At 61.3% G+C, this 57,671-nt stretch carries 44 protein-coding genes (1 of these 44 running past the window's edge); 24 read left to right on the forward strand and 20 right to left on the reverse strand.

Annotated elements, in window-relative coordinates; genetic code table 11:
- Window positions 1-355: 355 nt before the first annotated feature.
- The 9 genes from HBO41_RS28630 to HBO41_RS28670 form a co-directional block, all read right to left on the reverse strand.
- Window positions 356-2,866: a fimbria/pilus outer membrane usher protein gene (locus HBO41_RS28630; RefSeq protein WP_169988662.1), complete on the reverse strand. Its 2,511-nt coding sequence runs from the start codon at window positions 2,864-2,866 to the stop codon at window positions 356-358.
- Between the two features lie 85 nt (window positions 2,867-2,951).
- The gene (locus HBO41_RS28635) at window positions 2,952-3,692 is read right to left on the reverse strand and encodes a molecular chaperone (protein ID WP_017139591.1); all 741 of its coding nucleotides are present in this window, start codon (window positions 3,690-3,692) and stop codon (window positions 2,952-2,954) included.
- A gap of 75 nt (window positions 3,693-3,767) precedes the next feature.
- On the reverse strand, window positions 3,768-4,370 hold the full coding sequence (locus tag HBO41_RS28640; RefSeq protein WP_017139590.1) for a fimbrial protein: 603 nt from the start codon (window positions 4,368-4,370) through the stop codon (window positions 3,768-3,770).
- A gap of 194 nt (window positions 4,371-4,564) precedes the next feature.
- Window positions 4,565-5,212 (reverse strand): response regulator, encoded by a 648-nt coding sequence (locus HBO41_RS28645; protein WP_099549954.1) that lies wholly within the window; start codon window positions 5,210-5,212, stop codon window positions 4,565-4,567.
- A gap of 23 nt (window positions 5,213-5,235) precedes the next feature.
- Window positions 5,236-8,409, reverse strand: coding sequence for a hybrid sensor histidine kinase/response regulator (locus tag HBO41_RS28650; RefSeq protein ID WP_017139587.1), 3,174 nt, complete (start codon window positions 8,407-8,409; stop codon window positions 5,236-5,238).
- An 82-nt stretch (window positions 8,410-8,491) separates the two neighbouring features.
- Window positions 8,492-9,685: an EAL domain-containing protein gene (locus HBO41_RS28655; protein WP_017139586.1), complete on the reverse strand. Its 1,194-nt coding sequence runs from the start codon at window positions 9,683-9,685 to the stop codon at window positions 8,492-8,494.
- On the reverse strand, window positions 9,672-12,470 hold the full coding sequence (locus HBO41_RS28660; protein ID WP_169988705.1) for an ATP-binding protein: 2,799 nt from the start codon (window positions 12,468-12,470) through the stop codon (window positions 9,672-9,674). The genes HBO41_RS28655 and HBO41_RS28660 overlap by 14 nt, the downstream gene beginning before the upstream one ends.
- A 59-nt stretch (window positions 12,471-12,529) precedes the next feature.
- Complete coding sequence (locus HBO41_RS28665; protein WP_026013883.1) at window positions 12,530-13,513, reverse strand: fimbrial protein; 984 nt, start codon at window positions 13,511-13,513, stop codon at window positions 12,530-12,532.
- Between the two features lie 23 nt (window positions 13,514-13,536).
- Window positions 13,537-14,220, reverse strand: a complete 684-nt coding sequence (locus HBO41_RS28670) for a molecular chaperone (protein ID WP_178111066.1) — start codon at window positions 14,218-14,220, stop codon at window positions 13,537-13,539.
- Between the two features lie 194 nt (window positions 14,221-14,414).
- Here HBO41_RS28670 and HBO41_RS28675 point away from each other — a divergent pair, with 194 nt between their 5' ends.
- Window positions 14,415-14,936 (forward strand): chemotaxis protein CheY, encoded by a 522-nt coding sequence (locus HBO41_RS28675; protein WP_099549957.1) that lies wholly within the window; start codon window positions 14,415-14,417, stop codon window positions 14,934-14,936.
- Window positions 14,937-14,943: 7 nt separating this feature from the next.
- On the opposite strand, the gene HBO41_RS28680 is transcribed toward HBO41_RS28675, so the two are convergent.
- The gene (locus HBO41_RS28680) at window positions 14,944-16,149 is read right to left on the reverse strand and encodes a DUF1835 domain-containing protein (protein ID WP_169988664.1); all 1,206 of its coding nucleotides are present in this window, start codon (window positions 16,147-16,149) and stop codon (window positions 14,944-14,946) included.
- A gap of 173 nt (window positions 16,150-16,322) precedes the next feature.
- Between HBO41_RS28680 and HBO41_RS28685 the strand changes: the two genes are divergently transcribed.
- Together HBO41_RS28685 and HBO41_RS28690 are read left to right on the forward strand one after the other, a co-directional pair.
- On the forward strand, window positions 16,323-17,006 hold the full coding sequence (locus tag HBO41_RS28685; protein ID WP_169988666.1) for an ATP-binding cassette domain-containing protein: 684 nt from the start codon (window positions 16,323-16,325) through the stop codon (window positions 17,004-17,006).
- Window positions 17,003-17,797, forward strand: coding sequence for an ABC transporter permease (locus HBO41_RS28690; RefSeq protein WP_017139579.1), 795 nt, complete (start codon window positions 17,003-17,005; stop codon window positions 17,795-17,797). The genes HBO41_RS28685 and HBO41_RS28690 overlap by 4 nt, the downstream gene beginning before the upstream one ends.
- A 203-nt stretch (window positions 17,798-18,000) precedes the next feature.
- Here the strand turns inward: HBO41_RS28690 and HBO41_RS28695 are convergent, their stop codons facing one another.
- Together HBO41_RS28695 and HBO41_RS28700 are read right to left on the reverse strand one after the other, a co-directional pair.
- Window positions 18,001-19,047: an L-idonate 5-dehydrogenase gene (locus tag HBO41_RS28695; RefSeq protein WP_169988668.1), complete on the reverse strand. Its 1,047-nt coding sequence runs from the start codon at window positions 19,045-19,047 to the stop codon at window positions 18,001-18,003.
- 13 nt (window positions 19,048-19,060) lie between these two features.
- Window positions 19,061-19,834 carry a glucose 1-dehydrogenase gene (locus tag HBO41_RS28700; RefSeq protein WP_099549962.1) on the reverse strand — a complete coding sequence of 258 codons (774 nt, stop codon included), beginning with the start codon at window positions 19,832-19,834 and terminating at the stop codon, window positions 19,061-19,063.
- A 293-nt stretch (window positions 19,835-20,127) separates the two neighbouring features.
- Here HBO41_RS28700 and HBO41_RS28705 point away from each other — a divergent pair, with 293 nt between their 5' ends.
- The 5 genes from HBO41_RS28705 to HBO41_RS28725 all read left to right on the forward strand — a co-directional run bounded on the left by HBO41_RS28705 (window position 20,128) and on the right by HBO41_RS28725 (window position 24,694).
- Window positions 20,128-21,000 (forward strand): LysR family transcriptional regulator, encoded by an 873-nt coding sequence (locus tag HBO41_RS28705; protein WP_169988670.1) that lies wholly within the window; start codon window positions 20,128-20,130, stop codon window positions 20,998-21,000.
- A 105-nt stretch (window positions 21,001-21,105) separates the two neighbouring features.
- A complete protein-coding gene (locus HBO41_RS28710; RefSeq protein WP_017139576.1) occupies window positions 21,106-21,738 on the forward strand; it encodes a glutathione S-transferase family protein in 633 nt (210 codons plus the stop codon).
- Window positions 21,739-21,916: 178 nt separating this feature from the next.
- Complete coding sequence (locus HBO41_RS28715) at window positions 21,917-22,837, forward strand: LysR family transcriptional regulator (RefSeq protein WP_017139575.1); 921 nt, start codon at window positions 21,917-21,919, stop codon at window positions 22,835-22,837.
- Window positions 22,837-23,724, forward strand: coding sequence for a LysR family transcriptional regulator (locus HBO41_RS28720; RefSeq protein ID WP_017139574.1), 888 nt, complete (start codon window positions 22,837-22,839; stop codon window positions 23,722-23,724). Before HBO41_RS28715 ends, HBO41_RS28720 begins: the two co-directional genes overlap by 1 nt.
- A 76-nt stretch (window positions 23,725-23,800) precedes the next feature.
- Window positions 23,801-24,694, forward strand: a complete 894-nt coding sequence (locus HBO41_RS28725; protein WP_169988672.1) for a pyridoxamine 5'-phosphate oxidase family protein — start codon at window positions 23,801-23,803, stop codon at window positions 24,692-24,694.
- A 53-nt stretch (window positions 24,695-24,747) separates the two neighbouring features.
- On the opposite strand, the gene adeC is transcribed toward HBO41_RS28725, so the two are convergent.
- Together adeC and HBO41_RS28735 are read right to left on the reverse strand one after the other, a co-directional pair.
- Window positions 24,748-26,244 (reverse strand): AdeC/AdeK/OprM family multidrug efflux complex outer membrane factor, encoded by a 1,497-nt coding sequence (gene adeC / locus HBO41_RS28730; protein WP_169988674.1) that lies wholly within the window; start codon window positions 26,242-26,244, stop codon window positions 24,748-24,750.
- A complete protein-coding gene (locus HBO41_RS28735) occupies window positions 26,244-27,038 on the reverse strand; it encodes a helix-turn-helix transcriptional regulator (RefSeq protein WP_026013880.1) in 795 nt (264 codons plus the stop codon). Before HBO41_RS28735 ends, adeC begins: the two co-directional genes overlap by 1 nt.
- A gap of 504 nt (window positions 27,039-27,542) precedes the next feature.
- On the opposite strand from HBO41_RS28735, the gene HBO41_RS28740 reads away from it, so the two are divergent.
- On the forward strand, window positions 27,543-33,800 hold the full coding sequence (locus HBO41_RS28740; RefSeq protein WP_169988676.1) for a non-ribosomal peptide synthetase: 6,258 nt from the start codon (window positions 27,543-27,545) through the stop codon (window positions 33,798-33,800).
- Window positions 33,801-34,144: 344 nt separating this feature from the next.
- On the opposite strand, the gene HBO41_RS28745 is transcribed toward HBO41_RS28740, so the two are convergent.
- Entirely contained in the window at window positions 34,145-34,447 is a 303-nt protein-coding gene (locus tag HBO41_RS28745; RefSeq protein WP_138454081.1) for a DUF6124 family protein, read from the reverse strand.
- 631 nt (window positions 34,448-35,078) lie between these two features.
- Between HBO41_RS28745 and HBO41_RS28750 the strand changes: the two genes are divergently transcribed.
- The 4 genes from HBO41_RS28750 (at window position 35,079) to HBO41_RS28765 (ending at window position 38,005) form a co-directional block, all read left to right on the forward strand.
- Window positions 35,079-35,921: a hypothetical protein gene (locus HBO41_RS28750; protein WP_169988678.1), complete on the forward strand. Its 843-nt coding sequence runs from the start codon at window positions 35,079-35,081 to the stop codon at window positions 35,919-35,921.
- 486 nt (window positions 35,922-36,407) lie between these two features.
- On the forward strand, window positions 36,408-36,545 hold the full coding sequence (locus tag HBO41_RS28755; protein WP_169988680.1) for a hypothetical protein: 138 nt from the start codon (window positions 36,408-36,410) through the stop codon (window positions 36,543-36,545).
- A 3-nt stretch (window positions 36,546-36,548) separates the two neighbouring features.
- Window positions 36,549-37,292 (forward strand): ABC transporter permease, encoded by a 744-nt coding sequence (locus HBO41_RS28760; protein ID WP_169988682.1) that lies wholly within the window; start codon window positions 36,549-36,551, stop codon window positions 37,290-37,292.
- Complete coding sequence (locus HBO41_RS28765; protein ID WP_169988684.1) at window positions 37,292-38,005, forward strand: AAA family ATPase; 714 nt, start codon at window positions 37,292-37,294, stop codon at window positions 38,003-38,005. Before HBO41_RS28760 ends, HBO41_RS28765 begins: the two co-directional genes overlap by 1 nt.
- A gap of 21 nt (window positions 38,006-38,026) precedes the next feature.
- On the opposite strand, the gene HBO41_RS28770 is transcribed toward HBO41_RS28765, so the two are convergent.
- The 3 genes from HBO41_RS28770 to HBO41_RS28780 all read right to left on the reverse strand — a co-directional run bounded on the left by HBO41_RS28770 (window position 38,027) and on the right by HBO41_RS28780 (window position 42,091).
- Window positions 38,027-39,544, reverse strand: a complete 1,518-nt coding sequence (locus HBO41_RS28770; RefSeq protein ID WP_169988687.1) for a glycosyltransferase family 39 protein — start codon at window positions 39,542-39,544, stop codon at window positions 38,027-38,029.
- Between the two features lie 26 nt (window positions 39,545-39,570).
- Window positions 39,571-41,229 (reverse strand): lipid IV(A) 4-amino-4-deoxy-L-arabinosyltransferase, encoded by a 1,659-nt coding sequence (gene arnT, locus HBO41_RS28775; RefSeq protein WP_017139564.1) that lies wholly within the window; start codon window positions 41,227-41,229, stop codon window positions 39,571-39,573.
- A 187-nt stretch (window positions 41,230-41,416) separates the two neighbouring features.
- Window positions 41,417-42,091 (reverse strand): histidine phosphatase family protein, encoded by a 675-nt coding sequence (locus HBO41_RS28780; protein ID WP_026013879.1) that lies wholly within the window; start codon window positions 42,089-42,091, stop codon window positions 41,417-41,419.
- A gap of 275 nt (window positions 42,092-42,366) precedes the next feature.
- Between HBO41_RS28780 and HBO41_RS28785 the strand changes: the two genes are divergently transcribed.
- The 6 genes from HBO41_RS28785 to HBO41_RS28810 all read left to right on the forward strand — a co-directional run bounded on the left by HBO41_RS28785 (window position 42,367) and on the right by HBO41_RS28810 (window position 49,616).
- Window positions 42,367-43,023: an ABC transporter ATP-binding protein gene (locus HBO41_RS28785; RefSeq protein ID WP_017139562.1), complete on the forward strand. Its 657-nt coding sequence runs from the start codon at window positions 42,367-42,369 to the stop codon at window positions 43,021-43,023.
- A gap of 1 nt (window position 43,024) precedes the next feature.
- Complete coding sequence (locus HBO41_RS28790) at window positions 43,025-45,487, forward strand: FtsX-like permease family protein (RefSeq protein WP_169988689.1); 2,463 nt, start codon at window positions 43,025-43,027, stop codon at window positions 45,485-45,487.
- Entirely contained in the window at window positions 45,477-46,541 is a 1,065-nt protein-coding gene (locus HBO41_RS28795; RefSeq protein WP_169988691.1) for a lipocalin-like domain-containing protein, read from the forward strand. Before HBO41_RS28790 ends, HBO41_RS28795 begins: the two co-directional genes overlap by 11 nt.
- Window positions 46,542-46,680: 139 nt before the next feature.
- The gene (locus HBO41_RS28800; protein ID WP_169988693.1) at window positions 46,681-47,670 is read left to right on the forward strand and encodes a hypothetical protein; all 990 of its coding nucleotides are present in this window, start codon (window positions 46,681-46,683) and stop codon (window positions 47,668-47,670) included.
- A 2-nt stretch (window positions 47,671-47,672) separates the two neighbouring features.
- A complete protein-coding gene (locus tag HBO41_RS28805) occupies window positions 47,673-48,050 on the forward strand; it encodes a hypothetical protein (protein WP_017139558.1) in 378 nt (125 codons plus the stop codon).
- A gap of 123 nt (window positions 48,051-48,173) precedes the next feature.
- Window positions 48,174-49,616, forward strand: coding sequence for a hypothetical protein (locus HBO41_RS28810; RefSeq protein WP_169988695.1), 1,443 nt, complete (start codon window positions 48,174-48,176; stop codon window positions 49,614-49,616).
- 50 nt (window positions 49,617-49,666) lie between these two features.
- Here HBO41_RS28810 and HBO41_RS28815 read toward each other — a convergent pair whose 3' ends face one another.
- Together HBO41_RS28815 and HBO41_RS28820 are read right to left on the reverse strand one after the other, a co-directional pair.
- The gene (locus HBO41_RS28815; RefSeq protein ID WP_169988698.1) at window positions 49,667-50,767 is read right to left on the reverse strand and encodes an SMP-30/gluconolactonase/LRE family protein; all 1,101 of its coding nucleotides are present in this window, start codon (window positions 50,765-50,767) and stop codon (window positions 49,667-49,669) included.
- A gap of 2 nt (window positions 50,768-50,769) precedes the next feature.
- The gene (locus HBO41_RS28820) at window positions 50,770-51,441 is read right to left on the reverse strand and encodes a sterol desaturase family protein (protein ID WP_138450715.1); all 672 of its coding nucleotides are present in this window, start codon (window positions 51,439-51,441) and stop codon (window positions 50,770-50,772) included.
- 322 nt (window positions 51,442-51,763) lie between these two features.
- Between HBO41_RS28820 and HBO41_RS28825 the strand changes: the two genes are divergently transcribed.
- From HBO41_RS28825 to HBO41_RS28845, 5 genes are all read left to right on the forward strand, one after another.
- A complete protein-coding gene (locus HBO41_RS28825) occupies window positions 51,764-52,687 on the forward strand; it encodes a substrate-binding domain-containing protein (protein ID WP_099549975.1) in 924 nt (307 codons plus the stop codon).
- Between the two features lie 63 nt (window positions 52,688-52,750).
- Window positions 52,751-54,250: a sugar ABC transporter ATP-binding protein gene (locus HBO41_RS28830; RefSeq protein ID WP_169988699.1), complete on the forward strand. Its 1,500-nt coding sequence runs from the start codon at window positions 52,751-52,753 to the stop codon at window positions 54,248-54,250.
- Window positions 54,225-55,217: an ABC transporter permease gene (locus tag HBO41_RS28835; RefSeq protein ID WP_017139553.1), complete on the forward strand. Its 993-nt coding sequence runs from the start codon at window positions 54,225-54,227 to the stop codon at window positions 55,215-55,217. Before HBO41_RS28830 ends, HBO41_RS28835 begins: the two co-directional genes overlap by 26 nt.
- A 26-nt stretch (window positions 55,218-55,243) precedes the next feature.
- Window positions 55,244-56,323, forward strand: coding sequence for an alcohol dehydrogenase catalytic domain-containing protein (locus HBO41_RS28840; protein WP_169988701.1), 1,080 nt, complete (start codon window positions 55,244-55,246; stop codon window positions 56,321-56,323).
- A 3-nt stretch (window positions 56,324-56,326) separates the two neighbouring features.
- A protein-coding gene (locus HBO41_RS28845) for an FGGY-family carbohydrate kinase (RefSeq protein ID WP_169988703.1) crosses the window boundary here: on the forward strand, window positions 56,327-57,671 show its 5' portion. The gene runs 188 nt beyond the window's last position; the window shows 1,345 of its 1,533 coding nt (coding positions 1-1,345); the start codon lies at window positions 56,327-56,329; its stop codon lies beyond the right edge, outside the window.

Raw genomic sequence — 57,671 nt, forward strand, 5'->3', positions numbered from 1 at the left:
GCCCGGAATCCGCCGGTGATTTGGGGGGCCGCCGCGATGGGCCATCCTTGGCCCAGCGCGGCTAAACCGGCGTCCCTGCCGGTTTACCCCCCAAATCACTGTCAGATTCGGGCCATCGTGTTTGACGGGGCGATTTCAGATCAAGATCAAAAGCGCAGATCAAAAGACCGCTGACTTCGTCATCGAAAAGGATGTAAGGGCCGGAGCAACAGCAACAGCAACAACAGAGCCATACTCGGTCAAAGGTGGGAGCTGGCTTGCCTGCGATGGCATCAACTCGGTGTACCTGACACACCGAGGTGTCTGCATCGCAGGCAAGCCAGCTCCCACAGAAAAGCAGACGAGCCACCACCCCTCAAGGCCCACACACCAACGCCTGCCGCTCATAGTTCAGCGCCTTGTTTTGCGGCGGTAGCGCATAGCTTGCACTGCAGCGCTGCTCGCCCCACTTGATGACCAGCGTTCCCTGGTCCTGCTCCACCAACGCCAGTGCATTCCCATTCGGGTCCGCAATCGCCAGTTGCTTACCCGCCGAGTCCTCCAGCGAAGCCCCGAACGACAACGGCTTGTGCTGCGCATCAAACAACTCGAACAACACCCGTCGCCCGGTGGTGCCGCTGTAACGCGCCACCACGATAGCGCCACGGCGCGGCACCAGTTGCTGGGTGGCGTTGGTGATCTCCACATCGCCGCCCAGGTCGCGGGTGTCCAGGCTGATCCAGTTCACCCGGTAAGGTTGCGCCGTGGGGATCACCGCATAGCCGTTGTAGCCGGTCTCGACGCCGCTGTAGCTGCCGATTTTAGCCCCCGAGATACCCGGCACTTCAGCCAGGGCGAAGGTTTCGCTGACGGTCTGCCCCAGGTTGATGCCGCCTGCGTGGGCAACCACGGAGCCAGCGAGGTTGAGGTTCTGCGAGTTATAGCCCTGGCCCTGGCTGTAACCCAGGCTCACATCCGCCATAGAGGTGCGGCTGTTGATATTCACCGAGCCGGAGTCGCCGCTGGTATCGCTATGGCCCGCCTGCACCGAATAGAAGGTGTCACTGGTATCGGCGACGTAACCGTTGATACCCGCTTGCGTGGTGGTGTCGCCGCGCTGATGGCTGGTAGTGACAAAGGCTCGCGGCGCACGGGCCTGGCTGCCCAGTGGGAATGAGACGGACAGGTTCACTTGGGTGTCGCTGCTGGGCTCACCATAGGTGACGATCTGCTGGGTGCGCGTCACGCCAAGGTTGTAGCTCAGGTCGCCCCAATTGCCGGTGTAGCCGGCGGACAAACTGCGCGAACCGCCACGGTTCCAGTAGCGCTGGTCACTGGCATTGACGTACAGGCTGCCGAACTGGCTGTTACGCCCCAGGCTCTGGTTGATGGTCAGGTCGGTACGGGTTTTCGAGTGGCCGGTGCGCACGCGCACGTCTTCACTGTTGTCTTCCACGTGGTCGGTGAGGGTGCGGTAGCCCTCGGTGGAGTAACGGTAGGCGGCCAGGGTGAAGTTGGTGTCGGTGCCGGCAAAGGTCTTCGCGTACAACGCCCGCACGCTGCTGCCCTGATGGGTTTGCCCGCGCGCTTTGCTGGACGAGTGCGTGGTATCCAGGGAGAAGGCGCCGAACGCAGTGTTCCTGCCAGCGCCGATCGACAGCGCGCTGTAGTCCTCGCTGGCTTGCAGGCCGACGATGCCGCTGAGGTTACTGGTCAAGCCATACGCCAGCGTGCCGCTCAGAAAACGCGGGCTGCCCAGTCCGTCGGCATTGCTTTTGAACGTGCCCGCCGAGAGGCTGTACTTGACCTGGCCTTCACGCACCATGATCGGCAAACTGGAAAATGCCTGCATCGTCACCCGCCGGCTGCCGTCGGCTTCGATCACGGTGATTTGCAAGTCGCCGTTGGAGCCGCTGGGGTAGATGTCGTTGATCTCGAACGGGCCGGGCGCAACGTTGGCGGTGTAGAGGATGTAGTCGTTCTGGCGGATCTCTACGGTCGCGTTGGTCTGCGCCACGCCACGGATCACCGGCGCATAGCCGCGTTCGCTGTCGGCACGCATGCCGTCATCGGAGGCCAGTTTGAGGCCGCGATAGCGCACACTGTCGAACAGGTCGGTGTCGGAGAAAATCTCGCCGGCGCTGAACTGGCCCTTGATCGCGGTCACGTCGTGCTGCACGTAGGTGCGGTTGCTGGTGAAGGTGTTCGAGCGGTCGGTGCCGCTGCTCATGTTCGATTCGTTGCGCAGGCGCCAGGCGCCCAGGTTGATGCCGTTGCGCAGCCCGAGGTTATTGGCGATGCGGGTTTTATAGTCGCCGGCGGTGCGGCTGCTGTTGAGCTGGTAGTTGATGAACGCGGCCGGCACGCCGTCGTCCCACAACTCTGGGTCGACATACCCGCGCAAGCCGCGCTGCATGGCCACTTGCGGAATACTTGCCAACAGGCGCAGGCGGCTGCTGTCGTAACGCACGCTGGCGTCTTCGATCATGTCCGCGAGGGCATAACACTCTTGCGGTTGTTGCGGGTCGAGTTTGCCTTCGGCCTGCAATCGGCCCATGTCGACGCCCAATTGCTTGAGCAGGTCGAGGGTCAGGCAGGCTTCGACCCGGCCGTTTTTCGGGTTGCGCTTGAAGTCGATATCACGCCGGCCCACCAGCACTTCGTTGCTGTACAGGTCGACCCGGTAATTGCCCGGCAGCACGCTGTTGGCTGAGAGTAGTTGCTGCAAATCGACAGGCGACTGCGAGCCCTGCAGGAACGTAGTATTGAAGCTTTGCGCTGCGTCATCGGCCACCGCCCAGGTCGGCAGGCTGGCAGCCATCGCGAGCGACAGCGTCTTCAACTTCAGTACGCCACGTGCGGGCCTGTTGCTGGAAAGAAAAGACATGCGAAGACCTATGACATCCCTGATTGACGGACAGCCGGGCACGCAAACACGCACGCGAAGTGAGCCTGTGGGTTAGAGAAGCTACTTAGGGTTTGAGGCGCGATTCAGTCGCGTGTGCAGGTAGCGCAGCGCCGCTCGACAGGGGCGCGCTGTAGTGGTTTTGCGCGCCATAGTCATTGATGCTGGAAAACGACAGCTGCACCGGGCCGTTGGCGATGGCTGCTGCGATCGGGAACTGTTTTTGCTCGCCAGGCGCAATCATGGTGGAGTCGCTGGCCAGCACCGACTGTACTTTGATGTCGGCCATGGACACGTGATACAGCGTCGGGTTTTTCACCTGCAGCAGGGTCTGGCCGCCGTGTTTGGCCAGTGTCCATTCAAGTTGCGCAGGCGCTTGCAGCGCGCTGCCGGTAAGGCCGGCAGGGCGGTAAAAAATCTTGATGCGCTGGCGGATGGCCAACTGCAAGGTGTTCTCGGCGGCGCTGGCCTTGGGGATTTCCTGCACGTTGAGCCACACCACCGACTCGCGGTCCGTGGGCATGCCTTTGCCTTCGTACAGAATGCGCAGCAATTGTTGTTCCTTGGCGAATACCCGCGCCAATGGCGGGGTGACGGCAAACGGTGCGCGACTGGCGCTGGCATCGTTCATGTCGACCCAGGATTGAATCAACACATCCTGGTTGCCGTTGCGCACGGTGATATTGGCTTCCTTGTGGTCGCCATCAAACACGATGCGGGTGGCATTCAATGAAATGCTGGCGGCGGCCTGGGCAGCCATAAGCAAGCCCAGTAGCCCCAAGCATGCGGCGATAGAACGAGGCGGCATGAGGGTTATCCGGTGTAATCAAAAGACAATGGCGAGGCCGCAGGGCCTCGCGCGTTCGGTGCCTGGGGCGCCGAGTTATTCGTATTGCAGGATGAACGGCAGGGTGGCATCACCGCGACCGGCGGTGGACGAACCGGCGGCTGCGGTGGTGACGTAGGCGGCCGCGAAGCTCAGGGTGGCGTCGCCGCCAGTAGTGCCGGCGCCGTGCATGGTGCTTTCGATGCGCGCGGTGCTGGAAGAGCTGAGGTCGATCAGGCTGCCTTTGCTGTCGAGCAGGGCGATACCGACGTTTTGTGCAGTGGCCGAACCCGGGTTCAGGGCCAGGACTTTTTTGCCGGTGACCAGGCCCGAACCGCCGTTGTTGGCGTCAAAGATCATTGCGACTTTGGTGCCCTGGTTGCAATTGACGTTCAGGTTGAAGTCTTTGGCGGTGACACGGCCTGCGGTTGGGTTTTCGGCGGTGCCCATGTCCTTGATCGACACGTTGCCCATGTCCACCGAAATGGTGCGGTCGGAGTTGGCGCCGTCGACCGAGCAGGCATCGTTGTTGATCACGCCGGTGAAGGTGATTTTACCGCTGCCGCCCAGGGTCGGCGTCGGTGCCGGGTCGACGGCAAATGCACTGCCGGAAGCGGCGATAATGGCCGAGGCGATAACAGCCAGGGAAAACTTCTTCATGATGATGTCCGTTAGTGTTAGTTGGAAAATGCTGTTGTTGAACTGCGAGAGGAGAATAAGCGGCGAGGGCAAGCGAGCGAATAAGACGATTCTTATAAGTCAGGAAACGGACGGTTTAGAGCGGTGCAAGGGCGTGTGAATACTCAGCAAATAAAGGGCGAAGCCATTGTTTTAAATGGCTTGCTAGTTGTGGGTTAGTTGAAAATGTTACGTGCCAGGCAATAAGCGAGCAGGTCCTGGTCACTGCTCACTTCAAGTTTGCGCATGGCCGAGATCTTTTGCGCGCTGATGGTCTTTGAACTGCGGTTCTGGCTGCGCGCAATATCACTGACGCTCATGCCGGAAATAAATAAGCGCAGGATCTCGAACTCTTTGGGCGACAAACTGGTAAAGCGCTCGTCAATAGCCGTAAGGGTCTCGATCACCGAGGTTTTTGGCGGTTCCAGGCTGCGATAGGCGCTCTGCTGGGCGATCGCCTTGAGCGCCAATTGAATCTCGGTGTGCAACTGGCTTTTCTGGATGATGCCGACCACACCCAGCTCTTGCAGGCGGGTGAGGATCAGGTGGTTGGAAATCATCGTCAGGATCAAGATCTGCACCTGCGGAAAATGCCGCTTGAGGTACTCCACCAATTTGAGGCCGTCGCCGTAGGGCGAGTCGCCCGGCATGTTGTAGTCGGTGATCACAATGTCGGCGCCCTGGTGCTGCAACAGCGCGATCAGGCCGGCCGAGCACACGGCCTCGCCGACCACCTGGAAGCGTGTGTCGCGCTCTACCAACTCGCGAACACCCAGCAATACGATCGGGTGATCGTCCGCGATTACCACGTTGAATTTTTTCATAAAGGGCCGTCCGTAGTGCCAGTTCAAGTGAGTGAAGAGTGCCCGGGCTGGAGAGTTTCCAGAACGGCCGACAGACGCTGCATCACCGCCTTCACCTTGAGTTCAAGTGCCGTGTCGAGGCTGCCGCGGTTAAGTGCGCTTTCCAGTTCGATGCACGCTTGGGCCAGGTTCAGCGCCTGGACTGCGCCCAGGGCGCCGGCGACCGAATGCAGCAATTGGCCCAGGCCGTGGGCATCACGTTGCGTCAGGGCGGTATCGATACGCTGCAAGTCCTGCTGCACGCTGCTGATGAACAACGGGCGCATCTTGTCCGACAGCTGCACGCTGTCGTCGCAGGACGCAGTGGCAGGCTCCGGCGCCGGCTTGACCTTGCACAGCTTGATCAACTGCCCGCGCAGGGTTTGCAGGCTTAACGGCTTGACGATCCAGGCGTTCATGCCCACCGCCAGGCAGCGCACGCCTTCCTCGCGCATGGCGTTGGCGGTCACGCCGATAATCGGCAGGTGCGGGTCATGCTCACGCAAGGTCCTGGCCAGTTCATAGCCATTCATCAACGGCATATTCACGTCGGTCAGCACCAGGTCAAACGCCTGGGGTTGCCACTGTTGCAGCGCCTGCTCGCCGTTGGCGGCCAGGCTCACCGAACAGCCGAGCGCTTCGAGCTGTTCCTTGATGATCGCCTGGTTGACCGGGTTGTCCTCGGCCACCAGGATGCGCAACCCCAACTGCCCGATGCTTTGTGGCCGGGCCGCTGCGGGTTGCTCATGCTTGCCGTGCTGCGCCAGGGACACGGTGCTGGCGATGCTGCGCACATCGTGCAGGTCGACCACCCAACCTTGCGCCGTGTGCAGCGGCGGGCTGTGTGCGCCCGGCAGGCACAGCACGCGTTGGCCGCCCCATGGCTTGGCGGGCTCGCTGGGCAGCAGGTCCACCAGCACCGCGTGGCGGCTGTCTTTTTCCTGGGTGGTCGCCGCCAAGGCCGCTGCGATGCCTAGCCGATTGAGCCAGTCACTCATCGACTGCGCCAGTTCGCGCACCGGCGCCTGCACGTACACCGGCGTCGGGCTGGGTTCGATCAGCGGCAGGTTGGTCAGCGTGCCGCAGCACAGCGGCAGGCGCATTTTCAGGGTAAAGCTGCTGCCCAGCCCCGGCTCGCTGACCACCCGGATCTCACCGTCCATCATCTGCGCCAGCCAGCGGCAAATGGGCAGTCCCAGCCCGGCGCCGCCTTCGCTGGCGGTGTCCGGCGCCTGGTAAAACAGGTCGAACAGCTTGGCCTGCTGCGCTTCGGGAATGCCGACGCCGGAGTCGGTGACTTGCCATTCCAGGTCGACATGCTCGGCGTCCAGCGCCATCACCCGGGCACGAATCACCACGCGCCCGATGTCGGTGAACTTGATCGCATTGCTCACCAGGTTATTGAGGATCTGGCGAATGCGCATCGGGTCGCCCATCAGGCAGTCCGGTAACTGCGGGTCAATGCAACTGTAGAGTTGCAGACCCTTGCGCTGGGCGAAAGCGGCGTAGGTATGCAAGGTGTCTTCGAGCATGTCCAGCGGGCAGAAGTCCACGGCTTCTATTGCCATTTGCCCGGACTCGATCTTCGACACATCCAGCACATCGCTGATCAGCTGGAACAGCGTGGCGGACGAACGTTGAATGGTGTGCAGGTAAGTCTTCTGATGCGGATCCAGATCGGTCAGGCCGAGCAATTCCAGGGTGCCGAGCACGCCATACAACGGCGTGCGGATCTCATGGCTCATGGTCGCCAGGAACAACGTCTTGGCCTCGTTGGCGGTATCGGCGGCGTGACGTGCCTCTTCCAGCGCCTGGGCGTCTTCGATGTGCCGGGTGATGTCGTTGAAGGCATACAGGCGCACGTCCTCGGCCTGATAACGGGTCGACACGAAGCCGATTTGCAGGTGCCGGCCTTCGATCTCCAAGTGGCTTTCGCCGTTCTCGACGCCGTCGTGTTGACCGGCCATGGCCGCCACCAGACGTGCGGTGCCCGGCCACTGCTGGGCGCGCTGGTTTTCGATCAGCACCTTGCCGTCGCTGCGCCGCACCACGCACAAGCCGGTGGGCGCGGTGTCGATGATCACGCGGCTGAACGCCACGCTTTCGGCGATGCGTTCGTGGGCCAGGCGCGCCGGACTGATCACCTGGCGCCGGTACCAGCGGCTGCCGGCCCAGCCCAGGGTTATCAGGCTGACCAGCAGCAGCGCCAGGGTGCTCAATGGCCATAAGGCCGAGTGGAAGAAGTGCGAGTAGTTCAGGCCATAGACTGCGCTCCAGGGCCGGTCGCCAGCCTGGGTAATCTTGAATTCAAAGCCATGTGCCGTGAAGTGCACGCCATTGCTGAGCGACGGCTCGGTGGCTGGCCCTACCAAACGGGTGCCGTCGGGCGCAAACAAGGTGAAGCGATCAAACGCGGAGTGATCCAGCGCGCGCTGCACATCGTCGACCTGCGACAGGTCGAGCAGGGTGCCGATCACCGTCTGGCCCTGGCCGTCGAGTGACAGGCCAATGTAGGCCAGCAAGTGCTCGGGCTCCGGCCCTGCTTTCCAGTACACCCAATCCTGCTCCAGTACCTGTGGCGTCTGCGCAAGGCTTTGCTGCACAGCATTGACCAGCGCCACCTGGTTGCCGGTCTCTTCAGTGCTTTCGCGACGCTGATAGCCCACGGAGGGAATGGTGATGGTGTAGTGGGTCTGGCGATTGAACAGAAAAGTTTGCGGTGCCTCGTACGGTGACGAAGACCAGAAGGCGCTGTAGTAGCTGGTCAGGTGTGCGCCCAGGGCAAAAATCGGTGGCCGGGCAGCTACGCCGACCTGCTGCTCATCGAACTTGACGTCGAACGGTACCGAAAACGAGTACTTCTGGCCTTCATATAACGTGCGGCGGTTCTCGACCATTCGGCTCTTGAGGCTGACCTGCACGCTGGTTGCCCGCAGCAATTCGGCCTGGATGCCTGGGTGCGTCAAGCTCTTGAGATAGGTTTGCTGCTCGCTGAGGTTTTCCATTAGCCGGGCAAAATGAAAGCGCGTTGCGCCATAACGGGTTTCGATCCCGCGTTGCAATGACCAGTAGTTGGTGAGGAGCAGCAGCAACGCGATTCCAATCAGCACCATCAGGCCTTTGTTCAAGCGTACGGAGCTGCGGGTAAAGGCTTCGAGTATCGCGTTGTTGTGCTTCATCAGGGGTTTCCGCAGGCGCAGGACAAATCGGCACTGGATGGAGCTTGCGCTTTATAAAGGGCAAATAATCCGGGGCCTCCAGCTAGTGAGATGTCGCGGGGCCATCATTGTTCAGTAGTTGCTGAAATTGGTCCGAAGACACCGCGTGGGAGATCAGGAAACCCTGCACCTGATTGCAGTCGATTTTGCGCAGCAGCGCCAATTGCGCTGGCGTTTCCACACCTTCGGCGACCACTGTCAGGCCGAGCTTGCGGCCCAGCGCGATGATGCTCGCCAGCGCCTGGGCGATGCCTTCGTTGTCATGGCTGCCCTGCACCAATGCCTGGTCGATCTTCAGTTCGGTAAACGGCGTTGAGACGAGGTTGAGGTATGAGCTGTAGCCCTTGCCAAAATCATCCTGGGACAAGCCGAAGCCTTTGATGCGCAAGCGGCAGGCCCCGGCGTAGAAGTTGCTGATGTCCTGTGGCACCGAGCATTCCATCAACTCGAAGCAGATCATTCCGGGAATGCCGTCGTGGTGCAGCACAAACTCCAGCAGGCGGTCCGCCAGGTCATGGCTGTTGAGCAGGTGGGTGGGCAGGTTGATCGCCACCGGGATTTCATAGCCGCGTTGGCGCCACTGCTCCTGGGCGTGAATCGCCTGTTTGAGTACCAGCCACAACAGCCGTTCTTCCAGCTCGAAGGCCTTGATCGCCGGCAGGAACGCGGCCGGCAGCATCACGCCTTGCTCGGGGTGCATCCAGCGCACCAGGGCTTCGGCGGCGACGATACGCCCGTTGGCGAGGGACTTTTTCGGTTGGAACCAGGCCTGCAACTGGCCGCTGCTCATGGCCTGCACCAGCGTATGGCGGTCGATGTCCATGTGCTCGGGCAGTTCGGGGGAGGGCTTGCGCACCGTGTTCCTGAGCTGATCGACCAGATTGCGTAAGGCCTCGGCGTTAACGGGCTTGGAGATCAGCCCGATCACTTCCACATCGAGGTTTTTCGCCACCAGGCTGGCTGCCATCAGCATGCGCCGCGAGGCGGCGCTCATGATCGCCAGGGCCGGCTTGCTGCGCAAGTTGGCCAGGCACTGGATAAATTGCACGCCGTCCATGCCGGGCATCAGCAGGTCGGTCAGTACCAGGTCGAAATCGCGCTGGCGTAAACGCTCCAGCGCTTCTTTGCCGTCCTCGGCGGTTTCCAGCCTGAAATCCCCCAACTCACTGAGCAAGTGCTGCAGGTAGATGTGCTGCAGGGGATGGTCCTCAACAATCAAAATACTAAGGGGCTTCATGGGTGATCCGTGCATAAGGCGCCAGGGAGTTGAATAGAGCCCGCAACGCAAAGGGTTTGACCAGGCAATGGTTCATGCCGGCGGCCAGGCACAGGTCGGCCTCGCCGCGCATGGCGTTGGCGGTGGCCCCGATAATCGGCAACGGGCAGCCTTGGCGGCGCAGTTCGCGTGCCAGTTCATAGCCGTTGATGTGGGGCATGTTCACGTCCGTCAACACCACGTCGAAGCTACCGGCGGTGTACAGCTGCAACGCTTCCTGACCATCGGCCGCCAGCTCCACGGTGCAGCCGAGTTCTTCGAGTTGGTCACGCAAAATCAGCTGGTTGATGATGTTGTCCTCGGCTACCAGCAAGTGCAGGTTGAGTTTGTTCAGGTCGCGCTGGCGTGTTTGCTCATCGGCACGGGCCACCCACAGCCCTTGCGCCTGGCTCACGGCCTGATGAATCGCACCCAGGTGGTTGAGATTGACGTGCCAGGCGCCGGCCTCGGCTTCCACGGCGGTGCAGGCATTACTGCTCACGTGAATCACCGGCCCCGGCCATTCGGGCGCCAGCAGCGGGTCGACGCTGCCGGGGTGCACTTGCAGCAGCAGATGCGTATCCGGCAATGTCGGCAGGCCGGCCTGGGCCCTGGCGCCCCAGCGGCGCAGCCAGCCGCTGACGGAGTTGGCCAGTTCCGGGATCGGCGACGCCACGTAGATGGTCTCGGCCAACAGCGCGGTCATCGGCGTGGTCGGCGCTTCTTCCAGCGGCAGGATCAGGCTGAAACTGCTGCCCAGGCCCAGTTCGCTGACCATGCGGATGTTGCCGTTCATCAACTCGGTCAGGCGCTGACAGATCGGCAGGCCCAGGCCGGTGCCGGCCACCACATTGGTGTTGCCTTCACTCTGGTAGAACGGCTCGAAAATCATCGCCTGGTCTTCCTGGGCGATGCCTTTGCCGGTGTCCGAGACCTGCCACAACAGGCTGGAGCGTTCACCGTCACGGCCCAGTACCTTTACCCGCAATACCACGCGGCCGTAGTCGGTGAACTTCACCGCATTATTGAGCAGGTTATTCAGAATCTGGCGAATGCGCGTCACGTCGCCGATCAACCTTTCGGGCAGCTTCGGGTCGAAGCAGGCATACAACTGCAAGCCCTTGCCTTGGGCGGCTGCGGCATAGCCCTGAATGATTTCGTGGACCAGATCCAGCGGTGAAAACTCGCTCATTTCCAGCGCCAGCTGCCCGGCTTCGATCTTCGACACATCGAGCACATCGCAGATCAACTGCAACAAGGTCGACGACGAGCCTTCGATGGCGTGCAGGTAGTCCCTTTGCTGGGCATCCAGTTGCGTGCGCGCCAGCAATTCGAGGGTGCCGAGCACGCCATACAGCGGCGTGCGGATTTCATGGCTCATGGTTGCCAGGAACAGGGTCTTGGCGGCGTTGGCAGCGTCCGCCGAGTGGCGTGCTTCTTCCAGCGCTGCTTCGACTTGCTTGCGCGCACTGATATCGCTGAACGCGCAAAACAGCACGTCCTCGCCTTTATAGCGGGTGGGGGCACTGCTCAGGTACAGGTGGCGGCCGTCGATGGTTTCAAAGTAATCACTGCGTTCGCATGGGCCTTGGGCGAAGGCTTGCTCGATCCAGCCGGCCCGCAGTGCCTCGCGCTCCGGGCCGTTGCCCAACCATTGCTGGGCCAGGGTGTTTTCCAGCACCACCTGGCCGTCGGTGCGGCGCAGCACGCAAAGGGCCACGGGCGCGATCTGAATCACATCGCGGCCAAAGGCTTCGCTTTCGATCAACGCCTGGATGCGATGGATCGACGGAATAATGAAACGCTGGTCGACGCGGCGCATCACCAGCCAGATCAGCGTGAGGCTCATCAGGCAGAACAGCAGCGAGCCGAGCAGCTGTTTCCACAGGCCGGTGACCACCGCGCGCAGGTCGATGGAATACATCAGTTGCCATTCCGAAGACTTCAAGTGCTTGCGAATCACCAGGTGGTCGGGCAGCAAACCGTTGCCGACAAAGCCGAAAAAGCTTTCTTCGCCGGGCCGCAAATGTTGTTGCTTGAGCTGGGTGTCGGTGCTGTTGGTAAACACCAACATGCCCTGGGAGTTGAGCATCATGAACTCACCGGCACTTTGGTCGCTGAGGGTTGAAGACACTTCACGACTTTCCATCTCCAGGCCCAGCCAGCCGGACTCAGGGTCGCGCTCGTCGAGGCGGATGAAAATGTAGAGGTGCGAATGGCCTTCGGTGTTGTCGCTCAGCCACAACTCGTTAAGTGTGGCCGGGTCGATGTGCTGCAGGGCCTTGAGGCGGTTGAGCATGCACTTGGAAATCGGCAGTACCTGCGCGGTGGCGTCGTACAGCCGCGTCACCTGTGGGCTGGGGCCGGCGTTCACATACAGCAGGTTGAGCTGCTTGGCCTTGAGGTAGTCGCGCATGCGTGCGGTCAGCCAGATGCTCCACTGGTTGCCGGGTGTGTTGCCCAGTTCCAGGTGTTGTTCTTCCTCGGAGGAGGGGTAGAGCCTGGACTGTTTGCGCACCGCCGACAGGCTCAGGCTTTGCAGCAGCGCCTCGCGGTTGGTGAAAAAAGTATGGGCTTCGGCGATGGCGCTGCTCATGTAGCCGCGGCGCTGGGAGATGTCGTTGTTGAAGGTCGACAGCAGAAAGGTATAGACCCCGCTCAGGATGCCCACGAGCAGCACGCTCGCAAAAATACGAAGCAGCCTTCTGGCTGCTTCGGGTCGGGAGAGGACGGGGTTGATCTGGAGCAGGTAACTTTTCAATCGCATCGGCGCAGAGTAGTGGCATATCAATGCCAACGGCATAAGACGATCCTTAAAGTCGTCGGCTACTTGTAAAACATGTCCACCACCACTGCGGCTTCGAAAGCCCCCGGAATCGGCAGGGTGCGCCAGCTCAGGTCGGCGCGAAAATCATTGCGTGCCTGGCCGGAGCCCATCAGTGTCTGCAACGTAAACCAGTCATTGAAGGGCAGGCGCTGATCGCTGTCGGCGCGAGACAATGAGATGCCCACCGAGCTGTTGTTGGCCGGCACCAGCAAGCCGTTGATGACACTGCCGCCACCCGGGGTGGTGGCGAAGCGTGCATTGACGGTGTAGGGCGTGTCACAGACTTTGCGCAGGCTGAGGTTGAAGTTCGCGGTGCTGGCCACGGCGCCGACCTGCGCCTTGCGTGATGGGGTGGGGAAGTTGACGACACTGGGGGTAATGGTCAGTTCGGGCGCGCAGGGCACGAAGCGGATGTCGTTCATGCCGGTGACGATGTAGTTGAGGTTGCTGTTGGGGTTGGTGTTGAGCCCGCGTACGCCGTCGAGTTGGAACACGCGATATTGAGCCAGGGTGCTGGCTTGACCGCTGGGCGGTGTCTTGCCGTATTTTTCGATGAATACACTGAAGTTCAGGGTAAAGCGCGCTTTGTCCCAGCCTGTGCAATTGGACCAGTTGCAACCGCGGTCCGAGTAAAAACCGGTGCCGACCTTACCGGTGCTTTGGGTGATGGGTGCGTTGTTGTAGCGGATGCCTACGCGGATGCCTTGGCCGATGCTGACGTTGGCCGGGTTGACGTAGAAATACACTTCTTCGCGGCCGTGGTTGCGGTCGTCCTTGCACAACACATTCGTGGAGCGTGGGCCCGACTCCCAGATGATCGTACCGTCCGGTGCATCAGCCGCAACCGCCAATGAGGTGCCAAGCGGGTTGATATCGACATAGGCGCCGCTGCCATCTTCCACGCACGACAGTGCATAGCTTGTGGCAGGAAGGGCCGCGCAGCCGCACAGTAGAAGGGGCAGTAAACGTTTGGTGAGAGACATAAATGCAAGTTTCCCGCGATTGATCACTTGAGCACCGCGCTATGGCGGGCCTGCAAACCGATATCGTTGATGTCGGTGAAGTGAAGGGTGGATCCTGTAGGTAAAGCAGTCGCTGTACTCAGGCGCTTGCTCTCAAGGGGTTTGAGCAGCAGGTAGTCGCTGAGCTGCTGGGTGTCCGTCTGCACATTGATCAACGACAGGTGGAATGCGCTTGGGTTGTGGGCGATGACGCTGTGATCATCGCGGCTCCACACCAACTGCTGCAGCGCCTCGGCCGAGCCACCCTTGAGCGCCGGTGGCCGATAGAACAGCTTGAGCCGTTGGCGTATCGCAAACTGCACGCTGTTGGGGTCGGCGGATTTGAGCGGAATCTCCATGATATTGAGCCAGAACAGCGATTCGCGATCGGCGGGCAGGCCTTCACCGGCATACAGGATGCGCAGCCTGTGATGCTCGCCGGCGCCCAATTGCACCAACGGCTCGGTGGCAGCAAACGGCACGGGGCTGTCGGCTGATTCGTCCTCGCTGGTGATCCAGGTTTGCACCACCACTTGCTGTGAGGCCGGGTTGACCACGCTGATGCCGGCGGCCTTGTCCTGGCCGTAATAAATCAGGCGTGTGCCTTCGATCTTCAGCGCCGCGCTGGCTGGCGGTGGCGCGAGCACCAGCAGCCCGCCGGCCAGCAGCATCATTCTGAGTAAAAACATGAACACAAAAATTCCATGGCAACGTGTGGGAACGCAGCCATGGTAGGGGCGGGTGAGTGCGAGGGCTTTGAGGCGATTCTTAAAAGCGTGCAGTGCCCGTTTCAGAATCGCCTTAAAGGCATGTTCGAGCCCCGACAGTTACCGTGTTCGACGTTGAATGATCGACGCTGATGCCCAACTGTCAGGTTTACCCTATGTCCAATAAAGCCTTACGCCTTCTGATTGCCGATGCAGACCTGCTGCAGCGGATCAAGCTGGAGAAAATGCTCAACCAGCTGGGCTACCACCGCATCGCCCCCTTGAGTTCGTTCGACGAATTGCAGGCGTTGACGCGCTCCGGTTGCGTGGCATTCGACCTGTTGATCATCAATACGGCGCTGGTGCGTTCGCGGCAGGTCAACCTGTTGAAGTACTGCCATGACAACCCATTGATTCGCCATACGCTGATCTACGACGGGCAATGCGCACAGAGCTCGGTGGTGTCGGTGTCGGTGAGCCAGACCTTGCACCTGTCGCTGTCGCAGTCGCCGGATTTCAACTCCCTGCGCCGCTGCATGGAGATTGTCGACCCCCTGCATAGTCTGCCGACGGTTGAGCGACCGATGTTGCGCGCTGTCGACAGCCGGGTCGCTGCACCCTCGACGGCTGCGCGTAGCGTTTACCTGGGCGACCCGGCAGTGATGGCGTGCGCCGTCGGTTTATCGCCCAAGCGCTGAGCCGGCCTCAGGTGCGCCACACCGGCAGGCTGTCGTGGGCCAGTGCCCAATGCGGTTGGCCAGGCTTGAGGCACACACCACCGACCCAGCGCTCATGCCCGGCGTGGTCCAACCAATAAGCCTCGCCGCCCAGCACTCGATGCCCCAATGGTGTCAGCGCCAACTCGCGGCGCGGCCAGTCGCGCTCGGTTGCGGTTTCTATCAGCAAGGGGGTCGGGCCGTCGATCAATGGCCGCAACAGCGCGTGGAACATCATGTCGCCCAGGAACGGCAGCGGCTCACGCTTGGCCATCAGTTCGGCGAACACCCGGCCGAACGGCACCGGCCCGGCCTCGGCGATGTAGCGCAGCGACAAGCGTTCAGTCAGTGACAGGCCATCCTCAATACCGGGCAACTCCTGCAACTGGCGCAACAACGCGTTGGCTAGAAAGGGCAGGGCCGGGTGGTTGCCGTGAGCCAGTTGCGCAAGCTTGACCGGCGAGCTGTCGCAGTAAGCCGCCCAGGCCTGTCGGGCCAGTTGCACCGCTGCGTCATCGATCAAGCGTCGTTGGGGCCACAACCACGCCAATACATCGGGCGCCAGCTGGCCGATGCCGATAAAGCGTTCGACACCCGGAATACGGTCGACTTCGATCAGCTCGAGCTTTTTCGGCGCGCGCTCAAGACCGGCCAGCGCGCGGACCAGAAACAGCTGATCATAGGCGTCCGCTTCGCACCACAGCACGCTGTGATCGGCGCTGGCCAGGGCCTGCAGGTGGTCGTATTCATCATTGACGCGGTGGGTTACTTCAGCAGCGTCCAGGGCAAAGGCCTGGCTGATAAAGGCACTGCGCATCGCGCGGAAATCTTCACTGGGCAGGTCGCGCACCGGCCCCATGCATAACGGATCGGTGAGCATGCGGAACTGCCCCTTGAACCCGGCCAGTTGCAGGCTGTGGGCAATGTCACTGCCACAGCGCCAGTGGGTGGTGCGGGCTTCATCGCTGGCAGCAAAGTCCGGGTGGCGGGCGGCGAAGTCGATGGCGTCGACATGCGCCTTGAGTTTGGGCCAACTGCTGAAACCCAGCTGCCTGGCGACCTGCCATTGGGCCTGGGACAAGGTGGCGTGCGGGTCGAGGGTTTTCAGCCGTGGCAACAGTTCCTTGGCGCGCTTGCGCTGTTGCTCAAGGTTGAGGCGGCCGTCGGTAGTCGAGGATAAGAGGCGTTGCGACATACGATCTCCTTGCACAAACCTTTTCCGCTTTCAGGTTGGGAGTCGTAGAAATGTGATATTCAGTCAGGATCCTGGGCGCAGCCCTTTCCGCGGAAGGTGGCGTGGAGTGCGCCAGGCACGAAATATAGGCAGTGGAGTAGTCGATTGCAAGCCGTTAAGCCGAGTACGAGTTGATGACCGACACCGTATTGATCGAAACCCGCGCCCTCACGCGCAGGGACGAGCGGCGCCAAGTGGCGTTGCTGCAACCCACGGATTTCAGCCTGAAACGCGCCGACCGTGTGTCCATCACCGGCTCCTCCGGCTCCGGTAAAAGCGTGTTCCTGCGCGCGCTGGCGTTGCTGGATGCGCCCACGTCGGGGCAGATCCTGTGGAACAACCAGCCGATCGCAAATGCGCAGATTCCCCACTATCGCAGCCACATCAGCTACCTGTCGCAACGCCCGGCGCTGCTGGAGGGCACGGTGGAGGACAACCTGCGTTTCCCGTTCAGCCTCAAGACACTGCGCACGCGCAGCTTCGACCTGCAAGCGGTGACCAAACTGCTGGAACATGCCGGTAAAAGCCCGGACTTCCTGGGCAAAAACGCCGGCGACCTGTCCGGTGGTGAATCCCAGGTTGTGTCACTGATCCGCACCTTGCAACTGAACCCCGAAGTGCTGTTGCTGGATGAACCGACGGCCGCTCTCGACCCCACGTCCTCGCGCGATGTCGAGGCACTGATCAGCGCCTGGTATGCCGCCGACAACGCCCGCGCCTATATCTGGGTATCCCACGACCTCGACCAGGCCCGGCGCATGAGCGCCATTCACCTGCACATGAGCGCCGGTGTCCTGAGCGGAGCCGCCCAGCCATGAACTATCAAAACCTCACGGCATTGGACATGGGCATCGCCGCCTCGCTGATCCTCATTAACGGCGCGCTGTCGCTGTTGCTGCGTCTGGGCCTGGGCCGCCAATTGCTGTGGGCGGCCGTGCGTACCGTGGTGCAATTGCTGGCCATCGGTTACCTGCTGGGTTGGGTGTTCGAGTTTGCCTACTGGTATGTGGTGCTGCCGCTGATGTGTGCGATGACCCTGATCGCCGGGCTCTCGGCGGCGGGGCGTGGGCGCCGCACTTACCGTGGGCAACGGGTCGACAGCATTCTGTCGGTGTGGGGCAGTTCGTGGCTGGTCACGGCGGTGGGGTTGTTTGCGGTGATCCGTATCCATCCGTGGTACGAGCCGCAGTATGCGATTCCGATCCTCGGCATGATCCTCGGTAATACCCTCACCGGCGTGTCCTTGGGCATTGAGCGCATGACCCAGGAACTGACCTCGGGGCGCAACACCATCGAGATGATCCTGGCACTTGGCGGTTCACGCTGGGAAGCCGCCCAGGAGGCGATCCGCCAGGCCGTGCGCGCCGGGATGATCCCGACGCTGAACCAGATGACCGTGGTCGGCATCGTCAGCCTGCCCGGCATGATGACCGGCCAGGTACTGGCCGGCGAAAGCCCGGTGGACGCGGTGCGTTACCAGATCGTGATCATGTTTCTGATCGCCGCCTCCTCGGCCTTGGGCACGGTAGGTGCGGTACTGCTCACCTACCGTCGGTTGTTTTCCAACAGCCATCGGTTCTTGCGCGATCGGCTTGAAGAGCGCGCTTGAACCTCAGGTGCTGGTCTGGCCGTTCCGTCACCTGATGCCCGCTGCTCAACCCACATGGCGCTTTTCTGTGGGAGCTGGCTTGCCTGCGATACGGGCACCTCGGTACATCAGGTACACGGAGGTGATGCAATCGCAGGCAAGCCAGCTCCCACATTTGACCGGACCCCGTCCTGCCAGAAGGCCGCCACAACGGTGAATCAAGCTCAGTCAGCCACACCAAAATCCAGCACCACTTTCATCGCCTGGGTCTTGTCCGCCGCCAGTTCAAACGCCTGCACCGCCTGTTCAAACGGCACGGTGTGGGAGATCACCGGTTTCACATCGATGATCCCGCGATTGAGCAAATCCACCGCCTGGGCAAACTCGCTGTGAAAGCGGAAGGTGCCGCGCAAGTCGATCTCGCGGCTCACCAGCAGGTTCAATGGCAACGACACATCGCCGCCGAGTCCAACCGTCACCAGCACACCCCGTGGCGCGATGCATTCCAGGCCATTGCGCAAGGCCTGGGCGCTTCCGGAGACTTCGAACATTACCTCGAAATAGCCCTTTTCGGCGGTGTAGCGCTTGAGTGCCTCCGCGCCGTCGGCAATGTTGTGGGTGCGCGTGGCGCCCATTTTTTCGGCGCAGGCGAGGGCGCTGGCAGACAGGTCCACGGCGACGATTTCACCCGCCCCGGCAGCCCGCAAACTGCCAATCAGCAGGTTGCCGATCGGGCCGCAACCGGTCACCAACACGCGTTTGCCGAACACCGCGCCGGCGCGTTGAATCGCGTGTAAACCCACCGACAACGGCTCGGCCAGCGCACCTTCGGCCAGGCTCACGTGGTCGGCCAGCCGATGTGCCTGATGCGTCTCGATCACCAGGCTCTGGCGAAACGCGCCCTGGATATGCGGAAACGGCATCGCACTGCCGTAGAAACGCATATTCAGGCAATGATTCGGCAGCCCTTGATGGCAGTAGCGGCAACCGCCGCACGGGCGCGACGGCGATACGCTGATGCGCTGGCCGACCTTGAACAACCCGGCATCCGCACCCACGGCGTCGATCACCGCCGACACTTCATGGCCCAGCACCATCGGCTCGCGCAGGCGCACGGTGCCGAAGCCGCCGTGCTGGTAGTAATGCAGGTCCGAACCGCAGATGCCGCCACGCGCAATGCGCACGCGCAGTTGATCGGGGGCGAGGGGTTGCGGTTCGTCCTGGGGGTCGACCCGCAGGTCTTTGGAGGCGTGACAGACGATAGCGTGCATACAATTCTCCGGATTACAGCGACGCGGTGATACCGCCGTCGACGTACAGAATATGGCCGTTGACGAAGCTGGCAGCGTCACTGGCAAGGAACACGGCGGCACCGGCCAGTTCGGCCACGTCGCCCCAGCGGCGACTCGGTGTGCGTTGCACCAGCCAGTCGCTGAACTCGGGGTTGGCCACCAGGTTGGCGTTCAACTCCGTCTTGAAATAACCGGGGCCGATGCCATTGACCGTCAACCCATGCGGGCCCCAATCGATGGCCATGCCCTTGGTGAGCATCTTCAGCGCGCCTTTGCTGGCCGCATACGGCGCGATGCCGGGGCGGCCCAGCTCACTTTGCACCGAACAAATATTGATAATGCGCCCGCGCTTGCGCGGGATCATCGCCCGCGCCACGGCCTGGCCAACCAGAAAGGCGCTGTCCAGATTGGTGCTGATCAACTCGCGCCAGTGCTGCTCGCTGTAGTCCTCCAGCGGCCCACGCCGTTGCATGCCGGCGTTGTTCACCAGGATCTCCAGCGGGCCGAGGCGCGCTTCGATGTCCGCCACGGCGGCCTGGATCGCCGTGCTGTCGGTCACGTCAAACGCCTGGGTGTGCACCGTCAACCCTTCGGCCGCCAGCAGCGCCGCCGCATCGCGCAAGGTGCTGCGGTTGCGCCCGTTGAGCACCACCTGCGCCCCGGCCTGGGCCAGGCCGCGGGCAATCGCCAGGCCGATACCGGCACTGGAGCCGGTGACCAGCGCCAGCCGGCCATCGAGGCGGAAGTTGTCTAGAACGCTTTGCATGAGCTACCTCTCCTAACGCTTCACACTACCAACGACAGCAGCATGATGAACTCCAGGGTGACAAAGGGATGGACCTTGAGGTGGGTGATCAACAATATCTATCCGATAATCGTGATCAGCGCGACCAGCAGCAGATACGTGGGGTCCGTGTTCGGATTGTTATAGGCCACGCCCCGTCATATCGTGTATGAATTGGGCTTACTTCACCCCAGGCGCTGGGCAGCGTCCAATTTTCATTTGTGATCGGGTGATCACCGTTTGTGATAACCGTTTCTGATAGCTGAGAGAATTTAATGGAGTTAAAGCACTTGCGCGCCTTTGTGGTGCTCGCTCAGGAGCTGCATTTCGGTCGGGCAGCGGCGCAGTTGTCGATCGTGCAGCCGGCGCTGAGCATGCAGATAAAGCTGCTGGAAAGCGGCTTGGGCGTGCGCCTGCTGGATCGTAACCGCCACTCGGTCACACTCACCGAAGCGGGGCGGGCGTTCTTGCCTGAGGCCCAGGCCACCTTGCACCAGGCCGCTCGGGCGGCAGAGGCGGCGCGGGCATCCCACCGCGGTGAAATCGGCCGGGTGCGCCTGGGGTTTGTGTCCTCGGTATTGCCGCAATTGCTGCCGCAACTGATCCGCGCGGTGCATCAGCGTTACCCGCGTATCGAACTGGAACTCAAGGACATGCCCGGCCCCGACCAAGCCGCCGCGTTAAAGAATGGCCAGCTGGATTTCGGCCTGATGCGCCTGCCGGCCGCCCACCCCGGCGTGCAGACCCGTGCGGTCTTGCGTGAGAGTTTCTGCGTGGCGCTGCCGATGGACCACCCTTTGGCCGCCCTGGAGTCCATCCAGCCTGCCGACCTGCTCACGTGGCCGGTGTATATCCTCGCCAGGCGTTACGCGCCGGGGTTCTACGATGAGTTTATCCAGGCCGTCGGCATACCCTTGGACATCGCCAGCGAACTGGGTGAGTTCACCACCATGCTCGCGCTGGTCTCCGCCGGGTTGGGCATCGGCGTGTTGCCGCAGCAGGCGGCGCGGGCGTTGCCAGTCAATTGCGTGTCGCGGCCTTTGCAATTGGGTGGGTTTCAGGCCACCACGGGGTTGGCCTGGACCGAGTTGGACAGTGCGGTGAAGACCACCTTGTTCAACCTGATCGTGGAATTGTTTGGCGAGTGATTGTTTCATCGAGTGAAATGCTCGATTGTAAAGTCTGGTGATTCCATCGATCAGGGCAGCGGTGGAGTATGTGTGGCGTCAACACCCCCACTTTTGGAGCCTCTCATGTCCCAGCCTGCGATCAAGCTTTATGGTTTCCCCTTGTCCGGCCACTCCCACCGGGTCGAGCTGATGTTGTCGTTGCTGGGCTTGCCCAGTGAATTTATCCTCGTCGACCTCAAGCAAGGCGCGCAAAAAGCGCCGGACTTTATCGCCCACCTCAACCGCTTTGGCCAGGTGCCGGTGATTGACGATAACGGCACGGTGTTGGCCGACTCCAACGCGATTCTGGTGTACCTCGCCAACCAATATGGCAACGGCCAGTGGCTGCCGAGCGACCCTGTCGGCCAGGCTCGCGTGCAGCGCTGGTTGTCGGCGGCTGCCGGCCAACTGCACGCCGGGCCCGCTGCTGCGCGGTTGGCGGTGGTGTTTGGTGCCGAAGTCGATACCGTCGCGGCCATCAGCCGTTCCCATGCGCTGCTCAAGCTGGTGGACGAACAACTGAGCCAAAGCCGCTTTTTGGTTGGTGAGCAGCCGAGCATCGCCGATGTGGCGTTCTACACCTACGTGGCCCACGCGCCGGAAGGCAATGTGTCGTTGGCCGACTACCCTCAAGTGCGTGCCTGGCTTGCTCGCATCGAGGCGTTGCCGGGGTTTGTCGGCATGCCGCGCAGCGCCGTGGGTCTGCAAGCAAAGTAATGTGAACCCCCTGTGGCGAGGGAGCTTGCTCCCGCTGGGCTGCGCAGCAGCCCCAATAAGGGCAGCGCGTTAATTCAGGCAATACGCGGTCATTTTTTTGGGGGCCGCTGCGCGCCCCAGCGGGAGCAAGCTCCCTCGCCACGGGTGAGTAGTTTTCAGCTAATGAGAAGGCGTGCCGATGGATCGATTTCATGAGATGCAGGTATTCCTGGCGGTGGCCGAGGAGGAGGGCTTCGCTGCCGCTGCGCGGCGCCTGAAAACCTCGCCGCCCAGCGTGACCCGAGCGATTGCCGCCATGGAACAGCGTATCGGCACGCAGTTGCTGGCACGCACCACCCGCAGCCTGCACCTGACCGAAGCCGGCCAACGTTACCTGGAAGATTGCCGACGCATCCTGGCCGAGCTCGATGAAGCCGAGGAAGCGGCGGCGGGCAGCTACTCCATCCCCGGCGGCCACCTGACGGTGACCGCGCCGGTGCTGTTCGGCGAGCTGTATGTGGCGCCGGTGCTGGGGGATTACCTGGACCGCTTTCCCTTGGTAAATATCACCGCCTTACTGGTCGACCGTGTGGTTAACATGACCGACGAAGGCGTCGATGTGGCCGTGCGTATCGGTCATCTGCAAGAACTTGGACAGCAGGCCATAAAGGTCGGGGAAGTGCGCCGGGTGGTGTGTGCATCGCCCGGTTACCTCGACCAGCACGGTCGGCCGCAACGGCCTGAGCAGTTGCGTGAAGCCAAGATCGTCACGTCATCCTCCAGCCAGCTGGTAAGTGAATGGGCGTTCGTCGACGCCGGGCAGCCGTTGACGGTACCCATCGAGCCGCGTCTGGTGGTCACGGCAAATAATGCGGCGATCAACCTGGCGCGCCTGGGTTGGGGCATGACGCGGGTGCTGTCTTATCAGGTCGCGGCAGCGGTGGCGGCGGGGGAGTTGGAGGTTGTGCTGGAGGCTTTTGAACCGCCACCGCTGCCGATCCAGGTGGTGTTCCAGAAAAGCGGCCGCGTACCGGCCAAGGTCCACACCTTTGTGGACTTCCTCACCCATCGCCTCGGGCAGGACGCTGCCCTGAACCCGGCGATGAAGCGCCGCGGCTGATGGAACGCTATCGCGACATGCAGCTGTTTGCAGCGCTGGCTGATCAGCCCAGCCTGGCTTCGGCGGCGCGCCAGGCCCAGGTTTCCGGCCCGACCCTGATCCGTGCGGTTGCTCGCCTGGAAGCCCGCCTGCGGGTGCCGTTGTTGCAACGCAGCACACGCGGCGTGAGCCTGACCGAAGCGGGCAGCGCGTATCTGGCCGATTGCGTGCGGTTGCTGGCAGCCGTCGATACCGCCGAGGCTTCGGCCAAGGGGCTGCACGTGCAGGCCCAGGGCAATTTGCAGGTGTTCTTGCCGTTTCTGTTCAGCCGTTATGTGATGGCGCCGGTATTGGCCAGCTATATGGACAACTACCCCGACGTCCGCCTGGTGGCGCGCTACCACGACTACTACCCGAACCTGCACGAAGAGGGGCTGGATGTGGCGATCCTGGTCGGCGAATTGCCCAATTCATCGCTGATCGCTCGGCCGGTGGGGCAGGTGCGGCATATCCTCTGCGCCAGCCCCGATTACCTCGCCGCCCATGGCGAACCCCGACATCCGAGCGAGCTTAAAAAGCATCGGCTGATTGCCAGTGCCGACCCGGTGGCCTGGGATTTCCAAGGCTTGCAGCTCAAGGCCCGCGCGCGCTTGAGCTGTGCCAGCGTGCAAGGTGCAATCAATGCGGCGGTGCAGGGTGCGGGGGTGATTCGTTGCGTGAGTTACCCGCTGCACCAGCACCTGCAGAGCGGCCAGTTGCGCCGTGTGTTGCCTGACTTTGAACAGCCACCGTTGCCGGTGCATGTGGTGTACCGCGAGGGCCGCAACGCACCGATGCGCGTACGCAGTTTTGTCGACCACTGTGTGGCGGCGCTGCGTGAGCATCCGGCATTTCAGTCGGTGAAATAGTGGATTGCCAAGTGTGGGCATTCTCACGTTGGCAGGTGGGGCGCAGCATGGGCGCATCCAACCTGAGGTGCTCAACATGAACCCAGTCGAACAATCTCCCTGGCATGCCGGCGAACGGCACCTGCAAGCAAGCGCTGGCGCGGCTGAGCGCATGGCCGTGGTCGGGCTCAAGGTGATTCGCGATCACTTGCCGGAGCAGCATCGCGACTTCTACCCGCTGTTGCCCTACCTGATGCTCGGCGTAGTGGATCCCCAGGGCATTCCCTGGGCGACCATGCTTGAAGGCGCGCCGGGCTTTGCGCATTCACCCGACCCACACACCTTGCAGATCGACAGTTTGCCGTCCAAAAGCGACCCGGCGCTTGGCGCCTTGCACTTAGGTGCCAGCGTGGGTTTGCTCGGCATTGACCTAAACACCCGGCGCCGCAACCGCATGAACGGCCGCATCGGTGGTTTGGACCACGAAGGTTTTTCGGTCGATGTGGTGCACACCTATGGCAACTGCCCCAAATACATCCAGTTGCGGCCCGTCGACGGCATCGCCCGCAAGCCCGGCACCACGGTCGAGCGCCTCAACGGCCTGGACGCTGCGGCACAAATGTTGATCCGCAGCGCCGACACTTTCTTCGTCGCCAGCTACGCCGACGTGGATGGCGCACGCTCGGTGGACGTTTCACACAGAGGCGGCAATACGGGGTTTGTGCGGGTTGAAGGCAACGTGCTGACCATCCCGGATTTTGCCGGCAACCTGTTCTTCAATACCCTGGGCAATTTGCAGCTCAACCCAGTGGCGGGGTTGCTGTTTATCGATTTTGAATCGGGCGATGTGTTGCAGGTTGCCGGGCGCACTTCGCTGATCCTCGACGGGCCTGAGGTGGCCAGCTTCGAGGGCGCCCAGCGGTTGTGGACAGTAACGGTGGAGCAGGTCATACGCCGCCCGGCGGCATTGGCGTTGCGCTGGCAGAACTGATCGTTCCCACGCTCTGCGTGGGAATGCCGCCCCGGACGCTCCGCGTCCCTATGTCAGCGCTTATGTGAGCCTTGTGAGCTGTGACGCGGAGCGTCACGGGATGCGTTCCCACGCGGAGCGCGGGAACGATCAGTCAGCGAAATCAATGGGTTGACGCTCCAGGCGCCGCCCAGAGCCGTGTACAGGTTCACCTCCGCGACCAGTTGCGCCAGCCGATCGACAATCAGCGCCTGCTGCGAACTGAACAAGGAACGCTGCGCATCGAGGAACGTCAGGTTGCTGTCCACACCGCTGCGGTAGCGGTGCTGGGCCAGGTCGTAATAGGCCTGGTTGGCGGCGACGAAATCCCGTTGCGCGTCCAACTGGTCGTTAAAGGTTTGCCGGGCGGCGAGGCCGTCGGCGACTTCCTGAAACGCCGTTTGAATGGATTTTTCGTACTGCGCCACCGTAATGTCTTTCTGCAGTTTGGCGTAGTCGAGGCTGGCGCGCAGGCTGCCGGCGTTGAAGATCGGCAGGTTGATTTGCGGCTGGAAGGTCCAGGTGCCCGCGCCGCCCTTGAACAGCCCCGACAGCTCCTTGCTGGTGCTGCCGGCGTTGGCGGTGAGCGTCACCGACGGAAAAAATGCTGCCCGCGCCGCGCCGATATTGGCGTTGGCGGCTTGCAGTTGGTATTCGGCCTGGAGGATATCCGGGCGCCGTTGCAGCAGGTCGGAGGGCAAGCCTGCGGGCAGGCGCGCCACCAGGTCATCAGCGAGCGGGCGCGACGGCAGGTTTTCATCCACCGGGCCGCCCACCAGCAGGGCCAGGTTGTTGACATCCTGGGCGACCTGGCGCTCATAGCGGGCCACGCTGGCGCGGGTGCTTTCTACTGCCGTGCGGGCTTGCACCACATCCAGTGCCGAGGCCTTGCCCGCGGTTTTGCTGCGGCTGGTGAGCTGCCAGCTGTGGTCGTTGGCGGTCAGGGTTTGTTTCGCCAGGGTCAGCAGCTCCTGGTCGGCGCGCCAGGTCAGGTAGGCATTGGCGACGTTGGCCACCAGGCTCAGTTGCGCGCTGCGCCGCGCCTCTTCGGTGCCCAGATACGTGAGCATCGCCTGCTCGCTGAGGCTGCGCACCCGTCCGAACAGATCCAGCTCATAGGCACTCAGGCCCAGGGTGGCCGAATAGTTGGAAGTGATCGCCGACTTGCCGGTGCCGGTCAGATCGCCCGGTACTTTCTGGCGTTTGCCGGCGCCGCTGGCCGATATCGCCGGGAACAGGTCCGCTCGCTGGATGCGGTACTGCGCCTGAAACGCCTGCACATTCAGCGCCGCTACCCGCAGGTCGCGGTTATTGGCCAGCGCTGCGCCGATCAGCTGTTGCAGCGCCGGGTCGTGGAACAGCTGCTGCCAGCCCGGCTCGACCGCCACAGTGCCGGCTTGCGCCAGGCTGTAGACCCCGCCTTGTGGGTACTGCGCCGGCACCGGCGCAGCGGGCCGCTGATACTCGGGGATCAGCGAGCAACCGCCGAGCACCCAGGCCATGCCAACGGTGGTGAGGATGAATTTTTTCATCAGGCGCCAACCATCCATTTGGCCAGGCCATGGCGCCCGCTGACGCCCAGTTTGGCGGCGGCACGCTTGAGGTAGGTTTCGATCGAGCTGTTTTTCACGCTGAGTTTTTCCGCCATTTGCGGCACGGTGCCGCCGGTCAACAGGCCCAGGCACACCTCCTGCTCACGCGCCGACAGGGTGATATCGCTGAGGGACAGGCGCTTGTAGAACTCGCGCTGCAACTGTGACTGCTCCAGCTGGCTGTGGGCTGGTTCGGCCTGGCTGTGAGGGGCCTGGCGCAAAATCCGCGCATGCCGTTCCATCAACGGCAACAGGGTGTCCGACAAGCACTTGAGAAACGACAGTTCTGCCAGGGAAAAGCCTTGTTGGGTCGGCGGGCGGTAGAACGAAATCACGCAGCGTCGGTTGCCCTGGCGCGAGACCAGGTTGCACTGGTGCGAGGTGCCGCGTGGGTGTGCGCTGTTGGCCTTGGCCTTCATCTGGATCAGCAACGGGTCTTGCATGCGCAGCATTTCCCGTAGCAGCGGGTGGTCGTTCAACGCATGTACGGGCTGGGGCGCCAGCAGGTGTTTTTTCAACCCGGCGCTGCCCAGCAGTTGAATATCGATCGCGCTGTCACGCAGTTCGTCGAGGGTCCATTCACTCAGGTCGACCAAGTGAATCGGCACCCATTTATCCACCAGATGCAGCATGTTGGCGGCGAAATTTTCCTGGCCGCTGTTTGAAATCAATTCACCCATTTCGGCGTAGAACTGCGGGCTGTGGGCGCCGCCAATACTAGAAGTCAGACTCATAGCCATCTCATCCTTGATGTCGAAAACCGTCAACGGGTGCCCTGGGTCTGTGTGGGGCGGCCCGTACTCCTTGAACGTGACTCTTCTTTAGCGTCATTCGGCGTTCGAGATTTTATTTAGCCATAGCGATTTGTCCTACGTATGTAGCGGAAACGAGGGACACAAGCTGCCATAAAAACTACGTCATTAATTCGACGTTTCAGACGGAGAATTCCGCCAACGAAAAACCATGGCTAAAAATTAGAGCTGATTAACCAATTGATATTTATAGTAAAAATAAGTAATTGGGGCGTGTTGAGAAAAACTGACTGCGGCCATGTGTAGTCAATTTCCTACAGCGCTTTAATCGTTTCAGCAGTCAACCATCAGCCAAGCCCGTTTCCATCCATATGAATGTCCGGGTTTCGGGTGACAGACACCTTCGGGTCGCCATGCTCAAATCCGGCAATTTTGGCGAAATAGGCCCGTGTGCGGCCGTGCCGGACTCCTATTGAGAAGGATCTTATGAAGCATTCCCCAAGCTTCCCCCTGACTGCCGCCCAGCAGGACATCTGGCTCGACCAACTGCGAGCAGGCGACTCGCCGCTGTACAACATTGGCGGCTATATGGATTTCGCCGGCCCCTTGGTGCCGGAACTGATCCAGCGCGCCGCCGAGCTGCTGGTGGCCAAGCACGATGCCTTGCGCACCCAGTTGCACACCGATACCGACGGCTTGCCTCGACAGACCTTCGACGCTGCGCTGACGGTGCAGGTACAACGGCACGACTTCTGCGCGCTGCAAGACCCGCAGGCCGCGAGCCAGGCGCTGATGCAAGCGCAAATGGCCCGGCCCTATGCGATGAGTGGTGAACCGTTATTGCGGTTTGTCCTGGTCAAGCTCGATGACGACCACTACCGCCTCGGCATCCAGGCCCATCACCTGATTCTCGATGGCTGGGGCTTTGGCCAGGTGCTGCAATCCCTGGCCCGGCTGTACACCGACCTTGAACAGGGACGGCAACCGGAGCCGTACGCCCCGTCCTATATCGACTTTATCGACACGGACCTGCGTTACCAGGCATCGGCCCGTTACGCCCGTGACCGCGCGTACTGGCTGGACAAATACCAGGTGCTGCCCGAGCCGCTGCTGACGCCGCGCCACAATGCCCCGGCGTCGAGCAACACCTGGGTGGAGCCGTTCCCGGTGGCGCTGCTCAACCGCATGGAGCAAGTCGCCAACCGTTACCAGGCCTCGGCCTTCCATGTGTTGCTGGCGGCGCTGTACGTGTATTTCACCCGCACCAGCCAGCGTGAAGAGTGGGTGGTGGGGCTGCCGATTCTCAACCGTTCCAACGCACGTTTTCGTTCCACCGTGGGCTTGTTCACCCAGGTCAGTGCAGTGCGTTTCCAGTTCGATGCGCAATTGCCGTTCAGCGCGGTAGTGCGCGGTGTGCGTGACCAGCTCAAGCAGGACTTTCGCCACCAGCGTTTTCCCCTGAGCGAGATGAACCGTGAACTGGGCCTGCGCCGTACCGATCGCGGCCAGTTGTTTGATTTGTCGGTGTCCTTTGAGCAGGACGATCACGACCTGCGCTTCGGCCAGGTCCAGGCCCGCGCGGTCAAGGTCTCCAACTACCACGAGCCGCTGCCGATTGCCTTCCACCTGCGCAGCAACCGTTATCAGGACACTGCTTGCCTGCACTGCGTGTACAACGAGGCGTGGTTTCGCGAGGACGAGGTGCAGGCGTTGGCGCAGCGCTTTACCTGGCTGCTGGAACAGGGGTTGGCGAATACCGCGTTGACGCTGGCTGAGTTTGCCTTGGTGACGCCGGCCGAACAGCTCCGGTTGCAGCAGTGGAATGCCACCGCACAAGCGCCTGCCAGCGCGCAAACCCTGCATCGGCGCATCGAGGCGCAAGCAGCGCGCACGCCTGACGCCATTGCGGCGGTGCATCAGGACCGGCAATTGACCTACGCCCAGCTCGATCAACAGGCCAATGCCCTGGCCCACCAATTGCTCGAACATGGCGTGCAGCCGGATGACCGTGTGGCGATTGTGGCGCGGCGCGGGCTGGACACCGTGGCCGGGTTGCTGGCGATCCTCAAGGCCGGCGCCTGCTACGTACCGGTGGACCCGGCTCACCCGGCCGAGCGCCTGAGCTACCTGCTGCACGACAGTTCCCCGGTGGCGGTGCTGGCCCAGCACAACGTGCTGGCGCGCCTGCCGATGCTCGACGTGCCGATAATCCGTTTGGACCTGCCGGCCCACGGCCGCAGCGACAGCCCACCGGTGGCGGTCACGCCGTCGAACCTCGCGTATGTGATCTACACCTCAGGCTCCACCGGTTTGCCCAAAGGCGTGATGGTTGAGCACCACACCGTGTCGAACCTGGTGGACTGGCACTGCCGCGCCTTCAACCTGCACGCGGGCAGCCAGACGGCCAGCGTGGCCGGCTTCGGTTTTGACGCGATGGCCTGGGAAGTGTGGCCGGCGTTGTGCGTGGGCGCGACCTTGCACTTGCCGCCGGCACAGGACGACGCCCAGGACATTGATGCGCTGCTCAACTGGTGGCGTGCGCAGCCGTTGGACGTGTGCTTTTTGCCGACGCCGGTGGCCGAGTACGCCTTCAGCCAGCGTCTGCAACACCCGACCCTGCGCACCCTGCTGATCGGCGGCGACCGCCTGCGCAGCTTCAGCCGCGCACAAACCTATGACGTGATCAACAACTATGGCCCGACCGAAGCCACCGTGGTCGCCACCTCCGGGCGCGTCGAGGCGGGCCATGCGCTGCACATCGGCGCGCCGATCGACAATGCCACGGTGTACGTGCTGGATGAACAGCGGCGCCCGGTGCCGATTGGCGTGGCGGGGGAGCTGTATATCGGCGGCAAGGGTGTGGCGCGGGGTTACCTGAACCAGCCTGAACTGAGCGCCGAGCGCTTTGTGGATGACCCGTTCAGCGAGGGCCGGATGTACCGCACCGGCGATCTGGTGCGCTGGCTGCCCGACGGCAACCTTGAGTACCTGGGCCGCAATGACGACCAGGTGAAAATCCGTGGCGTGCGCATCGAACTGGGGGAAATCGAGTCCGCGCTGGCCAGCCATCCGGCGGTCCAGGAAGCCGTGGTGCAGTGTCGCGAGGGCCAGTTGTTGGCTTGGTTTGTCGCCCGGCACAGCGTCGAAATCGAAGCGTTGCGTGCCCATCTGCAAGCCTCGCTGCCCGATTACATGCTGCCGGCAGCCTATGTGCAGTTGGAGGCGATGCCGCTGACCGCCAACGGCAAGCTCGACCGCAAGGCGCTTCCTGCGCCCACCCAGCAAGCCTTTGTCACGCGCCAGTTCGAAGCACCGTACGAAGGCGCGGAAACCCTGCTGGCGCAGATCTGGGCTGAACTATTGCAGGTGCAGCAAGTGGGGCGCCATGACCATTTCTTTGAACTGGGCGGCCATTCGCTGTTGGCGGTGCAGTTGGTGCAGCGCATGCGCCAGGCCGGCTTGCATGCCGATGTGCAGGTGTTGTTCGGCCAGCCGACGCTCGCCGCGCTGGCGGCGGTCAGTGGAGGCAGTGAGGTACAGGTGCCGGGCAATCGTATTGCGCCAGGTTGCAGCCACATCACGCCGGACATGCTCGCACTGGCCGAACTCGACCAGCCGAGCCTGGATCGTATCGTCGCCGGCATCCCCGGTGGGGCTGCCAATGTGCAGGAAATCTACCCGCTGGCGCCGTTGCAGGAGGGCTTGCTGTACCACCACCTCACGGACGCGCGCGACCCCTACCAGCAACATGCGCTGTTCAGTTTTGTCCGTCGCGACCAGTTGGAGGCGTTTGCCCAAGCGTTGCAGCAGGTGATCAACCGTCACGATATTCTGCGCACCAGCCTGGTGTGGGATGCGCTTGAACAACCGATGCAAGTGGTGTGGCGCCAGGCGCAGTTGCGCGTCGAACCGCTGCAGGATCAGCACGCACCGCTGGATCTGCGCCAGGCGCCGCTGATGGCACTGGATTACGCCGAGGAGCCGCACAACCAGCGCTGGGTCGCCAAGTTGCGCTTCCATCACCTGGTCAACGACGCCACCTCGACCACTGTGCTGGTGGATGAAATTCGCGCCCACTTGCTGGGCCAGCAGGCGCAATTGCCGGAACCGGTGCCTTACCGCAACATGGTCGCGCAGGCCCGTTCGGCAGCGCGCCAGGCGGCCCATGAAGCGTTCTTTCGCGAGCGCCTGGCCGACGTTGACGAGCCGACCCTGGCGTTCGGCTTGCAGGAGCGCCAGGCCAATCGCGCCGACATCGAAGCGGCCGAACGGCCCTTGGCAGACGCCCTCAACCTGCGCCTGCGCGCTCTAGCGCGAGCGCTTGGGGTGAGTGCCGCGAGCCTGTTTCACCTGGCCTGGGCCCAGGTACTCAGCCGGGTCGCGGGCCGCGATGATGTGGTGTTCGGTACCGTGTTGCTCGGCCGTTTGCAAGCCGGCGAGGGCGCCGACCGTGCCTTGGGCATGTTTATCAACACCTTGCCGCTGCGCGTGCGCCTGGCCGGGCAAAGCGTGGTCGCTGCGCTGGCAGACACCCATGCGCAACTGAGCGCGCTGGTCGCCCATGAACAGGCATCGCTGGCCCTGGCCCAGCGTTGCAGCGGTGCATCGCCGCTGTTCAACAGCCTGCTCAACTATCGGCACACGGCGGCGGACAGGGACCTGAACCTGGTGCCGGGCATTGCGCTGCTCAGCAGCGAAGACATCCTCAGCTATCCGCTGATGCTGACGGTCGACGACGTCGCCAGCGGCTTTCGCCTCACGGCCAAGGCGCCGCGCAAGGTCAGTGCCGAGCGCTTGCTGGATTATATCGAGACGGTGTTGCGCGGCCTGGCGGAAGCCCTTGAACACGCGCCGACCACACCCCTGCGCGAGGTACAGGTGCTGCCGGCCAGCGAACTGAAAACGCAGTTGCTGGACTTTAATGCGACCCACACCGACTACCCCGAAACCCTCACCGTCCAAGCCCTGTTCGAAGCCCATGCGCGGCAGATTCCCAATGCCATTGCGGTGCAGGCCGGCGAACGGCAGTTGACCTACCGCGAGCTCAACGAGCGTGCCAACCAGCTTGCCTTTCACCTGCGCGAGCGCGGCGTCCAGCCGGATTCGCGTGTGGCCCTGTGCGTCGAGCGCGGGCTGGAACTGGTGGTGGGGTTGCTGGCGATCCTCAAGGCGGGCGGCGCCTATGTGCCGCTGGACCCAGGCTACCCGCGCGAACGCCTGGCCTACATGCTCAGCGACAGTCAGCCCGTGGCGTTACTGGTGCACGCGGCCACCCGTGACTTGCCCGGCGAGGTGTCGATGCCGGTAATCGACTTCGACCGCTGCGCCTGGAGCCAGGCACCTGGCGGCAACCCGTTGGTGCCCGGTTTGAGCGTCGCCAACCTGGCCTACGTGATGTACACCTCCGGCTCCACCGGCACGCCCAAAGGCGTGATGATCGAGCATCGGGGCTTAAGCAACCTGATGCACTGGGGCTCCCGGTTGTGCCCGAATGCCCGGGGCGGCGCCTTGTTGCAACGTGCGCCGTTCAGCTTCGATGGCTCGGTGTGGGAGCTGTTCTGGCCGCTGACCAATGGCATGCGCCTGGTGCTCGCACGGCCCGATGGGCACCGTGAACCGGCGTACCTGGCCCAGGTGATCCGCGAGCAACAGATCAGCGTGATCAAGTTCGTGCCGGCGATGTTGCAGCAGTTTCTGGAACTGGAAGAGTCCGCGCTGTGCACCAGCCTCACCGACGTGCTCTGCGGTGGCGGTGAGCTCACTGAAGCCCTGGCCCGAGGCGTGCAGGCACGCTTGCCCAACGTGCGCTTGCATAACGTCTACGGCCCCACCGAAGCCACGGTGGACAGCAGCGCCTGGACCCTGGAACCCGGCGCCGCCGTGCCGGCCGTGCAACTGCCGATTGGTCGGGCGATCAACAACACCCGCCTGTATGTGCTGGATGAACATGACACGCCGGTGCCCATGGGCGTCAGCGGCCAACTGCATATCGGCGGCGTCGGCGTTGCGCGGGGCTATTTGGGCCTGGAACAGATGACCGCCGAGCGCTTTATCGACAGCCCGTTTGTGGCCGGTGATCGGCTGTATCGCACCGGCGATCTGGTGCGTTACTTGCCCGATGGTAACCTTGAGTTCCTGGGGCGCAATGACTTTCAGGTCAAGCTGCGGGGCGTGCGCCTGGAGCTGGGCGAAATCGAATCGCGCCTGGCCGCGCACCCGGCGCTGCGGGACGTGGCGGTGCTGATTCGTGATGAGCGTTTGGTGGCGTACTTTACCCTGCGCGGGCAAGTGCCAAGCCTGGAAGCCTTGCGTGCGTACGTGTTGGAACAGTTGCCTGAATACATGGTGCCGGCGGCCTTTGTGCAGCTTGATGAATGGCCGCTTAACCCGGCTGGCAAACTCGACCGCAAAGCCTTGCCGGAGCCTGGGTTGGAGGCGGTGGTGAGTCGCGCGTATGAGCCGCCGGTGGGTGAGATGGAAACCCTGATGGCGGGCATCTGGGCCGACGTGTTAAAGCTTGCGCGGGTAGGGCGTCACGACCACTTCTTCGAATTGGGCGGGCACTCGTTGCTGGCGGTGAACCTGGTGGCACGGATGCGCAAGGCTGGGTTGGAAGTGGATGCGCGCACCTTGTTCAGCCAGCCGACGTTGGCGCAATTGGCCGCCTGTACCACCGCTCAGGTACAGCGCGTAGAAGTGCCGCAAACCGCGATCCCCCAACTTAACCGCCGCCGCCGGATCTGAAGCCTGGAGGCGGGCGATGTGGGAGCCGGGCTTGTCGGGTCGCCGCATCGCCGCGATAGCGGTAGTTCAGGCAACGCCTCTGTTGCTGATACGCCGCTATCGCAGCATGGGTATCTACACAACGTTTGAAGGCAGCCAATTTCACCTGTGGCGAGCAGGCTTGTCCTGCGTTGGGCTGCGAAGCAGCCCCTAACCCAGACGCTGAGTTCTTTCAGGAAAACTGCAGTGCCTTTACTGGGGCCGCTTCGCAGCCCAACGCAGGACAAGCCTGCTCGCCACAACAGCCCACCTGCCACAGACTTGGCTATCGCAGGCAAGCCAGCTCCCACATTTTTAGACCACAGTCAGGCAGTTGGTTTTGGAGGATTCAGGCACTCGATAGAGCGGTCCACCGTGGTCTTGGCCACCTCCAGCAAATGCCACACCGCCAGAATCTTCTCCCGCTGGGGGCTGGCCAGCAGATCACCGCAATTGAGCGCGGTCGCTGAAGCGCTGTCGAGCAAGCTGGCGGTGTAGAGCAGGGCGTCTTCGAAGCTCAGGTCTTCGATTTGAACACCCTTGGAGGGCAGGTAATGGTCGATGGCGCGATTGAAGGCGGCGCGGTCTTTGGTGCAATTGCGGGGTGGGTCGGGGACGACTTTTTTCATGGTGTACCTTCGCGTTAGATAAGGGACGGACACCCTTCGCGACTAAACGAGGGTGGCGGCTGTACGCAGGTTAGTCGACCGGCTCCAACGCGAAAATTCCGGCGCACCCGAAGGTGCCCTGCGCACAGCCACCATAAAACCTCATGGAGGACCATGCACGCGTTGGAAGGTCGGGCGACTAAACCCGATCACTGATGAGCAGTGACGGATCGCAGACTAGCCACCGATTCCAACGGGCACAAGGCGGCAGGGATTGTCTAGGAAACGTCCTGCAATTAAAAGAGACACGCCTTGCTGGCCCTTTACAAACCATGACCAAACGCCATCAACCGCAGGTTCCGATTTGATCGTTCCCACGCTCCGCGTGGGAATGCAGCCCGCGACGCAAGTGCGCAATGGTGGAGAGACGCAGCGCGTCCCAAGAGGCGTTCCTTTGCTGCGCGTGGGAACGATCGCCATCAACCGCAGGTTCCGATGGAACCTTTTTTGCCGTCACCACCAACACACTGTGCAGTTTCGCCTGAAACGTCGGCGTCAGCGTTTCGACGCCGTTGGATTTTGATGGACAACCTGGCTCATGACCCCAACGCTTGGACACTTTCAGCCTTTCATACAGACGCGCGCGCCGACGTTGCCTACCCCTCGCACAGAGGCCGACACCTCCAGCCTGCCGACGCGCGCGCAAACACGGCCGGCGGATGATCAACGCTCAGCGACGCAAATCTACAAGGACAACCCCATGCTGGGCACGGGCATCATGTCACGCGCCTATGGCTGGAACCCACAAAGGCGTGAGCGCCAAACCCGATTGATCACCCACTTGAAGCGACAGGTGGGCGACTTTACCGCCGCCAACCCAGACCCCGTGTCGCGCGCCGACGCCATGTATCGCCTGGCGCGGGTGATCCACCACATCGACAACGACCCCTGTCTGCGCCGGGTCAAAGGCAGTTATCCAGGGGATGGGCGCCTGGACGTGCAGGGTATAAAAGGGTTTGCGTCCGAGGTGGACCGCCTGACTCAGTTCGCCGAGCAAGGCTACCGCGTACTGGTGGAGGGCGGTCGTGGGGTCGTCTGGCCAAAGCCTGCCCCCCACGGCCGCGCAGCAGGTGACCGACGCGCGGTGCAGGCAATCACTGTGAATCCCTTGTTCAAGGCACTTGATAACGTGCTCGACGCGAACGAACGGCTCGCCTTCAAAGTGCTCGTAGGCGGTGACTGGAACGACCCCCGGTTACCCGCCGATGTTCGTGCAGCCAGTGCCGCGAATGCTGAACACCTCCTTGAATTCATTGATCAGCAAGGCGGCGCCCATTCCACGGCCAGTAACGGCGAAATAGACGGAAGGGTGGAGGACGTTCCTGACCTTCCTGCGTCTTACCTGACACGTGAGCATTTCACTTACCCCGGTTCTGAAGCGCGGCGGCTGTCGGATTTTGCTTATGTCGGTTATGCCGTGTTTGAGAAGCGCTAGCCGTGTTGCCGACGGGCACGTACTGCTGGCGTTCAATATCCTGTTGCATCACTGCGCAAATCAACACCAGCGCATGTCTGGTGTGTTGTGTTGCAAGGGGCATCGCCGGGATGTTTGAAGTGGAACACGTGTGAGAGGCAAGTAATACCGTTTATCGGATGAGTGCACTGTTTTTGAGAGGGATATCTTCTGTTGTACGCGTCTTTTTGAATGAAGGGCTGAGGGTGTTTGTAGATTGATAGTTTATAAGGTATTAATTCTGCACGGATAATAACTTGGCGTTGAAGGTTGATTGCCTGTTATTGGTAGTGCGCAATTATTAGTCATCTGATTTGATTGAAAGATATTTCCTATTGTTTGGTCCGACTTCTCCTACGTCTGCGGCGTGAGAGGTTTGCATTTTTTTGCAGTAGAGCTAAATTGGCTTTGTTTATTTTAATAGAAGATTGAAAAACAACCCATTCATAACTACTCTGGAGAAAGAAGATGAAAACTGTTGAAGAGTTTTGCGAGTCGGTTTTTTATGGTGGGTTTGGTTTTGCATCATATGGCGGCAGACTTGGTGGGTCAGACTTCTATGCTGCCTTCGCGCTTGAAAGCGATGGTGCCTTTTCCATGAGGTGATTAATGAACGTCTATTTATTAATTAGGTCGGGTGCGTTAGCGACTCTTTTTATTAAAGAACAATTGAAGGAGCCTCTTGCGTTATTTTGGATCGTCCTCTCCCCAGTTGTCACCTTTTACTTAATTATGTATGCCCGGATGACCCGTGCGGAAATGTCGGCTGATTACATTTCGGTGACCTCATGGTTCTACGCCTTCGTATCGTCGAGTGTCGCCATGTTTGGGCTGGCGTTTTATATAGTGGGGAGAAGAGAGAGCGGTTTTCTTCGATCGTTTGTCTATACGAATCGCACGAAGAGGGTCTTTCTTGTTGGTCAGTTTTTGGCCTATTCAATTATGTCAATGGTTTATTGTTTGGTGTTCTATGTTCTGACGCGGGTGTACTTTGGTGAGATGAGTTTTGTTGAGTTTCTTGTTGTCGCTGGAAGATTCTACATTTGTTTTTTGCTGTTTTCGATACCGTCACTGTTATTGACGCTGGTTCCGCTGGGGTTTCAAAATGCGAATACTGTGTTTTCAGTGTTGTCTTTCCTGATGTTGGCGCTTGGGATTGTGAGTATAAGCTCGTCCCATCCGGTGATAGAAGTGGTGAAATTTTTCAATCCGATGTGGTGGGCTAGCCAGATTATGCAGGGGGGTGTCTTTGAATCTTTATATGTAGTGATGACCATTGTAGTGCTGTTTGTTTTGTCGCTGGCTGTGGTCTATAAATTTTTGCTCGTCAATCCGGTTTGGAGTCGTTACTGATGAAACGTTTGATTGTGAATTCGCTAGACGTCCGGTATGAGCGCCATACGGTATTTAATAAGGCGTCAATGGTGGTCGAAGCGGGCTCCATCTCAGGCTTACTGGGGCCTAACGGATCTGGAAAAACTACTTTTTTTGATGTGATTTGCCGTCTGAAGAAAATGGAGGCCGGTGAGATAGTCAATTCGTTCTCAACGTTTCTTTACTTGTCTCAAGTTATCACTACGCCTCCAGTGCTTCGAATGTTTGATGTGTTTAAAATGATGATGATTTTTTGTGCTGATGTGCCGGTTACTCAAAAGCATGCGTTAGAAAAAATCGAAATGTGGAGCCCGGGGGTTGCCGAGCGCTATTGCGACATCTGGAACAAAAAATCCTCGCTTTGCAGTTATGGAGAAAAGCGTTGGTTTTTTACGCTGTCTCTGCTCGCTGTAGGGGCCGATCTGGTCATTCTGGATGAGCCTACAGCGGGCGTGGATCCGGAGTTTCGTTATCATATTTGGAGGTGTTTGGAAGGCGCTGCGCAGCAGGGTGTTGCTGTTCTCGTCTCGTCACATAACGTTGACGAAATCGTCAATCATTGCGATGACTTTTACATGCTGAGTCAGCAACGCTTTAACCGCTTTACTGACGCAGGAGGGTTCATGGGGGCGTATGACGCCAAAAGCCTGGATGAGGCCTTTATTCACGCGGCAAGCTTGCCAACAAATTAAGTCAGACTTTGCCGCGCGACGTTATTTACCTATGGGAACAAACGCCACGCTGCCACCCGAGCGCTTCTGGAACAACCGTTCGCCATTATCCGGCTGAGTGGTGATCACCGTGTGATCCGCGCCCAGGTAGGCCAGCGGCGTCGGGTCTTCCTTGGAATACTGCGCGACGATAATGGTGTGCTGCGGGTCGAAGCCCTGGCCGCTGGTTTTTTCCAGCCAGGCCATCAAGGCGGCGCTGTCGCCCTGGCGCGGGAAGTCCTGGGTCTCGCTGACGTAGTAGAACGGTTTGCCGCCATTTTGCAGGTACATCGGCACCTTGTTGTCGACTTCTACCATCACCATCTGCCAGTGAGCCCACGGCGCACTTTTGACCGCCTCGGCCTGTACGTCGTCGGCGAAGCGGGTCACGCCGCCATTGCCGTTGACCCAGGGATAGATCCCTCCGAGCACCAGCAACAGCAGGCCTGCGGTGAAACCGAAGCCTTTTTGCCAACGCGGCCAGCTGGCGGTTTTTTGCTCCAGGCGTTCACTCAACCACCAGGCCGCCAACAACTGGGCAAAAGGCACCAGCGGCAGCACGTAGTAGCTGCGCCGGCTGCCACTGGCGGTGAAGAACACAAACAGCAGGCCCAGGCCCCACACCAGCCAGCGCACGTTCGGTGGCGTGTGGCGCCAGTTGCGCAGCGCCAGCCACAGGCCCAGCAACCAGCACGGTGCCCAGGGCAAGGTGTAGGCGGGCAGGTAGATCAGGTAGGTGTAGATCGGCCCCATGTGGTCGAACGGGTCGAAGAAACGCACGACGTTTTCCTTGAACACCAGTTCAAGGCCACTCTCGCCGTAAGTCGGCGCGCCGTAGAGGTGGGACAGCACGAAGGGAATCGCATAAAACGCCGCTGCAATCAGCATGGCCAGCAGCAGGCGCAGGTTGAGGTGGCGCTTGTAGCGGTGCTCGCTGAGCAGGTGCGGCAGCAGCACCAGGCCCGGCAGCACAAAACCGATCAAACCTTTGAACAGCGAGGTGGCCGCCAGCAGCAGGAAAAACACCGTGTAGCGCCCCAGCCGCGTGTCGTCCGGCCCGCGCCAATACCACCACACCGCCGCCAGCACGCCGCACACGGTGAGGATATCGGCCGTGGCCACGCGCGCCCAGAACAGAAAGTAGAAGGTGGTGGCGAGCATCCAACCGGCAATCAGCCCGGTGCCTTTGCGAAACAGGCGTTCGCCGATCAGGTACACCAGCCAGATGCTCAGCCACGCCGCAATCACCGACGACAAACGCAGCGACCAGGGGCCAAGCCCGCCCATCAGGTTGGCGAAGCCGGTGATCAGCCAGTAGGAGGGCAGGGGTTTGTCGTAGTAGGGCGCGCCCTTGAGGTAGGGGTCGAAGTAATCACCGCTTTGCAGCATCTGCAACGCGATATTGGCCCAGCGGGTTTCCGGCCCCCACAGGTCGCGACTGCCCAGGCCCAGCAGCAGGAGCAGCGCCGAGACGCCCAGCAGCAGCACCAGGGCGCCGCGTTCGGTTTTGAAGACACTCATGGGCGGCTCTCAAGGCAGACGTAACGTTAAGGAAGCTGCGGATAAATAATCAAGAGCAGGGCGCCTTTGCGATAGCGCTTGCCACCCGGTGGCAGTTGCCCTTCTTCGCGGTGTTCGCTGGTGCTGCGCACGCGCATCAGCACACCGACCGAACCTTGCTGGCGCGCCTGCGCAAGCCAGGTCTGCACGCTGTCCAGGTCGACCTTGCGGTGCACCGAGTCGGCGTACTTGAGGCCATAACGCAGCTCGCCTTCGGTGTCGTAAAACGCCACTTCCGTGCGACCCAGGCGCCAGGACAAGGCCGACGCCGAGCCCAACTCGTTGCTGATCAAAGCATGGGTTTGTTGCAATTCGTCCAGATGCTCAAGCACGAACTGGTCGGGCATTTCGGTATCGGTGATCATTTCCGGCATGCCCGCCGGCAGCAACGCCACCAGCAAACCGATGCCCAGTGCCGGCATTGCCCACAGGGTCAGCGGGCGCAGCGCTTGCAGCAGGTTGGCGAGGATCCAGGCCAGCAATACGATAAACGCCAGGGACAGGCTGAACATCTCCGCGTGGCTGTTGCCGTACATCGGGTTGCTGATTTGCAGGTAGATCAATGCCACCATCGCCGCCAGGCCAATCACGGCGTTTACCAGCCCGTTGATCAGGATCGCGCGGGCCTTGCCTTGCTGGATCAAGTCGATCAGCGCGTGGCCCATCAACAAGGCCAGTGGCAGCAGGCACGGCATGATGTAGGTCGGCAATTTGCCGCGGCTCATGCTGAAGAAGGCCAGGGGCAACAGCAACCACAGGGCCAGGAACACGATGGCCGGCTGGGCTTTGTCTTTCCAGGTTTTGATCAGTGTGGCTGGCAGCAACGCCGCCCAGGGCAGGCAGGCGACCACCATGATCGGCAGGAAGAACCACCAGGCCCGCGCATGCTGGGCATTGTCGGCAGAGAAGCGACGGATATGCTCGTGCCAGAAGAAGAAACGCCAGTAGTCAGGCTCCTGCAAGTGAATGGCCAAGGCCCACGGCACACACAAGATCGCGGCGACCACAATGGCCAGCGGGCCGTAGCGCAACAATTCGCCCAGGCGGCGCTGCCAGAGGATATAGGGCACGGCGATCAGCACGGGCAACAGCCAGGCCAGAAAGCCCTTGGTCATAAAGCCCATGCCGCAGGCCACGCCCAACACTGCCCAGGCACCCAGGCGGCTACGCGGCGTGCGGCTGTCGAGGGCAAACCACAGCGCTACCAGGCTGAGGTTGACCCAGAAGGTGAATTGCGGATCGAGGTTGGAATAACCTGCTTGCCCAGCCACCAGCCCGAAGCTCATGTAGAGCAGGGCGCAGGCGAAGCTTTTGCGTGGGTCGTTCCACAGGCGGCGGGCGATAAGGTAGGCCAGCACCACGCTCAGGCCGGTGGTCAAGGCCGAAGCCACACGCACACCGAACAGGTTTTCGCCGAACACCGCCTGCCCGAGGGCGATCAGCCAATAGCCGGCGGCAGGTTTTTCGAAATAGCGCACACCCATGAAGTGCGGTGCGACCCAGTTGCCGCTCTGGAGCATTTCCTGGCTGATCTGGGCGTAGCGGGTTTCATCCGGGATCCACAAACCGTGCAGGCCCATGGGCAGTAGATAGAATACCGCGAAGGCCAATAGCAATAGAGGTAAGGGTTTAAGCAGTCGAGTCATGAAAACGTCGCTCCTTGACGTTTAATGGCGAAGTAAGCAGATGTGTAAAAGTTTGTAGGAAGAATCACTAAGTTCACTAAGTCGATGAAAGTATTCATGACGTCCAATAGTAGCGGGCGCAGTTGAACATGCCAGAACAGGGCTGTCGTTTTGCTGAACATGAAGAAAGTTATAGGTAAAAAAGTGTCTATAGCTTTTTAAGTACGGCGGCCCAGGCGGGGCCTTTCATGATGCCAAGCGTCTCGAATTTGCCGTTGGCCAGTACGCGCACGAACAGGGCACTGCCGTACTCGGAGAACGTCGCATGGGGGTAGCCCAGGGCGCTTTCGAAGTCGGCAATACAGCCGCTGTGGGTGACAAAAACGAGGTTACGACCAGGTCGTTTGCGGCTGAGCAGTTCTTCATCGATGTCCTCGCCACAGATGGTCTTTTCCCCAGCGGTCAGCTCGGCTTTGCCGAACATGAAGTGCGAGGTCTGTACCGTGCGCAAGGCCGGGCTGGCAACGATGTCGCTGTTTTCCAGGCCCAGTAGTTTGAAGGCCTTGCCCACTTCTTCAGCGCGTTGGGTGCCGACGGTCGTCAGGCCTTCAGGTGCGCCGAAGCAGGCATTGGGCGAGCGGTCGCAGCGCTCTTCGTGACGCACCAGCACGATCAGGTCGCCATTACGCCAGGCCGGCAGCACTTGCGAGGTCAGCAGGCGATTGCCGACGCTCAGGTCGCGCGGCGAGAACGGCCACACCAGGAAACCGGCGAGCAGCAAGCCGATAACGGCAAGGCCCGCCCACCACTTTCGCAGGCGCTTGAGATAGCCCCGGCGTGAGCGCGGTTTGGTCAGGGTAAGGTCAACCACATCATTCACCATGGGCACTGTCTTCAGTGTTTTATTCAAATAGGCGCAACGCACTGACGGATGCCCGTAGTTGAAGCGGAGCGTGTCATAGCGCTGCTGTCTTTTGGCTGAACATCCGACGGTTAAAAGTTGCCGTGGGCGGTAACTAACAAGTTGCCGTCTAGCGACGCATGGCGGGCAATTTAGAGGGGCGAGGGTGGGCAAGCGGTGAAATCCATGTGAAAAATTTGCGTGGGGCCGTCAACCAGCCGTTATGCTCGTTTGCAGTCCTTTAAACGAGCGTGTTTATGTTGCAGGTGCAAGGTGTTGTTAAAAGCTACGCCACCCCGCAAGGTCCACTGCCGGTGCTGGCGGGTGTCGACCTGTACCTGGGAGAGCGTAGCAGCCTGGCGCTGATGGGCGAGTCCGGCAGCGGAAAAAGTACGTTGCTGCATCTGGTCGCCGGGCTCGACCGTGTGGACAGTGGCACTGTTCAGGTGGGCGAGCAGCGCCTGGACCAACTGAGCGAGGCGCAACTGGCGCATTGGCGGCGTACCGAAATCGGCCTGGTGTTCCAGCAGTTCAACCTGATCGGCAGTTTGCGTGTCGACGACAACCTGGCGTTCCAGGCACGTCTGGCCGGGCGCTTCGACCCGCAATGGCAGGCGCAACTGGTTGAGCGCCTGGGCCTGGGCGATTTGCTCAAGCGTTATCCCGAACAACTCTCCGGCGGCCAACAGCAGCGGGTTGCGGTGGGCCGTGCGTTGGCCTCGCGCCCCGGCTTGTTGCTGGCGGATGAACCCACCGGCAATCTCGACGAGGCCACCAGCGATGACGTGCTGCAATTGCTGCTGGACCTGCTGCGAGACAGCCCCACCAGCCTGTTGATGGTCACCCACAGCCCGCGCATCGCCGCGCGCCTGGACCGCCAGGTGGTGTTGCGGCGTGGTCGTGTGGTCGCATGAGATGAGGGTATTTTATTGGGCACTGCGCGCATTGTTGAGCCATTGGCGACGACACCCGGTGCAGTTCTTCAGCGTGCTCACCGGCTTGTGGCTGGCCACCGCGTTGTTGACCGGCGTGCAAGCCCTTAACAGCCAGGCGCGCGACAGCTATGCACGTGCCAGCCAATTGATCGGCGGTGAGCCCCAAGCCAGCCTGACTGCGCCGGACAGCGCGAGCTTCCCGCAAGCGCTGTTTGCCGAACTGCGCCGCGCCGGCTGGCCGGTGTCGCCGGTGGTGCAGGGGCGGCTGCAGCTCAAGGGGCATGAAGATCTGCGCCTGCAATTGATGGGCATCGAGCCATTGTCCTTGCCCGGTGGCGGTGCGGTGGCGGGGCAGCGCTTGAGCCAGGCGCAGATGCTCGGGTTTTTCAACCCGCCTGGGCAAACCTGGATCGCCGCGCAAACCTTGCAGGCGTTGGGGTTGCAGGCCGGTGCGCGACCGTTGACGGCGAACGGCCAACGGTTGCCACCATTGCAGGTTCAGCCTGACATGGCTCCCGGCCTGTTGCTGACCGATATCGGCTTCGCCCAACCGTTATTGGACATGCCGGGGCGTCTGTCGCGCCTGCTGGTGGACAAGGCCTTTGCCGCCACCCACCCGACGCCTCCCGCCGCGCTGCAACTCAAGCAAGGCGAGGACAACAACCTCTCGCGCCTCACCGAGAGCTTTCACCTGAACCTCGATGCCTTGGGTTTTTTATCCTTTGTAGTCGGCCTGTTTATTGTCCACGCCGCCATCGGCCTGGCCCTGGAGCAACGCCGTGGCTTGCTGCGTACCTTGCGTGCCTGCGGGGTCAGCGCGCGCCTGCTGATCGTCAGCCTGGCGGTTGAGCTGGGCGTGTTGTCGTTGCTGGGTGGCGTGTTGGGTGTGATCAGTGGTTACCTGCTGGCCAGCCTGTTGCTCCCGGATGTGGCCGCCAGCCTGCGCGGGCTGTATGGCGCCGAGGTGGCGGGCCAATTAAACCTCAGCCCGTGGTGGTGGCTGGCCGGCTTGGGCTTGAGCCTGCTCGGCGCGCTGCTGGCGGGCGCCAGCAGCCTGTGGCGCGCGTCGCGTTTGCCCTTGCTGGCGCTGGCCAATGCCCAGGCCTGGCACGAGGCGCACCGGCGTTGGCTGCGACGTCAGGGTTGGGTGGCGGCTACTGCGTTGGCGATTGCAATGCTGGCGCTGTGGTGGGGCAACAGCCTCACTGCCGGGTTTGTGCTCATGGCAGCCTTGCTGCTGGGCGCGGCGCTCGGCCTGCCGGTGGTGCTCAATGGCCTGTTGACGGCGGTGCTTGGACGTAGCCGTTCGGTGTTGGGCCAGTGGTTTCTTGCCGACTGCCGCCAGCAGTTGCCGGCCTTGAGCCTGGCGCTGATGGCGTTGCTGTTGGCCCTGGCGGCGAACATTGGTGCGGGCTCCATGACTTCGGGGTTTCGCCAGACGTTCAATAACTGGCTGGAACAACGCCTTACCGCCGAGCTGTACCTCAACCCGCAAAACCCGGCCCAGGCCGAGCAGATTTCCACCTGGTTGGCGCGGCAACCGCTGGTGCAGGCGGTGCTGCCCACCTGGCAGGTGGCGGTGCAATTGCAGGGCTGGCCGGCGGATGTGTTCGGGGTGGTCGACGATCCGACCTATCGCCAGCACTGGCCGCTGCTGCAAGCCGCCAGCACACCCTGGGATCAACTGTTGCAGGGCGATAGCGTGATGCTCAGCGAGCAATTGGCGCGCCGCTTGAAGGTGGGCCTGGGCGACGCCATCAAGCTCCCCACGCCGCAAGGCGTGTGGTCGCCAAAAGTGGTGGGGGTTTACGCTGACTACGGCAACCCCAAGGGCCATCTGCTGGTCAATTCGCAACACCTGCTGGCGCACTGGCCGGGCCTGGCACCGGCGCGCTTCAACCTGCGCGTACTGCCCGGCAATGTGCCGGCGCTGGTGCAGGAGGTGCGGCGCGCCTTTGCCCTGGAGGACAGCCGCATCGTCGATCAGCAGCAGCTCAAAGGCTGGTCGAGCCAGGTGTTCGAACGCACCTTCGCCGCCACCGCGGCACTCAACAGCCTGACCCTGGGTGTCGCCGGTGTGGCGCTGTTTATCAGCCTGCTGACCCAGAGCCAAAGCCGCCTTGGCCAACTCGCACCGCTGTGGGCGCTGGGCGTGACGCGCCGGCAACTGATGCTGCTCAACCTCGGCCAAACCTGGCTGCTGGCGGTGTTGACGCTGGTGTTGGCCTTACCCTTGGGCCTGCTGCTGGCCTGGTGCCTGGACGCGGTGATCAATGTGCAGGCGTTCGGCTGGCGCCTGCCATTGCAAGTGTTCCCGTGGCAGCTGGCGCAATTGCTGGGGCTGGCGATGCTTGCCACGCTGCTGGCCTCGGCCTGGCCGCTGTGGCAGTTGTACCGCAGCCGCCCGACGGATTTGCTGAGGATCTTTGCCCATGAAGATTAACCCCTGGTGCTGGGCCGCCGTGTTGCTATTGACCGCCTGCGACAAAGCCCCCGCGCCGCAGGAAAGCTTCGCCGGCCTTGGCAGTGAAGCGGCGGATTTCGCCCAGGTGGTGCCTGGCAAGGTCTTCAGCTTTCCCGAAGACCACGGCCCGCACCCCGGCTTTCGCATCGAATGGTGGTACGTCACCGCCAACCTCAAGGATGCCCAAGGCCATGTGTTCGGCGTGCAATGGACGTTGTTTCGCAACGCGCTCAAGGCCGGGCCGGTACATGCGGGCTGGCGTGACTCGACGATCTGGCTGGGCCACGCCGCCGTCACCTCCGCCACCCGGCATTACGCCGCCGAGCGCTACGCCCGTGGCGGTGTTGGCCAGGCCGGCGCCCAGGCAGCGCCATTCACTGCCTGGCTCGACGATTGGAGTTTTGCCACCCGGCCCGATGCCGCCAGCGCCTTGGCCGATATGCAACTCAAGGCCACAGGCCCACAGTTTGCCTACGACTTGCAACTGACTTCCAGCCGCCCATTGGTGCTGCAGGGTGAAAACGGCTACAGCCGCAAATCCGATCAAGGCCAGGCGTCCTACTACTACAGCCAGCCGTTTTTTACCGCAGCAGGCAATGTCACTCTCGACGGCACCACCTACCAGGTCAGCGGCCCGGCCTGGCTCGACCGCGAATGGAGCAGCCAGCCCCTGGCCGCGAGCCAGACCGGCTGGGACTGGTTCTCCCTGCACCTGGACCGTGGCGAGCAGTTGATGCTGTTTCGCGTGCGGCAAAAGGACGGCACGGGTTACCTGACCGGCACCTGGATCGACCAGCAAGGGCACACCCAGACCCTGCATAACGCCGATATTCAACTCACACCGCTGGCCACCACCGAGGTTGACGGGCGCACTGTTCCTACGCGCTGGTCACTGAAAATTCCCGGCAAGCAACTGGATATCACGCCCCAGGCCGTCAACCCGAAGGCGTGGATGAACCTGAGCATCCCGTACTGGGAAGGGCCGGTGCAGTTTGACGGTGGTGTGGGGTATCTGGAGATGACCGGGTATTAATCGCGGGTTTTTGTAGGCGATTTTTCTCTGCCGAGTAGGCAACTTCCCAAATGTGATTTCCCGCGCCCGCCCTTGTGTGCGGGCCGCCTGTGCTTGCCTATATTCCGACGCCATCTTCATTGCATCCGGGATGGAAGGCATGGCGCAGGGGTTCATCAATGACCGCACAACGGACTACGGCAGTTTGAAATCCAGGGCGATGGGCGGGGCGCCAAATCGTCAGCGTTCTGATCACTTTGACGTGTTGAACCGGCACTTACGTACTGGCCTGGTAACACCGGGGCAACTGGTAATTATCCCTGACGACTTCAGCTTCAGCTGTCGCAGTGAAGAAGCTTGGTTGATGCGTTATGGCGAGCAGATTCGCTGGGGGCTGGAGCCATCGGCCGGTTCGGCGGTAATCAATAACTACGATTTGCTGCAGAGCTTGCTGGCGAACGGCTCGATTGGTATCGGCAGCGCCACGTCGGCGTGGGCACGGCATCTGGATGAGGTGGCGCAGACCCTGGAAGCGATTGAGCGCTTGCATCAGCGGTTGAAGGGCGGTGGGTTGGAGCGGGGAGAGTTTGCTCGTCAGCGCCAAAGGCTGTTTCGGCAGTTGGACGCGCAACTGCAAGGCGCGGCGAGGTTTGGCACGGGGTTGCGGGGCAATCAATCGTTGAAGAAGGTGCTAGGGATATCGACCAAAAGCTTTCTGCATAAGGGTGAGATTGCGGGGTATGCGCAGCGGGTCGGGGACGTGGCGCAGGTGTCGAAGTGGTTGGGGAAGGGCACTTATGTGGGGTTGGCATTGGATGTGGGAGCAGCAGGATTAGAGATCAAGGAGGCGTGCGGGATGGGAAGGGAGGCGCAATGTAGAAGGGCGAGGTATGTGGAAACGGGAAGGTTGGTGGGGGCGGTGGCAGGTGCCGCTGTGGGCGGAAAATATGGTGCAGCCATCGCTCGTCGTGCATGCAACATTGTGTTGGGTATTTCTATGAAGGGGAATGGTGCGCTTGCCTGTGGCGTTATTGGAGGCGCCGCTGGAGGGTATGGCGTAGGCAATGAAGGTGGTGATTATGGAGCGCTTCTGGGTGGGAAAATCCTGGAGGTCAATGGTGATTTGATCTTCGAGCCAGAGGGCGCGTAACCATGGATTTTTTTCTGGTCTACTCAATTGTGTGGTTTGTTTGGATGTTCGTCGTTCTGGGGCTGATGCTTTTTGCCGAATATACAAAACTCGATGAGGTGGAAAGTTACTTCAGTCACAACGAGCGGGTTCGTGGCAACAAACGTTTTTGGAGACGAAAGGAGTGGATTGACAGGCAGTACCGCATGTTGCTGATTTTTGAGTTTCTGTCCGATTCAAAGCGCCACGTGAAAGCCGGTGTTGTGACCGAGGCCGAACTGGCGTCTGTGCCTTTAGCGCTCAAACGCTGGGTGTTATGGCCCTATTACCTGGGGTTTACCTGGCTGATCACAACCGTGGTCTGGTCCGTTTGGCGCAGGTGGGGTGACTTACCTATTTGAAGGAGGTTAATTTTTTCTAAAAAATACTGTTCATGCATACAGTATTGTTCTACATTCCATCCCAGGTGACCGGATGTCACCGATCACCTGAGCTTCAATTTTTTAACTATGGATGGATAAAAAATGAAACCAACCAAAGCCCTTATGCTGGGCGCGGCCATGATGGCCTCCTGCTTTATCTCGGCCTCTGCCCTGGCCGACCTGAACCTTCCCAAACTCACCCCCGGCACAGTCAGCCAAAGCGAGATTGACGCGCTCAAACCTGGCGGCACGCTCACTGCGGTGCCGATTTCGGAGGCGCTGCGGCAAAAGCTGCTGGATGCACGGGACGGCAAGGCCAAGGCGGCTACCAAGGCTGCCAAATCCGCTCCGTTCAACACCGTTATCGGCACGTTGAAAAAGCCGAATCAGAGCGAGCTGAAAAGTGCAGCGGTCGCCGACTTTGTTCCGCTGTTTCCGACCCTGGATATCAACACCCTCTACACCATCAGCGAAGTGCAAACGGGCCAGGATTTCCCTTACCACTTCAACCTGCCAAAAAGCGCGCGGGTGCTGGTGCAGTTGATCAACCAGAGTGCCGGCGCCGACATGTCGCTGAGCCTGTTCCGCGACGACGGCCAAGGCAACCTGCAACTGCTGGCCACCGCTGATAACGCCGGCAATGCCGATGAATACATCGACGGCGTGCTGCCGGCTGGTGACTACTACTGGTACATGGTGGCCAAGACCGCCACCAACGCGCAGTTCAGTTTCGGCGTGGCGGCAGACACCAACATCGATGCCTTCGAGCCCAATGACACGCCGCAAGATGCTTTTGCGCTGCCGGACACCATGAACAAGGTGAGCGGCAACCTCGACAACGCCAACGACGTCGATTACTTCGACTTCAAGGCCGTGCGTGGCCAGGCCGTGAGCATGTACCTGGCAGGCGATGACAGTGGCAGCCGTAACCAGTGGATCTTCGAGCGCTTTGATGGCGTCAACTGGATCGTCGTACCGGCCGGCTCTACGTCCACCTACCCGAGCGTCACGCCGGGTACGACGGTCAAGGTGCGTGTGCGGGCCAACCCGGCCGTGACGCAGGATCCAAGCAAATATTACAAGTTGAGCCTCGGTTCTGCGCCACGGCTGAACACCTCGCAGGTAACCGGTGACAACATCGTGCGGGTGCCGGCATCGATATTCTGGATGGCGACGCAGGCGGGGCGCACATTGAACTGGACCACCAATTGGTCTGACTCCACGGGCGCGCCACTGCTGGGCGTCACACCTGTGCTGCGTGTCGACAAGCGCTTTGAGGGCACCGAGTTTCATTGGACCGACTTCAAGGCCACCACCAACAGTGCCGGCACATCCCAGGCCAGTGCTGCGCTCGGTACCTGCTTTGGCGATAACCGTGTGCAGTACCCGGACAGCAGCACCGGCGTGCAGTACACCTGGGACACCACCTTCAACTTCGGCGGCTGGCGTATCGAGCTGGACGAGTTCCCGGGCGTGGGTGTCGGCGGTGATAACGTGCAGTATGTGACCTTTGGGCACATCTGCACCCAAGACATCATCCATTGATACCGTGATGTAAATCAGAAGGGGCAGCCTGAACAGGCTGCCCCTTTTTGTTATTCGCCGGCCAGCGCCAGCTTCAACGGCAGGCGCGCCATGCTGGTACTTGTGAGCGAGCCCAGGTACAACCAGTCGCCGTATTCGCGTGCGGTAGTGACCGGCGAGAAATTGCCCTCAGTGCCATCCTGCAAGTTGGCGATGACCTTGCCATCGATGTCCAGCCCCAGCACAAAGGCTTTACGCTCGATGGGCTTGGGCACCACCATCAGTGCGCGCACCATCACCTTGCGCAACAGCGGGTAGCCGGCGAAACCGTCCAGCAACGGGTTGCGCGGCGAATACAGGGCAACCCAGAAGCGATCGCGGCCATTGAAACTGAGGTTGTCCGGCAGGCCCGGCAGGTTGTCGATAAACAGGTCATGGGTGCCGCTGCGCTCGCCCTTGAGCCAGTAGCGGCTGATACGGTAGGCGCCGGTTTCATTCACCAGTACGTAGTTTTCATCCGGCCCCAGGGTCACGCCATTGGCAAATTGCAGCCGGTCCAGCAACACCTCTGTGGTGCCGTTGCTGAAGTCATAGCGCAGCAACCGGCCGTCGCCACCATGCTCAATCACTGCTGTGCCGTCCTGGCCATAGCCCCAGCGGCTTGATGCGTCGCTGAAGTAGGCATAGCGCCCGCTGGCATCGACGGTCACATCGTCGGTGAGGCCAAAGGGTACGCCGTCAGCGCTGCTGCTCAATGGCTTGAGTTGGCGATTGGCATCCAGGGCAAGCAACCCCTTGACCCCATCGGCAATGATCAAGCGCCCATCCGGGTGCAACGCCAGGCCGAGCGGGCGGCCGCCGGTGTTGGCGAGCACTTCCAGCGTGTGGCTGTCCGGCGAGGTGCGGATGATGCGCCCGTCTTGCAGGCCGCTGATCAGAAAGCCCTGGGGGTCGAGCAGCAAGGCTTCGGGGCCGGCGATGTCCTGCGCGCCGATTTTTTCAATACCCTTGAGCCGCTGGTTTTCGGCGTAGGCGCCGTCTTTGAGCGAGGGCGCCTTGGGCGGCGACCAGTTCACCGGTTGCACTTTGGTGGGCATCAGCAGCAGAAAAGCGATGACTGCAAGCAGCAGTACGAACAGCAAATGGCGCAGTTTTTTGGGGCGGGTACTCATGACTATTCCTGGTTGTCGTGGGCGTTCGGCTCCCAGTGCAGGGTGCCGAACAGGTAATCCATCAGGGGGAGGACGATATTGAAGTTGCGCCCCTGCATCAGCTCACGGCGGTGGTGCAGGGCATGCAATTGGTGCATCTGGCGAATCCATGGCAAGCGCGCCACCGGGTGCTCGGCGGGCAGGTGTTCGCAGGCGTGAAACACTTCGTAAAGTAAATACCCAAGGATCATGCACCCGGCAAACAACCCGGCGACGTTGGGGCTCAATTGTTTGAGCAGCCACCAGGCGGGCAGGGTGATCGTCAGGCTGTGCAGCACGATCAGCCAGGCCGGGAATAGAATCACACGCCAGTCTCGCGGGCTGTCATAGGTCATGTGGCCGGGAGTAAAGAAACTGTGGTGGTCACCTGTGTGGCGCGCATAGAACAGCCGGGCCAGGCTGTGTTTGTGATGGCCGAGGTGGCGGTGTACGAGGTAGATGCACAGGTTGAAAAACACCAGCGTCAGCGGCACGGTCAGCCACTGGAGCGCAGTGATGTGCGCGGTGGAGGACCAGGCCAGGGCGATGCAGACAAGGCCGTAGCCCAGCACGAAACTGGCGTGCAGCCAGGGGTTGTAACGGGCGCTCACGGCGGCGCGGTAGCCGGCGCGGAAGGTCTCGGTGGGATGGGCCATGGCGGCACGCTCTGGTTTTTTTGTTGGAGCCTGAGCTTAGTTGGTACGCGAGATAGTGCGAGTTTTTGCGCAGTACGCGGTTCAAGTGTGGGAGCTGGCTTGTGTGGAAACAGGCTTTTGTGGGAGCTGGCTTGCCTGGGATGCAGACACCTCGGTGTGTCAGGTAGAGCGAGTAGATGCTATCGCAGGCAAGCCAGCTCCCACACTTGAACCGCGGGCGACCGACGGGGGCTTGCACAGGCCTGATTTACTTGCTAGCTTCTCGCAAAATGTTATCGATAACATTTGCTCTAAAAATAAAAACAAAACAGAGAACCACGCCATGAAAATGCTCCCGAAAACCCTGTGTTTACTGGCTGTCAGCATCACCCTCGGCGCAACCAGCGCAGCGTTTGCCGACGCCGCCAAGCCCATCCGCATCGGCGCTTCCTTCCAGGAAATCAACAACCCCTATTTCGTCACCATGAAAAACGCCCTGGAAGAAGCCGGCGCGACCATCGGTGCGAAGCTGATCATTACCGATGCCCGCCACGACGTGTCCAAGCAGGTCAGCGATGTCGAAGACATGCTGCAAAAGGGCATCGATATTCTGCTGATCAACCCCACCGACTCGGTTGGCGTGCAATCGGCGGTCAAATCTGCGCACGCCGCAGGTGTGGTCGTGGTCGCAGTGGACGCCCAGGCCGACGGCCCGTTGGACTCCTTTGTCGGTTCAAAAAACTTCGACGCCGGCTTCCAGGCCTGTGAATACCTGGCCAAGAACATCGGCGACAAAGGCAATATTGCGATCCTCGACGGCATCGCCGTGGTGCCGATCCTTGAGCGTGTGCGCGGCTGCAAAGAAGCGGTGGCCAAGCACCCGGACATCAAGATCGTGAGTATCCAGAATGGCAAGCAGGAACGTGACCAGGCGCTGACCGTCACCGAAAACATGCTGCAGGCCCAGCCGGGCCTCAAGGGTATTTTCAGCGTGAATGACAACGGCTCCCTCGGCGCACTGTCGGCCATCGAAGCCAGCGGCCTGGACGTAAAACTGGTCAGCGTCGACGGCGCACCGGAAGCCATCAAGGCGATCCAGAAGCCCGGTAGCAAGTTCATCGCCACCTCGGCGCAATACCCGCGCGATCAGATCCGCCTGGCTCTGGGCATCGCCCTGGCCAAGAAGTGGGGCTCGCAAGTGCCGGCCACCATTCCCGTCGACATCACCTTGATCGACCAGGCCAAGGCCAAGGACTTCAGCTGGTAAATCGCCCCGGCCCCACGTGAACCGTGGGGCTTGAGGTCTCCTTCTGAATACGAGGTCGGCGGCATGAGCAGTCTTCTGAAGCTGGAAAATATCTGTAAGCGCTATCCGGGCGTACAAGCCCTCAAGTCCATCAACCTGCAGGTCGAACGCGGCGAAATCCATGCGTTGCTGGGTGAAAATGGCGCGGGCAAGTCGACCCTGATGAAGATCCTCGGCGGCGTCGAGCATCAGGACGAAGGGCAGATTTTAATCGATGGCCAGGTGCAAAAGTTTGCCACTTACCGCGATGCGATCGCCGCCGGTATCGGCATTGTGTTCCAGGAATTCAGCCTGATTCCCTATCTCACGGCGGTGGAAAACATCTTCCTCGGGCATGAGTTGAGCAACCGCTTCGGCCTGCTGCGCAAACGTGAAATGGTCGAGGCCAGCCAGGCGTTGTTCAAGCGCCTGGGCGTGAGTATCAACCTGCAATGTGCGATCAAGCACCTGAGCGTGGCCGAGCAGCAATTCGTCGAAATCGCCAAGGCCCTGGCCCTGGATGCGCGCCTGTTGGTACTCGATGAACCGACCGCTACGCTCACGCCCAGCGAAGCCGAACTGCTGTTCGAGATCATGCGCGAACTCAAGCGCCAGGGTGTGGCGGTGATCTTTATCTCTCACCACCTGGAGGAGATTTTCCAGGTGTGCGACCGCATCAGCGTGCTGCGCGATGGCGGTAACGTAGGCGTGACCGATGTGGCCGACAGCGATATCGACCGGCTCGTCGAAATGATGGTCGGCCGGCGCCTGGAAAACAGTTTTCCACCCAAACCCACGAAGGAGCGTGGCCCGCTGTTGCTGGAGGTCAAGGGCATCCAGTTGGTACGCAACGGCCCGCACAACCGCTTTCAGTTGCACAAGGGCGAGATCCTCGGCTTTGCCGGGCTGGTCGGCTCCGGTCGCACTGAGCTGGCGCTGGGCATGATGGGCGCACTGCCGTCGGTGAGCAAAGACGTGTGGCTGCGCGGCGAGAAAGTCAGCCTGGATGACCCGGCGCAAGCCTTGGCCCACGGCATCGGCCTGCTCCCGGAAAGCCGCAAGAGCGAAGGGCTGATCACCGATTTCAGCATTCGCGAAAACATCTCCCTGAACAACCTGCCCAAATACCAGAACGCCACGGGCCTGATCGACAAGAGCAAAGAGTGCGCCAGCGTCGACGCGCTGATGCGCCAGCTGTCGATCAAGGCGCCCAGCGGCGAAAGCCGGGTGTTCAACCTCAGCGGCGGCAACCAGCAAAAGGTTGTGATCGCACGCTGGATCAACCACCACTGCGACGTGCTGGTGTTCGATGAACCCACACGCGGCATCGACGTCGGCGCCAAGGCGCAGATCTACGCCCTGATGCGCAGCCTCACCGAACAAGGCTACGCGATCATCATGATTTCTTCCGAACTGCCCGAAGTCATTGGCATGTGCGACCGCGTCGCCGTGTTCCACAAGGGCGCCATCGTCAAGCTGCTGGAAGCGGCCGCCGTCAACCCACAAGAGGTCATGCGCCATGCAACAGGGGGCTCAAGTGAATAGGTCCATTAATACCGGCGACACCCGCCGACTGCGCCTGAACCTGGCGCGGCTGGTGCGCTCGCCGGCGTTTTATCCCTTCGTCGGGTTGGTGGTGGTGACCCTGGTGATGATCTTTGCCAGCGATAACTTCCTCACCACCAGCAACCTGTCGAACATTGCGCGCCAGGTGTCGATCAACGCGATTATCGCGGTGGGCATGACCTGCGTGATTCTCACCGGTGGCATCGACCTGTCGGTAGGCCCGGTGATGGCGCTGTCGGGCACCTTGACCGCAGGGCTGATGGTCGCGGGCCTGCCGCCGGGCCTGGCGATTGGCGCCGGCCTGCTGATCGGCGTGGCCTTCGGCATCGGCAATGGCGTGTTCGTCGCCTACCTGCACATGCCGCCGATCATCGTCACCCTGGCGACCATGGGCATCGCCCGTGGCCTGGGCCTGATGTACACCGACGGCTACCCGATTTCGGGGTTGCCGGAGTGGTTCGGTTTCTTCGGCCGCCAGAGCCTGTTCGGCGTCGACGTGCCGATCCTGATCATGCTGGTCACATACTTTGCCGCCTATGTGTTGCTGCAACACACGCGCATCGGCCGCTACATCTACGCCATCGGCGGCAATGAAGAAGCGGTGCGTTTGTCGGGCGTGCGGGCGGCGCGCTTCAAGTTGCTGGTGTACGGCATCAGCGGCCTGACCGCAGCGATTGCCGGGCTGGTGCTCACCTCACGCTTGATGAGCGGCCAGCCGAATGCCGGCGTGTCGTTCGAATTGGATGCGATTGCGGCAGTGGTCCTTGGCGGTGCGTCGATTGCCGGCGGGCGCGGGGTCATTGTCGGCACCTTGCTCGGCGCCATGCTGCTGGGCGTACTAAATAACGGCTTGAACATGCTCGGGGTCTCGCCCTACGTCCAGAGCGTGATCAAGGGCGGGATCATTTTGCTGGCGATTTTCATCAGCCGTCAGCGCCATAAATAAACACCTGACAAGAAAGGACCGAACACATGGACAAGCACACCGAGATGCAAGCCGTCGTTTGCCACGGCCCGAAAGACTACCGCCTGGAACGCATCGGCAAACCCAAGGCGCGCCCCAATGAACTGGTGATCCGTATCGCCGCCTGCGGCATCTGCGCCAGTGACTGCAAGTGCCATTCCGGCGCGGCGATGTTCTGGGGTGGCGATAACCCGTGGGTCAAGGCGCCGGTGGTGCCGGGCCATGAGTTTTTCGGCTACGTGGAAGAAGTGGGCGAGGGCGCCGAGGAACACTTTGAAGTGGCGGTGGGCGACAAGGTGATCGCCGAGCAGATCGTGCCGTGCGGCAAGTGCCGCTTCTGCAAGTCGGGCAAGTACTGGATGTGTGAAGTGCACAATATCTTCGGCTTCCAGCGTGAAGTCGCCGAAGGCGGCATGGCCCAGTACATGCGCATTCCCAAGACCGCCATCGTGCACAAGATTCCCGAGTCGGTGTCGCTGGAAGACTCCGCATTGGTGGAGCCGATGGCGTGTTCGATCCACACCGTCAACCGTGGCGAAATCCAGCTCGATGATGTGGTAGTGATCGCCGGTGCCGGTACGCTGGGGCTGTGCATGGTCCAGGTGGCGGCGCTGAAAACCCCGAAAAAACTGGTGGTGATCGACATGGTCGACGAGCGCCTGGAACTGGCCAAGCAGTTTGGCGCCGACGTGGTGATCAACCCGTCCCGCGACAATGCCCGCGAGATTATCAATGGCCTCACCGATAACTATGGCTGCGACGTGTACATCGAAACCACGGGCGTGCCCGCCGGAGTGACCCAAGGCCTGGACCTGATCCGCAAGCTCGGGCGTTTTGTCGAGTTCAGTGTGTTCGGCGCCGAAACCAGCGTCGACTGGTCGATCATCGGCGACCGCAAGGAGCTGGACGTACGCGGCGCGCACCTCGGCCCGTATTGCTACCCGATCGCTATCGACCTGTTTGAGCGCGGCCTGGTGACGTCCAAGGGCATCGTCACCCATGACTTCCCGCTGGATGATTTTGCCGAGGCCTTCGCGTTGGCCAACTCGACCAAGTCGATCAAGGTGCTGTTGAAGCCGGTGATTTGATCTATGAACTACGTAATGGGTGTCGATATAGGAACCCAGAGCACCAAGGCGCTGCTGGTGGATGGTCAAGGTACGATCATCGCCCAGCACAGCCAGGGGTATCGCGTCGATACCCCGAAAGTGCGCTGGGCCGAGCAATGGCCGCAGGTGTGGCTGGAGGCCGTCGAGGCGTGTGTGGCGCAGTGCATGGCCAAGTCCGGTGTGGCGGCCGGGCAGGTCAAGGCGCTGTGCATCAGCAGCCTGTATGGCGGTTCGGGGATTGCTGTTGACGCGCAGATGACGCCGCTGCACCCGTGCCTTATCTGGATGGACCGGCGTGCCGGCGAGCAGGTGGCGTGGGTGTGTGAGCACCTGGACCAGGAACGCTTGTTCGAAGTAACGGGTAACTCGGTGGACAGCTATTACGGCTTCACCAAGATGCTCTGGCTCAAGCAGCATCAGCCGCAGGTGTGGGCCGACACGCGCTACCTGCTGCCGCCCAACAGCTATATCAACTGGTGCCTTACCGGCGAATTGGCGGTGGACCATAGCAGCGCCGGCAATATCGGTGGGGTTTACGATGTGAAGGCGCGCGGCTGGTCCGCCGAGATGCTCGATGCATTGGGCATTCCACAGGCCATGATGCCCGAGCGATTGGTGTACTCCGGTGACGTGGTGGGCGGTTTGCTCGAAAGCTGGGCCACGCGCCTGGGCTTGCAGGCAGGCACGCCACTCCTCGCCGGCGGTGTGGATGCGGCGATGGCGACATTGGCAGCGGGTGTTACGCAGCCGGGTAACCATGTGGCGATGATCGGCACCAGCATGTGCTGGGGGTATTTGAACCAGCACGTGGACGCACATCACGGCCTGGTGAGCATGCCTCACGTCTACAACGGCCATCGAGACCTGTACATCTTTGGCGGTGCGATCACCGCCGGGGCGTCGGTCAGCTGGTTTCGCGAACAGTTCTGCCAGGCCGAAGAACAGCAGGCCCAGGCCACCGGCCAGGACAGCCTGGTGTTGCTGGAGCAGAGCGCCACCCAGGTTCCGGCGGGCAGCGAAGGTTTGTTGTTTTTGCCGTACCTGATGGGCGAACGCAGCCCGGTATGGGACGACCGCGCCAGCGGCAGCTTTGTCGGGCTGAACCTGTATCACAGCCGTATTCACCTGTACCGCGCGGTGCTTGAAGGCGTGAGTTTTGCCCTGCGCCACAACATTGAAGCCGGTACCCAGGGCGCGCATTCGCTGGACCCGCGCTTGATTGTGGTGGGAGGCGCGAGCCATTCGGATTTGTGGATGCAGATTATTGCCGATGTCACGCGCTACCCGGTCTACACCATTGTGCAGGAGGTGGAAGCGGCCTTGGGCG

Source organism: Pseudomonas sp. WS 5146 (assembly GCF_012985495.1).
GTDB lineage: Bacteria > Pseudomonadota > Gammaproteobacteria > Pseudomonadales > Pseudomonadaceae > Aquipseudomonas > Aquipseudomonas edaphica.

Coding starts and splice junctions, on each gene's coding strand:
- HBO41_RS28665 (WP_026013883.1), bottom strand. CDS start 13,513: ATGTCTCTCACCAAACGTTTACTGCCCCTTCTACTGTGCGGCTGCGCG.
- HBO41_RS28820 (WP_138450715.1), bottom strand. CDS start 51,441: ATGGCCCATCCCACCGAGACCTTCCGCGCCGGCTACCGCGCCGCCGTG.
- HBO41_RS28695 (WP_169988668.1), bottom strand. CDS start 19,047: ATGCACGCTATCGTCTGTCACGCCTCCAAAGACCTGCGGGTCGACCCC.
- HBO41_RS28700 (WP_099549962.1), bottom strand. CDS start 19,834: ATGCAAAGCGTTCTAGACAACTTCCGCCTCGATGGCCGGCTGGCGCTG.
- HBO41_RS28755 (WP_169988680.1), top strand. CDS start 36,408: ATGAAAACTGTTGAAGAGTTTTGCGAGTCGGTTTTTTATGGTGGGTTT.
- HBO41_RS28840 (WP_169988701.1), top strand. CDS start 55,244: ATGGACAAGCACACCGAGATGCAAGCCGTCGTTTGCCACGGCCCGAAA.
- HBO41_RS28685 (WP_169988666.1), top strand. CDS start 16,323: ATGACCGACACCGTATTGATCGAAACCCGCGCCCTCACGCGCAGGGAC.
- HBO41_RS28715 (WP_017139575.1), top strand. CDS start 21,917: ATGGATCGATTTCATGAGATGCAGGTATTCCTGGCGGTGGCCGAGGAG.
- HBO41_RS28645 (WP_099549954.1), bottom strand. CDS start 5,212: ATGAAAAAATTCAACGTGGTAATCGCGGACGATCACCCGATCGTATTG.
- HBO41_RS28815 (WP_169988698.1), bottom strand. CDS start 50,767: ATGAGTACCCGCCCCAAAAAACTGCGCCATTTGCTGTTCGTACTGCTG.
- HBO41_RS28795 (WP_169988691.1), top strand. CDS start 45,477: ATGAAGATTAACCCCTGGTGCTGGGCCGCCGTGTTGCTATTGACCGCC.
- HBO41_RS28825 (WP_099549975.1), top strand. CDS start 51,764: ATGAAAATGCTCCCGAAAACCCTGTGTTTACTGGCTGTCAGCATCACC.
- HBO41_RS28740 (WP_169988676.1), top strand. CDS start 27,543: ATGAAGCATTCCCCAAGCTTCCCCCTGACTGCCGCCCAGCAGGACATC.
- HBO41_RS28745 (WP_138454081.1), bottom strand. CDS start 34,447: ATGAAAAAAGTCGTCCCCGACCCACCCCGCAATTGCACCAAAGACCGC.
- HBO41_RS28680 (WP_169988664.1), bottom strand. CDS start 16,149: ATGTCGCAACGCCTCTTATCCTCGACTACCGACGGCCGCCTCAACCTT.
- HBO41_RS28760 (WP_169988682.1), top strand. CDS start 36,549: ATGAACGTCTATTTATTAATTAGGTCGGGTGCGTTAGCGACTCTTTTT.
- adeC (WP_169988674.1), bottom strand. CDS start 26,244: ATGAAAAAATTCATCCTCACCACCGTTGGCATGGCCTGGGTGCTCGGC.
- HBO41_RS28670 (WP_178111066.1), bottom strand. CDS start 14,220: ATGTTTTTACTCAGAATGATGCTGCTGGCCGGCGGGCTGCTGGTGCTC.
- HBO41_RS28650 (WP_017139587.1), bottom strand. CDS start 8,409: ATGAAGCACAACAACGCGATACTCGAAGCCTTTACCCGCAGCTCCGTA.
- HBO41_RS28810 (WP_169988695.1), top strand. CDS start 48,174: ATGAAACCAACCAAAGCCCTTATGCTGGGCGCGGCCATGATGGCCTCC.
- HBO41_RS28830 (WP_169988699.1), top strand. CDS start 52,751: ATGAGCAGTCTTCTGAAGCTGGAAAATATCTGTAAGCGCTATCCGGGC.
- HBO41_RS28785 (WP_017139562.1), top strand. CDS start 42,367: ATGTTGCAGGTGCAAGGTGTTGTTAAAAGCTACGCCACCCCGCAAGGT.
- HBO41_RS28710 (WP_017139576.1), top strand. CDS start 21,106: ATGTCCCAGCCTGCGATCAAGCTTTATGGTTTCCCCTTGTCCGGCCAC.
- HBO41_RS28800 (WP_169988693.1), top strand. CDS start 46,681: ATGGCGCAGGGGTTCATCAATGACCGCACAACGGACTACGGCAGTTTG.
- HBO41_RS28735 (WP_026013880.1), bottom strand. CDS start 27,038: ATGAGTCTGACTTCTAGTATTGGCGGCGCCCACAGCCCGCAGTTCTAC.
- arnT (WP_017139564.1), bottom strand. CDS start 41,229: ATGACTCGACTGCTTAAACCCTTACCTCTATTGCTATTGGCCTTCGCG.
- HBO41_RS28805 (WP_017139558.1), top strand. CDS start 47,673: ATGGATTTTTTTCTGGTCTACTCAATTGTGTGGTTTGTTTGGATGTTC.
- HBO41_RS28835 (WP_017139553.1), top strand. CDS start 54,225: ATGCAACAGGGGGCTCAAGTGAATAGGTCCATTAATACCGGCGACACC.
- HBO41_RS28790 (WP_169988689.1), top strand. CDS start 43,025: ATGAGGGTATTTTATTGGGCACTGCGCGCATTGTTGAGCCATTGGCGA.
- HBO41_RS28770 (WP_169988687.1), bottom strand. CDS start 39,544: ATGAGTGTCTTCAAAACCGAACGCGGCGCCCTGGTGCTGCTGCTGGGC.
- HBO41_RS28675 (WP_099549957.1), top strand. CDS start 14,415: ATGTCCAATAAAGCCTTACGCCTTCTGATTGCCGATGCAGACCTGCTG.
- HBO41_RS28640 (WP_017139590.1), bottom strand. CDS start 4,370: ATGAAGAAGTTTTCCCTGGCTGTTATCGCCTCGGCCATTATCGCCGCT.
- HBO41_RS28690 (WP_017139579.1), top strand. CDS start 17,003: ATGAACTATCAAAACCTCACGGCATTGGACATGGGCATCGCCGCCTCG.
- HBO41_RS28725 (WP_169988672.1), top strand. CDS start 23,801: ATGAACCCAGTCGAACAATCTCCCTGGCATGCCGGCGAACGGCACCTG.
- HBO41_RS28635 (WP_017139591.1), bottom strand. CDS start 3,692: ATGCCGCCTCGTTCTATCGCCGCATGCTTGGGGCTACTGGGCTTGCTT.
- HBO41_RS28780 (WP_026013879.1), bottom strand. CDS start 42,091: ATGGTGAATGATGTGGTTGACCTTACCCTGACCAAACCGCGCTCACGC.
- HBO41_RS28765 (WP_169988684.1), top strand. CDS start 37,292: ATGAAACGTTTGATTGTGAATTCGCTAGACGTCCGGTATGAGCGCCAT.
- HBO41_RS28660 (WP_169988705.1), bottom strand. CDS start 12,470: ATGCGATTGAAAAGTTACCTGCTCCAGATCAACCCCGTCCTCTCCCGA.
- HBO41_RS28655 (WP_017139586.1), bottom strand. CDS start 9,685: ATGAAGCCCCTTAGTATTTTGATTGTTGAGGACCATCCCCTGCAGCAC.
- HBO41_RS28630 (WP_169988662.1), bottom strand. CDS start 2,866: ATGTCTTTTCTTTCCAGCAACAGGCCCGCACGTGGCGTACTGAAGTTG.
- HBO41_RS28720 (WP_017139574.1), top strand. CDS start 22,837: ATGGAACGCTATCGCGACATGCAGCTGTTTGCAGCGCTGGCTGATCAG.
- HBO41_RS28705 (WP_169988670.1), top strand. CDS start 20,128: ATGGAGTTAAAGCACTTGCGCGCCTTTGTGGTGCTCGCTCAGGAGCTG.